50 protein-coding genes (1 of these 50 only partly in view) are annotated in these 54,889 nt (G+C 58.5%); 27 read left to right on the top strand and 23 right to left on the bottom strand.

Translation table 11 applies throughout. The features are described from left to right. Nucleotides 1–71: 71 nt before the first annotated feature. Entirely contained in the window at nt 72–611 is a 540-nt protein-coding gene (locus tag ACM6IR_RS05825) for a hypothetical protein (protein WP_414906812.1), read from the top strand. Between the two features lie 12 nt (nt 612–623). Here the strand turns inward: ACM6IR_RS05825 and ACM6IR_RS05820 are convergent, their stop codons facing one another. Next, nucleotides 624–4,763, bottom strand: a complete 4,140-nt coding sequence (locus ACM6IR_RS05820; RefSeq protein WP_414906811.1) for a CheR family methyltransferase — start codon at nt 4,761–4,763, stop codon at nt 624–626. Nucleotides 4,764–4,972: 209 nt separating this feature from the next. Between ACM6IR_RS05820 and ACM6IR_RS05815 the strand changes: the two genes are divergently transcribed. The 4 genes from ACM6IR_RS05815 to ACM6IR_RS05800 all read left to right on the top strand — a co-directional run bounded on the left by ACM6IR_RS05815 (nt 4,973) and on the right by ACM6IR_RS05800 (nt 10,192). After that, the gene (locus tag ACM6IR_RS05815; protein ID WP_414906810.1) at nt 4,973–6,577 is read left to right on the top strand and encodes a response regulator; all 1,605 of its coding nucleotides are present in this window, start codon (nt 4,973–4,975) and stop codon (nt 6,575–6,577) included. Further along, complete coding sequence (locus tag ACM6IR_RS05810) at nt 6,574–7,266, top strand: sensor histidine kinase (protein ID WP_414906809.1); 693 nt, start codon at nt 6,574–6,576, stop codon at nt 7,264–7,266. The genes ACM6IR_RS05815 and ACM6IR_RS05810 overlap by 4 nt, the downstream gene beginning before the upstream one ends. 237 nt (nt 7,267–7,503) lie before the next feature. After that, entirely contained in the window at nt 7,504–8,745 is a 1,242-nt protein-coding gene (locus ACM6IR_RS05805) for a glutamine synthetase family protein (protein WP_414906814.1), read from the top strand. A 70-nt stretch (nt 8,746–8,815) separates the two neighbouring features. Further along, complete coding sequence (locus ACM6IR_RS05800; RefSeq protein ID WP_414906808.1) at nt 8,816–10,192, top strand: MFS transporter; 1,377 nt, start codon at nt 8,816–8,818, stop codon at nt 10,190–10,192. 65 nt (nt 10,193–10,257) lie between these two features. On the opposite strand, the gene ACM6IR_RS05795 is transcribed toward ACM6IR_RS05800, so the two are convergent. From ACM6IR_RS05795 to flgA, 4 genes are all read right to left on the bottom strand, one after another. Further along, entirely contained in the window at nt 10,258–11,004 is a 747-nt protein-coding gene (locus tag ACM6IR_RS05795) for a flagellar brake protein (protein WP_414906807.1), read from the bottom strand. A 92-nt stretch (nt 11,005–11,096) separates the two neighbouring features. Then, nucleotides 11,097–11,564, bottom strand: coding sequence for a flagella synthesis protein FlgN (locus ACM6IR_RS05790; RefSeq protein WP_414906806.1), 468 nt, complete (start codon nt 11,562–11,564; stop codon nt 11,097–11,099). A 48-nt stretch (nt 11,565–11,612) separates the two neighbouring features. Next, a complete protein-coding gene (gene flgM / locus ACM6IR_RS05785) occupies nt 11,613–11,939 on the bottom strand; it encodes a flagellar biosynthesis anti-sigma factor FlgM (RefSeq protein WP_414906805.1) in 327 nt (108 codons plus the stop codon). A gap of 168 nt (nt 11,940–12,107) precedes the next feature. Then, nucleotides 12,108–12,869, bottom strand: a complete 762-nt coding sequence (gene flgA / locus ACM6IR_RS05780) for a flagellar basal body P-ring formation chaperone FlgA (protein ID WP_414906804.1) — start codon at nt 12,867–12,869, stop codon at nt 12,108–12,110. Between the two features lie 82 nt (nt 12,870–12,951). Here flgA and ACM6IR_RS05775 point away from each other — a divergent pair, with 82 nt between their 5' ends. From ACM6IR_RS05775 to flgE, 6 genes are all read left to right on the top strand, one after another. Next, nucleotides 12,952–13,884: a chemotaxis protein CheV gene (locus tag ACM6IR_RS05775; protein WP_414906803.1), complete on the top strand. Its 933-nt coding sequence runs from the start codon at nt 12,952–12,954 to the stop codon at nt 13,882–13,884. Between the two features lie 46 nt (nt 13,885–13,930). After that, a complete protein-coding gene (gene cheR / locus ACM6IR_RS05770; RefSeq protein WP_150633335.1) occupies nt 13,931–14,758 on the top strand; it encodes a protein-glutamate O-methyltransferase CheR in 828 nt (275 codons plus the stop codon). 369 nt (nt 14,759–15,127) lie between these two features. Continuing rightward, nucleotides 15,128–15,535, top strand: coding sequence for a flagellar basal body rod protein FlgB (gene flgB, locus ACM6IR_RS05765; RefSeq protein WP_414906802.1), 408 nt, complete (start codon nt 15,128–15,130; stop codon nt 15,533–15,535). A 3-nt stretch (nt 15,536–15,538) separates the two neighbouring features. Beyond that, entirely contained in the window at nt 15,539–15,982 is a 444-nt protein-coding gene (gene flgC, locus ACM6IR_RS05760; RefSeq protein WP_007937507.1) for a flagellar basal body rod protein FlgC, read from the top strand. Nucleotides 15,983–15,997: 15 nt separating this feature from the next. Continuing rightward, nucleotides 15,998–16,723 (top strand): flagellar hook assembly protein FlgD, encoded by a 726-nt coding sequence (gene flgD / locus ACM6IR_RS05755; RefSeq protein ID WP_414906801.1) that lies wholly within the window; start codon nt 15,998–16,000, stop codon nt 16,721–16,723. A 31-nt stretch (nt 16,724–16,754) separates the two neighbouring features. Beyond that, entirely contained in the window at nt 16,755–18,062 is a 1,308-nt protein-coding gene (gene flgE / locus ACM6IR_RS05750; protein ID WP_414906800.1) for a flagellar hook protein FlgE, read from the top strand. Nucleotides 18,063–18,313: 251 nt separating this feature from the next. On the opposite strand, the gene ACM6IR_RS05745 is transcribed toward flgE, so the two are convergent. Beyond that, complete coding sequence (locus tag ACM6IR_RS05745) at nt 18,314–21,208, bottom strand: ribonucleoside-diphosphate reductase subunit alpha (protein ID WP_414906799.1); 2,895 nt, start codon at nt 21,206–21,208, stop codon at nt 18,314–18,316. A gap of 734 nt (nt 21,209–21,942) precedes the next feature. Here ACM6IR_RS05745 and ACM6IR_RS05740 point away from each other — a divergent pair. Together ACM6IR_RS05740 and ACM6IR_RS05735 are read left to right on the top strand one after the other, a co-directional pair. Next, nucleotides 21,943–22,665: a response regulator gene (locus ACM6IR_RS05740; RefSeq protein WP_414906798.1), complete on the top strand. Its 723-nt coding sequence runs from the start codon at nt 21,943–21,945 to the stop codon at nt 22,663–22,665. Continuing rightward, a complete protein-coding gene (locus ACM6IR_RS05735) occupies nt 22,662–24,272 on the top strand; it encodes an ATP-binding protein (RefSeq protein WP_414906797.1) in 1,611 nt (536 codons plus the stop codon). The genes ACM6IR_RS05740 and ACM6IR_RS05735 overlap by 4 nt, the downstream gene beginning before the upstream one ends. A gap of 150 nt (nt 24,273–24,422) precedes the next feature. Here the strand turns inward: ACM6IR_RS05735 and ACM6IR_RS05730 are convergent, their stop codons facing one another. Both ACM6IR_RS05730 and ACM6IR_RS05725 read right to left on the bottom strand, forming a co-directional pair. Continuing rightward, complete coding sequence (locus ACM6IR_RS05730; protein ID WP_414906796.1) at nt 24,423–25,148, bottom strand: 4'-phosphopantetheinyl transferase family protein; 726 nt, start codon at nt 25,146–25,148, stop codon at nt 24,423–24,425. A gap of 115 nt (nt 25,149–25,263) precedes the next feature. Then, complete coding sequence (locus tag ACM6IR_RS05725; protein WP_414906795.1) at nt 25,264–26,055, bottom strand: dienelactone hydrolase family protein; 792 nt, start codon at nt 26,053–26,055, stop codon at nt 25,264–25,266. Between the two features lie 260 nt (nt 26,056–26,315). Here ACM6IR_RS05725 and ACM6IR_RS05720 point away from each other — a divergent pair, with 260 nt between their 5' ends. Both ACM6IR_RS05720 and ACM6IR_RS05715 read left to right on the top strand, forming a co-directional pair. After that, on the top strand, nt 26,316–26,993 hold the full coding sequence (locus tag ACM6IR_RS05720; RefSeq protein ID WP_414906794.1) for a response regulator: 678 nt from the start codon (nt 26,316–26,318) through the stop codon (nt 26,991–26,993). Further along, on the top strand, nt 26,990–28,336 hold the full coding sequence (locus ACM6IR_RS05715) for an ATP-binding protein (protein ID WP_414906793.1): 1,347 nt from the start codon (nt 26,990–26,992) through the stop codon (nt 28,334–28,336). The genes ACM6IR_RS05720 and ACM6IR_RS05715 overlap by 4 nt, the downstream gene beginning before the upstream one ends. Nucleotides 28,337–28,402: 66 nt before the next feature. On the opposite strand, the gene ACM6IR_RS05710 is transcribed toward ACM6IR_RS05715, so the two are convergent. Further along, entirely contained in the window at nt 28,403–29,416 is a 1,014-nt protein-coding gene (locus ACM6IR_RS05710) for an AraC family transcriptional regulator (protein ID WP_414906792.1), read from the bottom strand. A 337-nt stretch (nt 29,417–29,753) separates the two neighbouring features. Between ACM6IR_RS05710 and ACM6IR_RS05705 the strand changes: the two genes are divergently transcribed. Both ACM6IR_RS05705 and ACM6IR_RS05700 read left to right on the top strand, forming a co-directional pair. After that, nucleotides 29,754–31,088 (top strand): dicarboxylate/amino acid:cation symporter, encoded by a 1,335-nt coding sequence (locus ACM6IR_RS05705; RefSeq protein ID WP_414906791.1) that lies wholly within the window; start codon nt 29,754–29,756, stop codon nt 31,086–31,088. 144 nt (nt 31,089–31,232) lie between these two features. Next, nucleotides 31,233–32,414 (top strand): CaiB/BaiF CoA transferase family protein, encoded by a 1,182-nt coding sequence (locus tag ACM6IR_RS05700; protein ID WP_414906790.1) that lies wholly within the window; start codon nt 31,233–31,235, stop codon nt 32,412–32,414. Between the two features lie 120 nt (nt 32,415–32,534). Here ACM6IR_RS05700 and ACM6IR_RS05695 read toward each other — a convergent pair whose 3' ends face one another. Then, a complete protein-coding gene (locus tag ACM6IR_RS05695) occupies nt 32,535–33,029 on the bottom strand; it encodes a SprT family zinc-dependent metalloprotease (RefSeq protein ID WP_414906789.1) in 495 nt (164 codons plus the stop codon). A gap of 158 nt (nt 33,030–33,187) precedes the next feature. Continuing rightward, nucleotides 33,188–33,790, bottom strand: a complete 603-nt coding sequence (locus ACM6IR_RS05690; protein WP_150633350.1) for a Yip1 family protein — start codon at nt 33,788–33,790, stop codon at nt 33,188–33,190. 268 nt (nt 33,791–34,058) lie between these two features. On the opposite strand from ACM6IR_RS05690, the gene ttcA reads away from it, so the two are divergent. Together ttcA and ACM6IR_RS05680 are read left to right on the top strand one after the other, a co-directional pair. After that, on the top strand, nt 34,059–34,883 hold the full coding sequence (gene ttcA, locus ACM6IR_RS05685; protein WP_414906788.1) for a tRNA 2-thiocytidine(32) synthetase TtcA: 825 nt from the start codon (nt 34,059–34,061) through the stop codon (nt 34,881–34,883). Nucleotides 34,884–34,947: 64 nt separating this feature from the next. Next, nucleotides 34,948–35,622, top strand: a complete 675-nt coding sequence (locus ACM6IR_RS05680; RefSeq protein ID WP_414906787.1) for a DNA-3-methyladenine glycosylase I — start codon at nt 34,948–34,950, stop codon at nt 35,620–35,622. Nucleotides 35,623–35,719: 97 nt separating this feature from the next. Here the strand turns inward: ACM6IR_RS05680 and ACM6IR_RS05675 are convergent, their stop codons facing one another. The 3 genes from ACM6IR_RS05675 to arsC are packed head-to-tail and all read right to left on the bottom strand — an operon-like array spanning nt 35,720 to nt 37,093. Further along, nucleotides 35,720–36,145, bottom strand: a complete 426-nt coding sequence (locus ACM6IR_RS05675) for a DUF2069 domain-containing protein (RefSeq protein WP_414906786.1) — start codon at nt 36,143–36,145, stop codon at nt 35,720–35,722. 1 nt (nt 36,146) lies between these two features. After that, nucleotides 36,147–36,743, bottom strand: a complete 597-nt coding sequence (gene wrbA, locus ACM6IR_RS05670) for an NAD(P)H:quinone oxidoreductase (RefSeq protein WP_414906785.1) — start codon at nt 36,741–36,743, stop codon at nt 36,147–36,149. Beyond that, nucleotides 36,740–37,093 (bottom strand): arsenate reductase (glutaredoxin), encoded by a 354-nt coding sequence (gene arsC, locus ACM6IR_RS05665; protein ID WP_414906784.1) that lies wholly within the window; start codon nt 37,091–37,093, stop codon nt 36,740–36,742. The genes wrbA and arsC overlap by 4 nt, the downstream gene beginning before the upstream one ends. A gap of 114 nt (nt 37,094–37,207) precedes the next feature. Here arsC and ACM6IR_RS05660 point away from each other — a divergent pair, with 114 nt between their 5' ends. Next, entirely contained in the window at nt 37,208–37,675 is a 468-nt protein-coding gene (locus ACM6IR_RS05660) for a TlpA family protein disulfide reductase (protein ID WP_414906783.1), read from the top strand. A 177-nt stretch (nt 37,676–37,852) separates the two neighbouring features. On the opposite strand, the gene ACM6IR_RS05655 is transcribed toward ACM6IR_RS05660, so the two are convergent. The 4 genes from ACM6IR_RS05655 to ACM6IR_RS05640 form a co-directional block, all read right to left on the bottom strand. Beyond that, complete coding sequence (locus tag ACM6IR_RS05655; protein WP_414906782.1) at nt 37,853–38,257, bottom strand: META domain-containing protein; 405 nt, start codon at nt 38,255–38,257, stop codon at nt 37,853–37,855. Next, nucleotides 38,257–38,691 carry a hypothetical protein gene (locus ACM6IR_RS05650; RefSeq protein WP_414906781.1) on the bottom strand — a complete coding sequence of 145 codons (435 nt, stop codon included), beginning with the start codon at nt 38,689–38,691 and terminating at the stop codon, nt 38,257–38,259. Before ACM6IR_RS05650 ends, ACM6IR_RS05655 begins: the two co-directional genes overlap by 1 nt. 77 nt (nt 38,692–38,768) lie before the next feature. Next, nucleotides 38,769–39,761, bottom strand: a complete 993-nt coding sequence (locus ACM6IR_RS05645; protein WP_414906780.1) for a 2-hydroxyacid dehydrogenase — start codon at nt 39,759–39,761, stop codon at nt 38,769–38,771. Nucleotides 39,762–39,910: 149 nt separating this feature from the next. Next, nucleotides 39,911–42,664 carry a response regulator gene (locus ACM6IR_RS05640; protein ID WP_414906779.1) on the bottom strand — a complete coding sequence of 918 codons (2,754 nt, stop codon included), beginning with the start codon at nt 42,662–42,664 and terminating at the stop codon, nt 39,911–39,913. Between the two features lie 212 nt (nt 42,665–42,876). Between ACM6IR_RS05640 and ACM6IR_RS05635 the strand changes: the two genes are divergently transcribed. Beyond that, a complete protein-coding gene (locus ACM6IR_RS05635; protein ID WP_414906778.1) occupies nt 42,877–43,599 on the top strand; it encodes a response regulator transcription factor in 723 nt (240 codons plus the stop codon). 190 nt (nt 43,600–43,789) lie between these two features. After that, nucleotides 43,790–44,311: a hypothetical protein gene (locus tag ACM6IR_RS05630; protein ID WP_414906777.1), complete on the top strand. Its 522-nt coding sequence runs from the start codon at nt 43,790–43,792 to the stop codon at nt 44,309–44,311. A gap of 48 nt (nt 44,312–44,359) precedes the next feature. On the opposite strand, the gene ACM6IR_RS05625 is transcribed toward ACM6IR_RS05630, so the two are convergent. Further along, nucleotides 44,360–44,740, bottom strand: a complete 381-nt coding sequence (locus ACM6IR_RS05625; protein ID WP_414906776.1) for a hypothetical protein — start codon at nt 44,738–44,740, stop codon at nt 44,360–44,362. 336 nt (nt 44,741–45,076) lie between these two features. On the opposite strand from ACM6IR_RS05625, the gene cysM reads away from it, so the two are divergent. From cysM to ACM6IR_RS05600, 5 genes are all read left to right on the top strand, one after another. Next, nucleotides 45,077–45,979 (top strand): cysteine synthase CysM, encoded by a 903-nt coding sequence (cysM, locus tag ACM6IR_RS05620; RefSeq protein WP_414906775.1) that lies wholly within the window; start codon nt 45,077–45,079, stop codon nt 45,977–45,979. Continuing rightward, nucleotides 45,979–47,331, top strand: a complete 1,353-nt coding sequence (gene rlmD, locus ACM6IR_RS05615) for a 23S rRNA (uracil(1939)-C(5))-methyltransferase RlmD (protein ID WP_414906774.1) — start codon at nt 45,979–45,981, stop codon at nt 47,329–47,331. The genes cysM and rlmD overlap by 1 nt, the downstream gene beginning before the upstream one ends. Before the next feature lie 123 nt (nt 47,332–47,454). Continuing rightward, nucleotides 47,455–49,698 (top strand): GTP diphosphokinase, encoded by a 2,244-nt coding sequence (gene relA / locus ACM6IR_RS05610; RefSeq protein ID WP_414906773.1) that lies wholly within the window; start codon nt 47,455–47,457, stop codon nt 49,696–49,698. Between the two features lie 156 nt (nt 49,699–49,854). Further along, nucleotides 49,855–50,688 (top strand): nucleoside triphosphate pyrophosphohydrolase, encoded by an 834-nt coding sequence (gene mazG / locus ACM6IR_RS05605; protein ID WP_414906772.1) that lies wholly within the window; start codon nt 49,855–49,857, stop codon nt 50,686–50,688. A 28-nt stretch (nt 50,689–50,716) separates the two neighbouring features. Then, nucleotides 50,717–51,259, top strand: a complete 543-nt coding sequence (locus ACM6IR_RS05600; protein WP_414906771.1) for a DUF2058 domain-containing protein — start codon at nt 50,717–50,719, stop codon at nt 51,257–51,259. Between the two features lie 96 nt (nt 51,260–51,355). Here ACM6IR_RS05600 and ACM6IR_RS05595 read toward each other — a convergent pair whose 3' ends face one another. The 4 genes from ACM6IR_RS05595 to ACM6IR_RS05580 all read right to left on the bottom strand — a co-directional run. Continuing rightward, nucleotides 51,356–51,544 carry a hypothetical protein gene (locus ACM6IR_RS05595; RefSeq protein ID WP_414906770.1) on the bottom strand — a complete coding sequence of 63 codons (189 nt, stop codon included), beginning with the start codon at nt 51,542–51,544 and terminating at the stop codon, nt 51,356–51,358. Between the two features lie 395 nt (nt 51,545–51,939). Beyond that, the gene (fabB, locus tag ACM6IR_RS05590) at nt 51,940–53,160 is read right to left on the bottom strand and encodes a beta-ketoacyl-ACP synthase I (protein ID WP_414906769.1); all 1,221 of its coding nucleotides are present in this window, start codon (nt 53,158–53,160) and stop codon (nt 51,940–51,942) included. Between the two features lie 11 nt (nt 53,161–53,171). Then, entirely contained in the window at nt 53,172–53,687 is a 516-nt protein-coding gene (gene fabA / locus ACM6IR_RS05585; protein WP_140667384.1) for a 3-hydroxyacyl-[acyl-carrier-protein] dehydratase FabA, read from the bottom strand. Nucleotides 53,688–53,935: 248 nt separating this feature from the next. Further along, nucleotides 53,936–54,889, bottom strand: partial view of an ATP-binding protein gene (locus ACM6IR_RS05580; protein ID WP_414906768.1) — the 3' portion only. Its footprint extends 948 nt past the window's final position; 954 of the gene's 1,902 nt are visible here — the last part of the coding sequence; the start codon falls outside the window, past its right edge; it ends in the stop codon at nt 53,936–53,938.

The raw sequence follows: 54,889 nt of genomic DNA, 5'->3' as shown, positions 1-54,889 counted from the left end.
CACCCGACGATCTACATGGAAAGCGTGCCGGTGCTGTGCCTTACTCCTGACATGACTCAGGGGGGTAATCAATGCGACGCAGAGGCGCAAAGTTCTGGTTATGGACCAACACCCGTTTACCTCTTCACACCTATGAAGAAGTACTCAGTAATGGGGTGCAAGTCGAAGTGCAGGCGCGGATCAATCACGAGGGCGTCTCTCAGGTGTTTATTGGCCTCTATACCGAGAGTGGCTGGGCGATGTGCGAGGAGTCTCACGACAGAGGCTCTGGCGGGTATTACTGCGCCGCACTGAAGTGGGGGATCCAACGGGCGAGGGAACTGGTAGCGGACACTCAAGCGTTTGTTGCGCCGCACCGGGCACAGTTAACGCTCGGGGCTGTGATTGTCGATGAGCCGACACTGGCGTTGCGACGAATGGAGATGACCGAGCGTGAGCGATTGAAACTCCGATCCGAAGACGCCTGGGTGGAATACCTGGCTGCCAAGACGGCCATGCTGGAGCTCATGCGCACAACCAAAGTCGATCCCAAGGTCTGGTCCGACCATAGGGAACGACTATGGCAAGCGATTGATCGGCGTGTTTGTGTGCAACGCGACTATTTGTGCTGAATCATTCGCCAGTCAAAGGATCGAAGAGCGCCGTAGCGACTCGATGGTTTCAATCAGGTCCTCGTAGGACACAGGTTTGCCAATGTGCTGGTTAAAGCCCGATTGCCGGGATTTTTGAATATCACTGTTAGTGCCGTAGCCGGTCAGTGCAATGGCCGGTACATCCTTGACGAGCGGCAGCTGACGTAATGCACTCATCAGCTCATGACCATTCATGACCGGCATGCCAAGGTCCGAAATGATGAGGTCGAAACGGGTTTTTTTTGCCGCGTCCAGGGCGGCTACCGGACGGTCGAAGGCAATAACTTCTGCATCTTCCATTTCCAGCAGCATCTTCAAGGTTTCGAGTACCTCGGCGGAGTCGTCGACCAGCAGGATTGTTAAACCACTCAACCTGCCCGCGACATCGTCGGTCTGTACGACGGGTTGAACATCATCTGCACTCTCGGCCATCGGCAGGTAAACGCTGAACGTACAGCCTGCGCCCAGCCCGGGTGAGCTCACCTCGACTGTACCTTGTTGGGCCTCGGTCAATTGGCGGACCAGCGACAGCCCAATCCCCAAGCCCTCACGGTTGTGCGTGGCATGTTGTTTTTCAGCCTGACCAAACAGATCAAACACGTGCTCAAGGTTCTCGGCGGCGATGCCGGTGCCGTTGTCTTTGACATCCAGCCGCACCCTGCTCCCGACTTGGCTGGCAATCAATTGCACGTGCCCGGAAGGTGGAGTGAATTTCAGTGCATTGTTCACCAGGTTCCAGATGATCTGCTCCAGGCGCGTCGGGTCGGCATGGACTATCAGCGCCTGATCAGGCACCTGCAACTCGACATTGGTGGCATGCCGCTCATTGAGGACAACCGTGTGGATATCGCGCAATACACTGACCAGGTCCACGGCGATCGGTTTCAGCTTGAGCTTGCCGGTGCGGACTCTGGCGACATCCAGCAAATCATCGATGATCCGTGCCTGGCTGTTGACGGCATCGCAAATGGTGTTGACTGCCTTGGCGGCGGGAGCGACGGACTTGGTCACTGGCAAGCGGCGTAGCAGTTCTGCGTTGAGCTGGATCAGGTTCAGCGGATGCTTGAGTTCGTGGGACATGACCGCGAAAAACTCATCCTTGAGGTAATTGGTGTTTCGGGTATCGGCCAGTTCCTGACTCTGCTTTTCATGCTGACGTTTATGGCCGGTCAGGTCTCGGGCGATTTTCACATAGCCCTGCAGATTGTCGCCGATGAGAAGGGTCACCTCACCGCTGCAATAGAATCGGCTGCCATCCTTGCGCAGGTGCCAGCGTTCGTCTTCGCTACGGCCATGGGTACGAACCGTCAGCAGTTCGTTTTCGGGCACGCCGCAGGCGCGGTCTTCTGGTGAGAAGATGAAATCGTAATAAGCGCCTTCGGCTTCAGCCTTGCTGTAGCCGAATATCAACTCGGCGCCTTTGTTCCAGGTAGTGATGATGCCTTGTTCATCGAGGGTAATGATTGCGTAATCCCGTGTGCTTTCGGCCACCAGGCGCATGCGTTCCTCGCCAAGGCGCAGTTCTTCCTCGGCCGCACGGCGTTTGGTGATGTCGATGAATGTCAGCACTGTGCCGTCGATATGGTCTTCGCTGGAGCGATAGGGCAGCAGGCGGGCGATGTACCAACGGTTGTCGGTGCTACTGACTTCGCGTTCGATCATGTTCAATGACTCGAACACCGCCGCCGCGTCGCCGGCCAAGTCTTCGTAATGCAGGCGGTGCGTGATATCGAGCAGCGAACGACCGGTGTCCACCGGCAACATGCTGAATATGTCAGTAGCACGAGGCGTGAACCATTTGATCCGCATGCTGCGATCTACAAACACCGTCGCAATGTCAGTCGAGGCGATCAAGTTGGTCAGGTAGTCGTTGATCTTGTCTGTTTCTTCGACTTTGGTTTTCAGCTCGTAGTTGACCGTCAGCAACTCTTCGTTGATCGACTGCAACTCTTCCTTGCTGGTTTCCAGCTCTTCAGTGGCCGAACGCAGTTCTTCGTTGATTGCCTGCATTTCTTCGTTAGAAGCCTTGAGCTCTTCACTGGAGATTTCCGACTGTTCAATGGTGTCCTGCAAGTGCAACTTGGTGCGTTGCAGTTCGCGCTCGAGGTTGGACAGCACCTGGCTTTCGGTTTGTAACAGGGGGGTGGCGGTCTGTTCGGAAGGATCGACTTCAACTTCCTCGAAAATCACCAGGACGAATTCGCCGTCCGATTCTTCGTCCTTATAGGGATGCGCCACCAGATCAATCATGTAGAGCCGATCGTCGCGTTTTATCGGCACTGCACGGGACTTGACCACGATGCCGCTTTGCTGGACCTGGAACAAGGTGGTTCGGATTTCCAGGCGCAGCTCTGGCAGGATCAGCGCCAGCAGGTTGCGCGACAGCTCACCACCTATATGGCGCAGGAAACGTCCAGCGCTTTCGCTCATATGCAGGATGTCGGCGTTGGCATCGACAATCATGCTCGGCGGAGCGGAGCGTTCCAGGGCGCGTAGGTGGATGTCACCGAAGGACAGCTTGCGTTGCACCGTGCTCTGCGGCGCCTCACGGGAAATATTGCTGCGTACATAACCGCCGCGAGGCATGGCAGGTGTGCGGCGGCTATTGGCGGTGCCGGTCTTGGCGCGGAAGATCCGGTTGCGTTTATCCACTGGGGCAAACAGCTCGTGGCAAGCGTCTGCGCTTTCCGAGGAGCCCAGAAACAGAAATCCGCCTGGCCGTAACGCGAAGTGGAACATCTGCAGGATTTCACGCTGAACTTCGCGATCCAGATAGATCAACAAGTTGCGGCAAACTATCAAATCGATTTGCGAGAATGGTGGGTCGGACAGCAAGCTGTGCTTGGCGAACAAGACCCTTTCGCGAATTTCCTTGCGAATCCGATAGTGGTCGTCTTCCTTGATAAAGTAGTGCCGCAATCGGGTTGGCGGCACATCCGTAATGATCGCTTGCGGGTACAGCCCGGCGCGGCCGAAGCTGATGGCGCGCTCGTCAATGTCCGTGGCAAACAGTTGCAGTGAGGCCTGGCTGGCATCCAGTTGCAGTTGATCGGTGACCAGCATCGCCAAACTGTAGGCTTCTTCGCCTGTGGAGCATCCCGCCGACCAGACTCGGATTTCTTCTTTCTCGGGGGAGGCCGACACGGCGGCGCTGACCAGCTGCGGTACGACCTCCCGCTCGAGGGCTTCGAACGCTTCCCGATCGCGGAAGAAGTTGGTCACACCAATCAGCATGTCACCCAGTAATGCCTTGGTTTCTTCGGGATTGCTTTGCAGATAGCGGTAGTAAGCGCCCAGGTCCGGCTGCGCGGTGACCTGCATCCGACGCTCGATTCGACGCAAGACGGTCGCCCGCTTGTAGTGTTTGAAATCATGGCCGGTGCCAGTGCGCAACTGAATCAGGATGTCGTGCAGCAGCTGTTCAGCGAGTGCAGTGTCGCGCTCGGATACGGTGGCGAAGGTTTGCAGTTCCGGATCGTTTGCGGTCGGTAAGATGATTTCCTTGGCGTTGTGCCACAATTCCAGCAATTTTTGCGGCATCTCTACAACGGGCAACACCAAATCGACCATATGCGTATCGATGGCTGCGCTGGGCATGCCGTCGAATTCGGCGTCTTCCGGCGCCTGGGCCATGGTGATCCCGCCATGTTCCTTGATACGTGACAACCCAACTGCACCATCGGAGCCACTGCCGGACAATATCAGGCAGAACGCGCGCTCGCGGTGCACTTGCGCCAAGTCACGAAAAAACAGGTCGATCGCGGAATGGCGGCCCCGATGCGGGTCGTCGCTGCGGACCTCGAGAAAACCATCATTCATCGCCAGCTGCTGAGCCGGTGAGATGACGTAGACATGGTTTTTCTCGATGGGCACCGTTTCGGTCACCTGCAGGACCGGCATCCGGGTCGACTCCTGGATGATTTTGTCAGCGATGCTTTGGTGATCGGGCGACAGGTGAAGAATGACCACGAACGCCATGCCGTTGTCGTGAGGCATGTTCTCGAAAAATAATTTGATGGCTTGCAACCCGCCCGCCGACGCGCCAATCCCGACCACTGGAAAATCCAGAGAGCTGGGAGTCGGGACCTTTCGCTCGGACGTTTCAGCCGAGTGCTTGGGGGAGGAGGTCATATCTACTGCCTTTTACCGGCGACAAGTGGCGTATCGACGTCGAGCGGATACTGATTTGCGGTTCAATAAAACAGAATAATCCCGTTTTTCAATAACACGTTCAAATATTTAGAGCGCACTCGATCAACAGGAGTTCTCAAGGGAACGGTACTCCTGGCCGATAACCCGAACGGTCATGGTCTTCTACTTAAATTGCCTGGAAATCTTCGATGCTGTCGTATCACCAAAAGCGTTTTCTGATCGTCGATGATTTCTCGGATTTCCGCAGTTCCGTCAGGTCCATGCTGCGGGAACTGGGCGTCAAGGACGTCGACACTGCCGATACAGGCGAACAGGCGCTGCGAATGTGCTCGCAGAAGGCCTACGACTTTATCCTGCAGGATTTCCACTTGGGCGACGGCAAGAAGAACGGTCAGCAGGTGCTTGAAGACCTGATGATTGAGAAGCTGATCAGCCATGAGGCTGTGTTCGTCATGGTCACTGCCGAGACCAGCCAGGCCATGGTGCTAAGTGCCCTGGAGCATGAACCCGATGCCTACCTGACAAAACCGTTCAACCGTTCCGGCCTGGCCCAGCGCCTTGAACGGTTGGAGCAACGCAAGAATTTGCTCAAGCCAATCCTGCAAGCCCTCGATCGTGGCAAGCCGCTTGAAGTGCTCAACGCCTGTATCGAACTGTGCAAGAAGGACATTCGTTATTCGCCGCTTTGCCTGCGTTACCGCGCGGACGCGTTGCGTGACATGAATCAGAATGAAGCACTGGAGCGTCTCTACGACAGCATTATTGCTGATCGCCCTTTGCCATGGGCGTTTGCCGGATTGGGTCAGTTGCTGATCAAGCGCGGCCAGATCAGCCAGGCCAAAGCCATCTACGAAAAAGCCCTGAAAGTGTTTCCGATGATGCCGGCGCTGTATGACGGCATGGCCGAAGTGCTGATGGTCGAAGGCGACACCAAGGCGGCTCAGAAAGTCCTGGAAGAAGCGATTCGCCTATCCCCCCTGGCGGTCCGCAGGCAAGCGCTGTTGGGCAAGCTGGCGATGACCAACGAAGATTTCGACACCGCCTCCAAGGCTTTTCGCCAGGCCGTGTCGCAGGGGGCACAGTCTCGTTTCAAGGATGCGGAAAGCAACCTGGGCCTGGCCCATGCCTTGATCAGCAAAGGCAGCGAGAAAGGACTGGATACCCGGACCCGACTGGAAATCAACACGACCCTCAGTTTGGTGGCCAAGGAGAATCCTGGCGATCCTGGCTTGCAGATTCGTGCGCGGCTGATGAAGGCCACCAGTTTGCTACTCAACGATGCTGAAACGGCGGAGAAACTCACCGAACAGGCAATGCTGCGTCTCGATGGCATGGAGCAGTTCATGAGCGCGGAAGCAGCATTACTGGTGGCCAAACAGTTGCAAATGCTTGGCCAGGCGAGCGCAGGCGCATCGATGTTGAAAAACTGCGCGGAAATTTATGGTGATGATCCTGTGGTGATGCAGGGGATTGCCAAATTGACCGATGACCCGGCGATTCTCAACTCCAGCAACACGGCCGCCGAACTCAACCGACAGGGCGTACGGGTATACAAGTCCGGCAACCTGGTGGAGGCTCGGGCGGTATTTCGCAGAGCCCTGGCCCTGCAGCCGAAAAACATCAGTATCGCGCTGAACATGGCGCAGTCGCTGCTCCACGGCGCTGACACCAGCGTGCCTTCAGCCGAAATGGATGAATGTCGGGCCTGCCTGAAACAAGTTGGCATGATGCCCGACACCGACGCGCGTTATCCGCGCTATCAGAAACTGAAAATCAAGGCGTTCGGTGAATGACCCAAGACTACCCGGTATTGGATTTTTCAACGGTGATTGCGTCCACCGTGCACGACATGAAGAACTCGCTCGCCCTGTTGATACAGGCTCACAGCGATTGGCTGGGGCGCTTGCCCGACCCCGAGCAGCACAGCCCGGAGCAGGGCGTCATCGAGTTTGAGTTCGCTCATCTCAATGGCATGCTGGTGCAGTTATTGGGGCTGTATAAACTGGGTGTCAACCAGATGCCGTTGCAGCCGGCCTACCATGAACTGGATGATTTCATCGAAGCGCAACTGGCCGCTCATCAAGAAGTATTCGCCAGCCGCGGGATTATCGCGACCTATGAAGTCGACCCGTTGAGCCCATTGGGGTTCTTCGACCGGGAACTGGTCGCCTCGGTGCTGGCCAACAGCATCAACAACGCCATTCGTTATGCTCGCCACGCGCTACTGATTACCGTCAGTGATAAGGCCGGGCAGCTGGTTTTGACCATCAACGACGATGGCGAGGGTTATTCACCTGAGATGATCGAGCGTCAGGCCGATTACCTGCAGGGCATTAACCACAGCACGGGCAGCACGGGTCTGGGCTTGTACTTCGCCGGACGTATTGCAGCGCTGCATCAGCGCAATGGCGTGGGCGGCCGCACCGAAATCAGCAATGGCGGCCCGTTGGGCGGTGGGGTGTTCAGTCTTTACCTGCCCTGACGAACACGACCCTTATAGGGGCTGCCGAAGGCTGCGATCTTTTGATTTTTTTGCATGCTGCTTGAAATTCTGAACGGCCGAAGCCTATTTTGTACGGGTCGCCGTTCGCGGCTCGTACAACAACAGGATTGCGTCATGAAAACCGACGGCCAGGGCTCACTCGCGCAGCGATTGAAAGGCATTGATGAGGTTGAATGCGTCACGCCGGATTTGAATGGCATACCCAGGGGCAAGGTCATGACCGCCGAGGGTTTCCTCGAAGGGCGGCGTTTGCAGATGGCGCGGGGTGTGCTGCTGCAATGCGTCATGGGCGGGTATCCGCCGGCGCGCTTTTACGGCAGTGATGATGGCGACCTGGCGCTGGTCCCCGATCCTGCGCACATTTATCGCCTGCCGTGGAGCAAGCAGCCACGGGCGCTCGCCATTTGCGATGCGGATGAGCTGACCGGCGAATGCTCTAGCCTCTCGACCCGGGGTCAACTCAAGGCCGTGATCGCTCGTTACGCTACCCTCGGTTTGGCACCCGTGGTGGCGACCGAGCTGGAATTTTTTATCTTTGCGCCCAATTCCGACCCGACTCAACCGTTTCTGCCGCCGGTAGGCCTGGACGGTCGTCGTGAAGAAGGTCATTCGGCATTCAGCGTCAGTTCCAACAACGGCTTGCGGCCGTTCTTCAGTGAAGTCTACGCATGCATGGCCGCCGTGGGCCTGCCTCGCGATACTTTCATGCACGAAATGGGCGTCAGCCAATTCGAGATCAACCTGTTGCACGGCGATCCGCTGCTGCTGGCCGACCAGACATTCCTGTTTAAACATCTACTCAAAGAAGTTGCCCTCAAGCACGGTCTGATCGTGGTCTGCATGGCAAAGCCGCTGGCGCATACGCCGGGCAGCTCCATGCATATTCACCAGAGCATCATTGAGATCGGCACCGGACGTAACGTGTTCAGTGATCAGGACGGTCAGCCGACCGCGACCTTCCGTCATTTCATCGGTGGCCAGCAGGCGGGTATGGCGGACTTCACTGCTCTGTTCGCACCGAACGTGAACTCCTACCAACGCTTGTACCATCCGTTCGCTTCACCGAATAATGCCTGTTGGTCCCACGATAATCGTGCCGCCGGTCTGCGCATTCCGGCCAGTTCACCGGTCGCTCGTCGGGTCGAGAACCGTCTGCCGGGCGCTGATGCCAACCCGTATCTGGCCATAGCCGCGAGCCTGGCCGCCGGGTTGCATGGCATCCAAAACGAGTTGGAACCGAGCGATCCGATCCAGGGTGAAATCGAAGTGCCGGACAATCTTTCATTGCCGTGTACCTTGCATGCCGCTCTTGAGCGTCTGAAACGTAGTCAATTGGCGAAGGAACTGTTCGGCAAGGAGTTCATCGAAGGTTACATTGCTTCGAAGGCCATGGAGTTGACCAGCTTCTTTGATGAAATTACTCCCTGGGAACGTCGTGTTCTAGCAGCCCAGGCCTGACGACACGTCGTCTTCGAGCTATCTTTGCCGATAGCCCGTTTCTCACTGCAAGGAGCCGCTCGGAACGCCGATGCGCCAAATCTGGAAACCTTTTCGAGCGCTTTATTTTGCCTCGCTGATGATGTTGATCGGCTCTGGCTTGTTGAGTACCTACCTGGGCTTGCGCCTGGCGGCCGATCACGTCGACAGCCTATGGGTGGGTGCGTTGATGGCTGCCAACTATTTTGGCCTCGTCCTGGGCGGCAAGATCGGTCACCGTCTGATTGCCCGGGTCGGGCATATTCGAGCCTACTCAGCCTGCGCTGGGATTGTCGGTGCGGCGGTGCTCGGCCACGGTCTGATCGACTGGCTGCCTGCCTGGATATTCCTGCGGGTCATCGTCGGCCTCGGCATGATGTGCCAATACATGGTCATCGAAAGCTGGCTCAATGAGCAGGCGGAAGCCTCGCAGCGCGGGGCGGTGTTCAGCGGCTACATGATCGCCTCGTACCTGGGGCTGGTGCTGGGCCAGCTGATTTTGGTCATGCACCCGGCGCTGGGCCTGGAACTGTTGATGCTGGTCGCGTTGTGCTTCGCACTGTGCCTGGTGCCAGTGGCCCTGACTCGCCGGATCCACCCTGCACCGCTGCATCCTGCGCCAATGGAGCCTCGATTTTTCATCAGTCGCGTGCCGCAGTCGTTGAGCACGGTGCTGGGGGCGGGGCTGATCATTGGTTCTTTTTACGGTCTGGCGCCGCTTTATGCCTCTCAGCAAGGGTTATCCACGGAGCAGGTCGGTCTGTTCATGGGTAGCTGCGTTTTCGCCGGGCTGATGGTGCAGTGGCCATTGGGCTGGCTGTCCGACCGTTATGACCGCGCGTTGTTGATCCGCTGTGTTGCGATGGTCCTGGCCGTGGCTGCGTTGCCGCTGGCAATCATGCAACAGGTGCCACTGGAAATATTGTTCATCGCCGGGTTCGTTTGTTCACTGGTCATGTTCTGCCTGTATCCGCTGGCGGTGGCCTTCTCCAATGATCACGTCGAAGGCGATCGTCGCGTGTCCCTCACGGCGATGTTACTGGTGACCTATGGTGTCGGCGCCAGTATCGGGCCGTTGGTGGCCGGGGTGCTGATGAAGCTGTTCGGCAGCCATATGCTTTATGCCTTCTTCAGCTTCTTCGCGGTGGTGCTGGTGTGGCGGATCCGTCCGAAAGCGGTCACCAATCTGCATCAGGTCGACGATGCGCCGCTGCATCACGTGGCGATGCCGGACAGTATGTCGAGTTCACCACTGGTGGCTTGCCTTGACCCGCGTGTCGACGAGCAGGTGGTGCAGGATCAGATGCAGAGCCCGATCAACCCAGAGCCAAAGCCGGAGCCCGAAATCGACACCGAAACCGAAACCGGCCCGTCTCCCGAAGACCCTGACACAGGGCGCGAGCAAAGCTTTACCGAAGCCAGGCCATAAAGCCAAGGCATAAAAAACGGGCAGTCACCGCAAGGGGCTGCCCGTTTTTTTATTGATGGCTCGTGTTACATGTCGTCTTTGTCGAAGCGCCGCGCTTCGCGCTGAAGCTGATAGACGAAACGCTCGACCTGACGCTGTACCAGCCCGCTCATGTTGTGAAAGCGTACGCCGGCAAACGTGGTGGAGATTCTTTCTTCGAAGTGCAGGTAACGCAGTTCAACTGGCGCGGTCATTTTGCCAAAGGGCAGGGCAGCCATGAAGCGATCATAGACCTGGCCCAGTTGCAGGCTGCCAGTGATGTCGCCTTCGAAGCGCAACTTGCAACCGGTGGCGGAAATGTCCAACAACTTGCCGCTGGTTGACGTTTTGAGTTTTTCACCCGCGAGCTCGACATCCACCAGTTGTGCCAGCTTCAACGCAGCCCGGAAGGCATTGCGGCGCTGATGGTAGACAACCTCGTTGGGCAGAGGGCCACGATAGCAGCGGTCATTATCTGATTCGTCGATGGTCAGTGGCCCGTTGCTTTCCCAGGCAATGCGCACACCTTCGTGAAACCCTTCAATCCGAAACGGTTCGCCGGCCAGCAGATAGCGCTCGCCATCGCGGGGCACCATCTCATCCAGGGCAATCATTTTTTTTTCACGGTCGACGTCCACCAGATAGGTCTGGAAGCGCTGGTTGCGCTCGTGGAACGTGATAATCAGCGGGTCATGGCTTTCTTGCAGCTGCCGCAAGTTGCCAGCGATCTCCATTGGCGTCGAGAGCACCTTGGGTGGCTGCGGAGCATCTTCCGCGGTTAAGGCATTGGACACGGTTCATCAATCTCCAGACAAAATATGACTGCGGCTGGCCATAATATTGCCAGCATGTGGCGCGTCTTGATAGGGCAAGCTCATCGACAGGCTCAAGCCTGACTGAGCGGGCGTGGCATTGCCAGCTTGGAGGTTGATCCACGGGCATCGTAAAGCGCTGGTGGTTCGCCACCCGTGAGGATTTTCAGCTGATTGGCGGTGGAGGCCTGCTGCACCTGGATCGACTGGCCATTATTAACGTTGATGGCTTGGCATTGGGCCAACATCTGCATCAGCGCGTCACTCTGTTCCAGTAGCTGGTCACCGATGCTCGATTGGCTGGCGAGTTGCTCCAATCCATCGCGGTTGGTGGGCAAATTAAGGCTGGCGAGAATTTCACTGCGCTTGCGGCCATGCTGTTCAAGCAAGATGATCAATGCCTGTTTCTGCGCCAGAATTTCTTCAAGCAGTTGCATCTCCCGACCATGCAGCGCGAGGGACTCGGTCTGCAATAACTCCATCAATTGTTGCAATGGAGCAAAGTCGTCGGTGATCAGTTGCAGTAAATTAGTGTCGTGCATGGCGGGCCTTGGGGTTTAAGCGTCCAAAAGCCTGGCGCCGGCCTTGGCCTAGCGCTGGGCTTCGAAGTTGAGCAGTTTGCTGGCCACACGGTTGCTGTCGACTTTGTAGCTGCCATCTGCAATCGCTGCTTTCAACTCGGCCACGCGGGCCTTGTCGACGGCAGGCTGATCGCGCAGCTTGTCAGTGACCTTCTGCAACTGTTGAGCCTCATCGCTGAAATGTACCGATTCCCCGCTTTTGACGGTACTGGCCTGTTCGGCCGGGGTATTCAGCGGCGCGGATTTGCCGGCTTCGGCAGTTTCCTTCGCGGCGCTGGTACGTGTACCACCGGTAAGTGGCGAGGAGCTGTTCAACCGGCTGAAATCGATGACCATGATAAAAAAACCTCTGGGTATTTGGACGCTTGCCATGTTTTCGGCCATACCCGGAAAAACTTTAGGCTCACTTTATCAATGAGCTTGCGCGCGTCAGCGCTTGCCTTGCATGAGGCACAGTTTAGGGAACAGTCGGGCGTCACGCCATAACTTCACAAACAGAGTGCCCTACATAGCCACTTCCACTTGGCCAGGCGCGGTGACTTGCGCCTTGATGACCCGCTCGGAGTTGAGGTTTTTTACCCGGATCTGTTCGCGCAAGCCGCCGTTGGACAACGCCTCGCCCGGCATGCGTACACTGAGCGTACCACTGCGGGCAGTAATCACCACCTGATCACCCTTGGTAATCACATCCGCCTGTTCCAGGTGCACCAGGGTAATGACCTGGTCGGCGACCATTGGTCGGGTCAGTTTTTGCCCGATCGCTTCGTCGACTGACGTCAGGTAGCCCTGGTTGATCAGGCTGATGTCGCGCTCACGCAGGGTTACGTCTTGAGGCTCGATAATGCCGGCGCGGCGCAGGGGGCGGGTGGTGGTCACAATGTCGCGAAACAGGCGTACTTGAGCGGGCACGAAGACGGTCCAGGGGGACGCACCCTCGCAGCGAACCTTGACCGTCACCCGTCCCAGCGGCTTGGCCGGACTCTCGAGAGAGGCTGTCAATTCCTTGTCACACATGGGCATGTGCATTCGCGGGTCGAGTTGGTTGACCTCGATTTCATAACGACCTTGCGTTTGACTGGTCGCCAGATAGTCCTCTACGGTGAATTCAAGAAAGCCCTGAGTGACGCCGATAAGCATGTCAGGCAAGGTAACTGCGTCAGCAAGGGCAGGACTGCCAGCGTTGAACAGGCAAGCGGCCGACATCGCGCAAAGTAATTTGCGGAATGTTGATGTCAGGCGTCGGGAAAATGTCGGTTCTGTGTTCATAAGAGTTAAAAAGCAAGCGCCGTGCCGTTTAGTGATGAAGGTGCGTCGCAACACACTTAAGCGTTGGTGTAGGAGTCTGTGCATGGCTGGTGTAATGGATGCGGTAAACCAGCGCACGCAATTGGTGGGGCAGAATCGCCTTGAGCTGTTGTTGTTCCGTCTCGACGGCCAGCAGCTTTATGGGATCAACGTGTTCAAGGTTCGGGAGGTGCTGCAATGCCCCAAGCTGACCCTGATGCCCAAGTCCAGTCCTGTCGTGTGCGGTGTGGCGAATATTCGGGGGGCGACCATTCCGATCCTTGATCTGGCGATGGCCACCGGGTCCGGCGCGCTGAAAGACCAAAGCAATCCCTTCGTGATCATCACGGAATACAACACCAAGACCCAGGGTTTCCTGGTGCGGTCGGTGGAACGTATCGTCAACATGAACTGGGAGGAGATTCATCCACCACCCAAGGGCACGGGGCGCGATCATTACCTCACGGCTGTGACTCGGGTTGACAATCAGTTGGTCGAAATCATCGACGTCGAGAAAGTGCTGGCGGAAGTGGCGCCGACACCGGAAGCGATTTCGGTCGGCGTGGTGGATGTCGAAACCCAGCACAAGGCGCTGTCCTTGAAAGTTCTGACGGTCGATGACTCGTCGGTGGCGCGCAAGCAAGTCTCCCGTTGTCTGCAGTCGGTCGGTGTCGAAGTGGTGGCGTTGAACGACGGCAAGCAAGCGCTGGATTACCTGCGCAAACTGGTTGAGGAGGGCAAGAAGCCGGAAGAAGAGTTTCTGATGATGATTTCCGACATCGAGATGCCGGAGATGGACGGATATACCCTGACGGCCGAGATCCGCAACGACCCTCGCATGCAAAAGCTTCATATCATCCTGCATACTTCATTGTCGGGCGTATTCAATCAGGCGATGGTCAAGAAAGTCGGTGCCGATGACTTCCTTGCCAAATTCCGTCCTGATGACCTGGCATCCCGGGTAGTCGACCGGATCAAAGCAGCAGACATCAGCTAGGGGCCTTCTGCCCCTGGTGATCAAAACGATTTAAGAGGCGGCATCATTGTCTACGGGTAATTTGGATTTCGAACAGTTCCGGGTATTCCTGGAAAAAGCCTGTGGCATTTTGCTCGGTGAAAATAAGCAGTACCTGGTCTCGAGCCGTCTCAACAAACTGATGGAACAGCAGGGCATCAAGTCCCTGGGTGAGCTGGTCCAGCGCATTCAGACCCAGCCGCGCAGTGGTTTGCGCGAGATGGTGGTGGATGCCATGACCACCAACGAAACCCTGTGGTTTCGTGACACCTATCCGTTTGAGGTCTTGAAGAACAAGGTATTGCCCGAAGCGATCAAAGCCGCTCCCGGCCAGCGTCTGCGCATTTGGTCGGCGGCGTGCTCGTCCGGTCAGGAACCGTATTCGCTGTCGATGTCCATCGATGAGTTCGAACGGGTCAACATGGGGCAATTGAAGATGGGGGTGCAGATCGTTGCCACTGACCTGTCCGGCACCATGCTGACCAACTGCAAGACGGGTGAGTACGACAGCCTGGCGATCGGCCGTGGCCTGTCGCCCGAGCGTCTTCAACGTTATTTCGACCCGAAAGGGCCGGGGCGTTGGGCAATCAAGGCGCCGATCAAAAGCCGGGTGGAGTTTCGTTCGTTCAACCTGCTGGACAGCTACGCGAGCCTCGGCAAATTTGACATCGTGTTCTGCCGCAACGTGTTGATCTACTTCTCTGCCGAGGTGAAGAAGGACATCCTGTTGCGCATCCACAGCACGTTGAAGCCCGGCGGTTATCTGTTCCTCGGCGCTTCCGAAGCGCTGAACGGTTTGCCGGATCATTACCAGATGGTCCAGTGCAGCCCGGGGATTATTTACCAGGCGAAGTGATTCGTCCGCGGCACACAAAAAAACGGGAGTCCTCAGGGGCTCCCGTTTTTTTTGCCTGTAGAAATTCCTGGCACCACCTCCATCCCCTGTGGGAGCGAGCTTGCTCGCGATAGCGGAGTGACAGGCGACGAAGATGTTGACGGACACGACGCCATCGCGAGCAAGCTCGCTCCCACAGGGTCATAAGGGGGGGGGCTCGGCTGGGATAAGCGGCAGAAAAGCGGCAGCCAGCGGAAGCCGTTTGCCGCTTTTCTGGCATTGCCACGTTGCCCCTGCCCGCAAAGCCCCGGATTACGGGCTTTTTTTAATTGGCACGACGCTTGCTAAGTTCATCGTACGAAAAATCAGGTCACCCGAAGGTTTCCCGACATGAGCATCAGCTTCGACAAAGCGCTCGGTATCCACGAACAAGCCCTGGGCTTCCGCTCTCAGCGTGCCGAAGTCCTGGCCAACAACATTGCCAACGCCGACACCCCGAACTACAAGGCTCGGGATCTGGACTTTTCAAAAGTGCTCGCCGAGCAGAACGAGAAAACCAAGAACGGCACTTTCGCCTTGAACATGACCAACAGCCGTCATATCGAAGCCGAAGGCCTGGGCAATGGCGACGAATCGCTGCTGTATCGCACGCCGATGCAACCGTCGATTGACCAGAACACCGTGGACGCCCAGCTGGAACAGTCGAACTACGCGGAAAACGCTGTCGGCTTCCAAGCCAGCTTCACCCTGCTCAACAGCAAATTCAAAGGGCTGGTATCAGCCCTGCGCGGAGAGTAAGCCATGTCTCTATCCAGTGTTTTCAACATTGCCGGTAGCGGCATGAGTGCCCAGACCACTCGCCTCAACACCGTTGCCTCGAACATCGCCAACGCCGAAACCGTCTCGTCGAGCATCGACCAGACCTACCGCGCGCGTCACCCGGTGTTCGCCACCATGTTCCAGGGCGGCCAGAGCGGCGGCAGCGATTCGTTGTTCCAGAACCAGGACGCTGCCGGTCAAGGCGTGCAGGTGCTCGGCGTGGTCGAAGACCAGAGCAACCTTGAGGCGCGCTATGAGCCGAATCATCCGGCTGCCGATGCCAAGGGCTACGTCTACTACCCGAACGTCAACGTCGTCGAAGAAATGGCTGACATGATTTCCGCGAGTCGCTCGTTCCAGACCAACGCCGAAATGATGAACACCGCCAAAACCATGATGCAGAAGGTCCTGACCCTCGGTCAGTGATAAGGGGCGAATTTCATGAGTGTTACTGATACCACCAGCAGTTTGAGCCTCAACGACATCCTGGCCAACTCTTCGATCAAGACCAACACCACGACGGGTGGCTTGGCGGCGGCAACCGGCGCTGCCACGGGCTCACAGTCTCTGGGCAAGGATGCGTTCCTGAAATTGCTGGTGACCCAGCTCAAGAACCAGGACCCGCTTTCGCCGCAGGACAACGGCGCATTTGTGGCTCAACTGGCGCAGTTCAGCAGCCTTGAGGGGATCACTTCGCTGAACACGACCGTGAGCTCTATGGCCAGTAATTTCAGCTCTTCCCAGGCCTTGCAGGCGTCTTCACTGGTTGGCCATTCGGTGATTGCGCAAACCAACATCGCGCAAATCAGCGACCCGACGAAGGGGCTGACCGGTTCGGTGACCGTGCCATCGTCCATTGCCGATGGCACGGTGACAATTACCGACGCAAGCGGAAAGGTAGTGAGAACCCTTGACCTGGGCAGCCAGCCAGCAGGCAGTGCCAGCTTCAAGTGGGATGGCAACGACAGTAGCGGTGCGGTGGTCCCTGCAGGTACTTATACCTTCAATGCCAGCGCTCCGATCGGTGGCACGGCGACAGCCCTGGCCACCTACCTGCCGGCGACGGTCAATAGTGTGACCCTCAGTCAGACCGGCGGCGAATTGACGCTCAATCTTGCAGGTCTGGGCCCTGTCGGCCTGTCCAAAGTTCAAACAATTGGTATGTAGAGCCGGCTAACGCGGCATAAAGGAGTGGAATATGTCTTTCAATATCGGCCTTAGCGGTCTCTACGCAGCCAATAAACAACTTGACGTGACCGGCAACAACATCGCCAACGTCGCGACCACCGGCTTCAAGTCGTCCCGTGCAGAATTTGAAGACGTGTACTCGGCGAGCAAATTGGGTACGGGTAGCAAGACCGTTGGTAACGGTGTGCGCCTGGCCAACGTTTCCCAGCAGTTTACCCAGGGTGGCATCAACAACACCGGCAACGTGTTGGACATGGGGATCAACGGTTCGGGCTTCTTCGTTCTGAACGACGCTGGTTCGATGTCCTATACCCGTGCCGGTACTTTCAGGGTCGACAAGGACGGTTACGTCACCAACACCGATGGCACCTCGCGTCTGCAGGGCTACGGTGTGGATACCAATGGCAATATTCAGAACGGTGTATTGACCGACCTGCGCATTGATACATCCAACCTGGCGCCGAAATCGACCAACGCCGTGTCGTCGACGATCAACCTGAACTCTACGGCTGCCGTGATCGACCAGGCCGTTGCCGCCAACAAGTTCGATCCGAGCAAGTCGGCGACCTTCACCAAGCAGTTCAGTACCCCGATTTTCGACACTCAGGGTAACCAGCACACCATGGATCAGTACATGGTCAAGACAGGTGCCAACACCTGGGATACCTACACCCTGATCGATGGTCGCAACCCGGATGGCACCGACCCTAGCGTCGCCGCTACTGCTCCAGTTCCTTCGACGATGACGTTCGACACGTCGGGCAAACTGGTTTCGGTCATTCCTTCGTCTAACAACAGCGATCTGAAGATCATGAACTGGACTCCAGGCACTGTGACCGCCGGTGTGTGGGCAGCCAACGGCGCATCCGCCGACCCTGCGGGCGTGACCATTGCCTTGGCCAACACCACTCAATTCAACGCTGATACCGCGCGTTCGATTCCTACGCAGAATGGTTACGCCACTGGCCAGATCACCAACCTGACCATCGACGGTAGCGGTGTGTTGCTGGCTAACTTCAGCAACAACCAGACCAAGCCTATCGGCCAGGTCTCGCTGGCCAGCTTCACCAACGAACAAGGTCTGCAGGCTGTAGGCGGCACCAGCTGGAAAGAAACCTACGCGTCAGGTGTCCCGGGCTACGATGCACCGCAAACCGGCACCCTGGGTTCGATCGCTTCCAACTCCCTGGAAGAGTCCAACGTTAACCTGACCAACGAACTGGTCGATCTGATCAAGGCGCAGAGCAACTATCAGGCGAACGCCAAAATCATTTCCACCCAAAGCACCGTCATGCAAACCACCATTCAGATGACCTGATGCCGGTTGGCGGATAGCGCTTCACAAAGAGCCCCTCGAAAGAGGGGCTTTTTTTTTTTGTGGATGATTCAATGTAGGAGCGAGCTTGCTCGCGAAGGACGTTAACGATTAAGCGTCCATCCTGAATGAACGCGTTGCTCTTTATTCCTTCGCGAGCAAGCTCGCTCCTACAGCAGGCAAAAAAAACCCCGACAAGCCAGAGGCCTGTCGGGGGTTTTGAGTAAGCGCCTTTCAGCGCTTGGCGGCTCAGCTTATTGGCAAGCTTCGCAATCCGGCTCGTCGATGGCGCAAGCCTTCGGCACTGGAGCAGGGCCGGCAGGCGCCGCCAGGACCGAGTCGTCACCGTGGTTGCCGCCGCTGGAAACGGCGTTCAGCTTGCCGGTGTTGATGGTCGACTTCTCGGTGCTGGTCGCGGCCAGGGCACGGAGGTAGTAAGTGGTTTTCAGACCACGGTACCAGGCCATGCGGTAGGTCACGTCCAGTTTCTTGCCCGAAGCGCCAGCGATGTACAGGTTCAGCGACTGAGCCTGGTCGATCCACTTTTGACGACGGCTTGCCGCGTCGACGATCCACTTGGTGTCCACTTCGAAAGCCGTCGCGTAGAGCTCTTTGAGTTCTTGCGGGATGCGCTCGATCTGCTGCACGGAACCGTCGTAGTACTTCAGGTCGTTGATCATGACCGAGTCCCATAGACCGCGAGCCTTCAGGTCACGAACCAGGTACGGGTTGATCACGGTGAATTCGCCCGACAGGTTCGATTTCACATAGAGGTTCTGGTAGGTCGGTTCGATCGACTGCGATACGCCAGTGATGTTGGCAATGGTCGCGGTCGGTGCGATGGCCATGATGTTGGAGTTACGAATGCCTTTCTGTACACGGGCGCGAACCGGTGCCCAGTCCAGGGATTCGTTCAGGTCAACGTCGATGTACTTCTGGCCGCGTTGCTCGATCAGGATCTGTTGCGAATCCAGCGGCAGGATGCCTTTGGACCACAGCGAGCCTTTGAACGTCTCGTAAGCGCCGCGCTCATCGGCCAGGTCGCAGGACGCCTGGATCGCGTAGTAGCTGACCGCTTCCATCGACTTGTCGGCGAACTCGACGGCTGCAATGGAACCGTAAGGGATGTGCTGCAGGTACAGCGCGTCCTGGAAGCCCATGATGCCGAGGCCGACCGGACGGTGCTTGAAGTTGGAGTTCTTGGCTTGTGGCACCGAGTAGTAGTTGATGTCGATAACGTTATCGAGCATGCGAACGGCGGTGTTCACGGTGCGTTCCAGCTTGGCGGTGTCCAGCTTGCCGTTGACGATGTGGTTCGGCAGGTTGATCGAGCCCAGGTTGCAAACGGCGATCTCGTCCTTGTTGGTGTTCAAGGTGATCTCGGTGCACAGGTTCGAGCTGTGTACCACGCCGACGTGCTGTTGCGGGCTGCGCAGGTTGCACGGGTCTTTGAAGGTCAGCCATGGGTGGCCGGTTTCAAACAGCATGGACAGCATTTTGCGCCACAGGTCTTTGGCCTGGATGGTCTTGAACAGCTTGATCTTGCCCGGGTACTCGGACAGGGCTTCGTAGTACTCATAACGCTCTTCGAAGGCCTTGCCGGTCAGGTCATGCAGGTCTGGCACTTCGGACGGCGAGAACAGGGTCCACTTGCCATCATCGAAGACGCGCTTCATGAACAGGTCAGGGATCCAGTTGGCAGTGTTCATGTCGTGGGTACGACGACGATCATCACCGGTGTTCTTGCGCAGTTCGATGAACTCTTCGATGTCCATGTGCCAGGTTTCCAGGTAGGCACAGACAGCGCCTTTGCGCTTGCCACCCTGGTTAACCGCGACGGCGGTATCGTTCACCACTTTCAGGAACGGAACAACGCCCTGGGATTTGCCGTTGGTGCCCTTGATGTACGAACCCAGTGCACGAACCGGGGTCCAGTCGTTGCCCAGGCCGCCTGCAAATTTCGACAACATGGCGTTGTCGTGGATCGCGTGGTAAATGCCCGACAGGTCATCCGGCACGGTGGTCAGGTAGCAGCTCGACAGCTGTGGACGCAGGGTGCCGGCGTTGAACAGGGTTGGCGTCGAGGACATGTAGTCGAAAGACGACAACAGGTTGTAGAACTCGATCGCACGGTCTTCTTTATTCTTCTCTTCGATCGCCAGGCCCATGGCCACGCGCATGAAGAAAATCTGTGGCAGTTCGAAACGCACGCCATCCTTGTGGATGAAGTAACGGTCGTACAGGGTTTGCAGGCCCAGGTACGTGAACTGCTGATCGCGCTCGTGGTTGATTGCCTTGCCGAGTTTTTCCAGGTCGAAGGTTGCCAGGACCGGGTTCAGCAATTCGAATTCGATACCCTTGGCGATGTACGAAGGCAGGGCCTTGGCGTACAGGTCGACCATTTCATGGTGAGTGGCGCTTTCAGCGACTTCCAGGAAACTCAGGCCTTCGGCGCGCAGGGTGTCCATCAGCAGGCGAGCGGTCACGAACGAGTAGTTCGGCTCACGCTCGACCAACGTACGGGCGGTCATCACCAACGCGGTGTTGACGTCGGTCAGCGCCACGCCGTCGTACAGGTTTTTCAGGGTTTCGCGCTGGATCAGGTCGCCGTCGACTTCTTCCAGGCCTTCGCACGCTTCTGTGACGATGGTGTTCAGACGGCCCATGTCCAGAGGAGCAAAGGTGCCATCGGCGCGGGTGATGCGGATCGACGGGTGAGCGTTGACAGCTTCTACGGCCGGGGCGTGGGCAGCGCGTTCTTTCGAACGACCGTCGCGGTAGATCACGTAGTCGCGGGCCACTTTCTGCTCGCCGGCACGCATCAGGGCCAGTTCGACCTGATCCTGGATTTCTTCGATGTGGATGGTGCCGCCCGATGGCATGCGACGCTTGAAGGTTGCGGTGACTTGTTCGGTCAGGCGGGCAACGGTGTCATGGATTCGCGACGAAGCGGCAGCGGTGCCGCCCTCAACTGCGAGAAACGCTTTGGTGATGGCGACGGTGATCTTGTCATCGGTGTAAGGAACGACAGTGCCGTTACGCTTGATCACGCGCAGCTGGCCTGGCGCGGTGGCGGACAGATCCGAAGTCGAATCAGCGGCCTGCGGCAAGGTGCCCTGCGGGTTCTCGCGAGTTGTGTCGGTTTGCATGGGGGGTTGTCTCCACATTCTCTATGTTTGTTTGGGCACCTTCACGGTGCCCACCGTTCTGTCCTGAAGCACTACAACCGACGGGCGTCGGGCATAACAACTTCGGGACAGTAGGAAAAAGGCTAATGATGCCGCTTCCTTGCCGAAGTCTTTGGCTGCGAGCCTGGGCTCGAAACCGGATTCCATTCCGGGTGGCAGTAATCTCTGCAACACCCGTACCGTTCTGGCCGTTCAGGCCTGAAAAAACGGTGCCATCCGCCGGTGCGGTTTGGGCTTGTAAAATCACGCTTGGTTCAACCATAAACAGGCAATAAAGCGCTTGAGTTTCTGGTCTGAAATGTGGTTGGGCTATTTAGCAAAAACCCTACATGTAGGGTTTTTTTTGCGCCGACCTACAAGATAATGCGTTTTGGAGGGTGTTGCAACGTACTGCCTGTGGATAAACCTGTGCGTAAATTGTGTGTGAAAGTTGGAACGGGCGTGTAGGCCGCGACATAGCTGGAGCGGACCGTTTTTCACTGATTTTCTATGATTGAAAACGGTCAGCCGGGTTTTTAAGGGCGCGAACCCTATCACAAAAAAACAGCGACTCCGAACGCATTTGCCGGCTTGTGTTCTCGGTAAGCGGCGTTTATACAATCGGCCAGTACTGACGCATCCTTATCCTCCCCCATCATTACAAAAAGACGGGTGGATCCTTCCTTATAAGTGTTGTTGGCAAGCAGAGGTCACCCGTGGAGCAAGAAGCCTGGCAAATATTGATTGTGGAGGACGACCAGCGTCTGGCCGAACTGACCCGCGATTACCTTGAAGCCAATGGCCTGCGCGTGTCGATCGAAGGCGATGGGGCGCGGGCGGTGGCGCGCATTCTCAGCGAGCAACCGGACCTGGTCATCCTCGACCTGATGCTTCCCGGCGAAGATGGCCTGAGCATCTGCCGCAAGGTCCGCGATCGTTACGACGGACCGATCCTGATGCTCACGGCCCGTACCGATGACACTGACCAGATCCTCGGCCTCGATCTGGGTGCCGACGACTACGTTTGCAAGCCCGTTCGCCCACGCCTGCTGCTGGCGCGCATCCAGGCCCTGCTGCGACGCAGTGAAGCCCCGGAAGTGGCCCCGGAAAAACAACGACGTTTGCAGTTCGGCCCGCTGGTGGTGGATAACGCGTTGCGCGAAGCGTGGCTGCATGACGTCGGTATCGAATTGACCAGCGCCGAGTTCGACCTGCTCTGGCTGCTGGTGGCGAATGCCGGGCGCATTCTGTCCCGGGAAGAAATCTTCACCGCGCTGCGCGGCATTGGCTATGACGGTCAGGACCGCTCCATCGACGTGCGCATCTCGCGAATTCGACCCAAGATCGGCGATGATCCTGAGCATCCGCGACTGATCAAGACCGTGCGCAGCAAAGGTTATCTGTTTGTTCCCGAGGCCTGCGCAGACCTGTCCCTGTGAACTCGATCTTTCTGCGCATTTATGGCGGCATGTGCGCGGCGCTGATTCTGGTGGCGGTGCTCGGCGTGCTGGCCTTGCACATGCTTAACCAGGTGCGCAGCGAGCAATACCGCGAGCGTCTGGCCCACGGTACGTTCTCGCTGATGGCCGGCAACCTGCAACCGATGAGCGAAACCGAGCGACATCGTGCCTTGGTGGTGTGGGAGCGATTGCTGGGGATTCCTCTGGCTTTGAAGACGTTCGCCCAGACCGATCTCGATCTTAGCCAGCGCACCCGAGTGCTGCGGGGCCAGGCGCTGGTGGAGCAGACCGGTCCGCATGCGGCGAAGGTTTACCGGTTGGTCAGCGACAAGGAACAGTTGGTGCTCACTGGCGAAGTCCAACAGATCAGCGAACAACTGGCCCGGGCCACTATTTACCTGCTGGCCGATGAGCTGGTGCGCGTACCGGTGGCCGAGCAGCCCAAGCGTCTGGCGCAAATAAAGGAAGAGAAGGGCTTTGGCTTTGATCTGCGACTGGTCACGGTCGAAGAGGCCGACATGGACGAAGACCAGAGCCGTCGGGTGTCCGAAGGCGACACGGTGATGGCGCTGGGCAAGGGCGGCGATTCGATCCGGGTATTCTCCGGGATGGTTGGTACGCCATGGGTACTGGAAATCGGCCCGCTGTATCAGATGAACCCGTATCCACCGGAGTGGCTGGTGCTGATCGCGGCCCTTGGTTTGAGCCTGATCGGTTTGATCGTTTATCTGTTGGTGCGCCAACTGGAACGCCGGTTACGCGGCCTCGAAGCCGCGGCTACGCGCATCGCCAAGGGCAGCCTGGAAACCCGCGTGCCGGCACGCGGTGCGGATTCAGTGGGGCGCTTGGCCGCGGCGTTCAATGGCATGGCCGAGCACTTGCAGCAATTGCTGGCGATCCAGCGGGAACTGGTGCGTGCCGTGTCCCACGAATTGCGCACACCGGTGGCGCGGCTGCGTTTTGGCCTGGAGATGATCGGCTCGGCGACCACGCCGCAAGCGTTGGAACAGTACCGCGAAGGCATGGATCACGATATCGAGGATCTGGATCGGCTGGTGGACGAGATGCTGACGTATGCGCGGTTGGAGCAGGGCTCGCCGGCCCTGAATTTTCAGCGGATCGATCTGGATGCACTGGTCAATCAAGTCATTGAGGAGCTCGCGCCACTGCGGGCCGAGGTCACGGTCCAGCGCGGTTTGTGCCTGTCGGCTGCCGATTGCGACGACGCGTGGGTCGAGGCGGAGCCGCGTTATTTGCATCGGGCAATACAGAACCTGGTGAGTAACGCCATGCGTCACGCGTCGTCCCGGGTGACCGTCAGTTATCAGGTGGGGCAGCAACGCTGTCGGGTGGATATAGAGGATGACGGGCCAGGCGTGCCGGAAAATGCCTGGGAGAGAATCTTCACCCCGTTCCTGCGTCTCGATGACAGCCGGACCCGCGCCTCGGGCGGACATGGGTTGGGGTTGTCTATCGTGCGGCGGATTATTCATTGGCACGACGGACGGGCATTGATCAGCAAAAGCAAAAATCTGGGTGGCGCGTGTTTCAGCCTGAGTTGGCCGAGGAATCAGGAAAAACGTTGAAGCCTTGCACATGATCCGTAGCAGCTGGCGAAGCCTGCGTTCGGCTGCGAAGCAGTCGTGAATCCTGCGCACGAGGTTTATCTGAAACACCGCACTGGTTTTAACGACTGCTTCGCAGCCGAACGCAGGCTTCGCCAGCTGCTACAGGGGTCAGGCCTTGATACCGACCAGACTCAATAACTGCCCATCCACAACCCCAAACTGTGCATCCAGCTCGGTGCCGTAGCGCCATTCGCTGGACAGGTCGGTCAGCAACCGCAGTCGTACCTGACCGCTCTCGGTCCATTCCAGCACCTCGGCGTGTTCGAAATAGAAGCGTTTCTGCACGATCGGGTAAAGCGCCTTGAACAAACTTTCCTTCACCGAAAACGTCAGCGTCACCCATATGGCCAGTTGATCGCGACGGCCGGCGGCCATGCGCTGCAATTCCGGGGGCGTGAGGATTTCCCCGGCCAGGCGTTCGGCCCGGTCAGGATTGAGCAGGTTTTCCAGGTCCATTCCCAGTCCGCGCCAATTGGACTTCTTTGCGACGATCGCGGCGGCCCGGCCGGTGCTGTGAGTGATCGAGCCGGTGATGTGCGGCGGCCACACGGGCGCTCGGTCTTCACCAACGGCCGGGCTGTGGCTCAGTCCTTCCAGCTGTTGCAACGCGGCCCGCGCGCAGATCCGTCCGGCGAGAAACTCCGCCTGACGCTTGGCGACCGAGCGCTGGATGCTGGCGGGGGGCTCGATGGCGCTACGCTGAAAATCATCGCTGGCCAGTTGCGAGGTATCGAAGTGGGTACTCAGCAGCACGGTATCGGGCAGCACAAAGGGCAGCGGCCAATGGGCATCGAGCGGGGTGCAGCAGGCGGGTAGGGCGGGGGCGGGATTCATGTCGGGCATTTTGCCGGGTTGCTTGGTGTGAGGGTAGTGTCAGTTGAACCGCGTCATCGTTCTTCGCGGGCAAGCCTCGCTCCTACAGCGAAGAACGATGACGCGGTCTGTCTGATCAACCAAAAATTTTCTTGAAGAACGCCTTCATATCCGCCCATGAGCGTTCATCTGCCGCTTTGTTGTAACCAATATCCGGCCCACCATGATCGCCATGACTCAGACGATCCGCATCAGGATTGCTGAAACCGTGCTTGGCGCCATCCAGGCTGACGAATTTGTAATCGGCCCCGGCCTTGTCCATCTCGGCCTTGAACGCCGCTACATTATCCGCCGTCACCATGCTGTCCAGCGCACCGTGCTCGACCAGGATTTTCGCTTTTACGCTGCCCGGCGTTGCCGGTGTATTGGTCGCCAGTGCACCGTGGAAACTCACCACGCCGGCCAGCGGCTCGCCCTGTCGGGCTGCGTTCAGTACCACTCCGCCGCCGAAGCAGTAACCGATGGCGGCGAGCTTGTCCGGATTGGTTTGTGGCTGCTTCTTCAGCAAGTCGAGCCCGGCCTGGAACCGTGCGCTGGCCACGGCACTGTCCTTCAGCACGGCTTGCATAAAGGCCATGGCGTCCTTGGGATGTTCGGTGTTTTTTCCGTCGCCATACATGTCGATGGCCAGTGCGCTGTAGCCCAACCCGGCCAAGTCTCGTGCGCGGCGCTTGGCGTAATCGTTCAGGCCCCAGAATTCATGCACCACCACGACACCCGGGCGCGGACCTTTAATGGCATCGTCGTAGGCGTAGTAGCCGATCATTTTGGTACCGTCGGCGCTTTGGTAGGGAATCTCCTGGGTCTTGATCGCGGCTTGGCTGAGGCCGCACAAAGCCAGTAATACGAGGGAGAGAAACACGCGCATGGTTGAATCTCCTGTAAGGAAGTCATCAGGACAGCCTAGTCGATCTGATTCAGCTCAGGTTCAGTGTGCGTTCAGGGCCGGGTGCGTAACCTTGCTTACGACAACGTGTCTGTCTCGCACAATGGCATTAAACTCCGTGAGGAAGGTCTCATGGGTCGCTACGATCTGTCCTGACTGGTGGATGGCGGCGAACAATCGCGCTGTTAGCCATCGGGGTACACCGTTGCCTTTGGAGAGGTTGATTTACCCGGGAGAGCGTTATGAAACTGCTGGTCGTCGAAGATGAAGCGCTGTTGCGCCATCACCTGCAAACCCGCCTGACAGATAGCGGCCATGTGGTCGAATCCGTGGCCAATGCCGAGGAGGCGCTGTACCAGACCGAACAGTTCAACCATGACCTGGCGGTGATCGACCTCGGACTGCCGGGCATGGGCGGGCTTGACCTGATCCGTCAGTTGCGCGCCCGGGGCAAGACGTTTCCGATTCTGATCCTCACCGCACGCGGCAACTGGCAGGACAAGGTCGAAGGCCTGGCCGCCGGCGCTGATGATTACGTGGTCAAGCCGTTCCAGTTCGAAGAGCTGGACGCGCGGCTCAATGCTTTGCTGCGCCGCTCCAGTGGTTTCACTCAATCGACGATTGTGGCGGGGCCGCTGCTACTTGACCTCAATCGCAAGCAGGCGTCTCTCGATGAACAACCGCTGGCGCTGACCGCATACGAGTACCGGATCCTCGAGTACCTGATGCGGCATCACCGGCAAGTGGTGGCCAAGGACCGCTTGATGGAACAGCTCTACCCGGACGACGACGAGCGTGATCCAAACGTGATCGAAGTGCTCGTCGGTCGTCTGCGCCGCAAACTCGAAGGCCCGACCGGATTCAAGCCGATCGATACCGTGCGCGGCCTCGGCTACCTGTTCAACGAGCGCTGCACTTGATTCGTTCTCTTCGCGTTCGTTTGATGCTCGCCGCCACCCTCCTGGCGGTGTTGTTCATGTTGGCGTTGCTACCGGCGATGCAGGGCGCGTTCAGCCTGGCGTTGCAGGATTCGATCGAGCAGCGCCTGGCGTCGGATGTCACCACGCTGATCTCCGCCGCCCGGGTGGAGAACAATCAATTGCAGATGCCGACGCAATTGCCCGATGAACGCTTCAACCTGACCGACAGCCGTTTGCTCGGCTACATCTACGACCGCGAAGGCCAGCTGGTCTGGCGCTCGAAAGGCACCCAGGAAGAGAACATCAATTACAAACCGCGTTACGACGGACGCGGTAACGAGTTTGCGAGGATTCGCGAGGCCAATGGCCAGGAATTCTTTGTCTATGACGTCGAGGTCAAACTGCTGGGCGGAAAAAGTGCGGCGTTCAGCATCGTCGCGTTGCAACCGGTGCGTGAGTACGAAGCTACCCTCGCAGGTTTGCGGGAAAATCTCTATCTGGGGTTTGGCGCAGCCTTGCTGGTGCTGCTGGCGTTGCTGTGGATCGGCCTGACCTGGGGCTTGCAGGCGTTGCGCCGGCTGAGTCAGGAACTCGACGAGATTGAAAACGGCACCCGCGAAAGCCTCAGTGAACAACACCCGCGCGAACTGCTGCGCCTGACCGGTTCCCTCAACCGCTTGCTGCACAGCGAGCGCGAGCAACGCAGCCGTTACCGTGATTCATTGGATGACCTGGCTCACAGCCTGAAAACGCCGTTGACGGTGTTACAAGGCGTCAGCGAGGACATGGCTCAGCACCCCGAAAATCGCGATCAAGCCTGGATGCTGCAAACCCAGATCGAGCGCATGAGCCAACAAATCAGCTATCAGTTGCAACGCGCCAGCCTGCGCAAAAGTGGCCTGGTGCGCCATCAGGTACGCTTGCAGCCGGTGCTGAAAAGCCTCTGCGACACGCTGGACAAGGTGTATCGCGACAAACGCGTGCGGGTGGCTTTCGATCTGCCGGATCCGTGTTACGTGCCGATCGAGCAGGGCGCCTTGCTGGAGATGATGGGCAACCTGCTGGAAAACGCCTATCGCCTGTGCCTGGGCGAAGTGCGCATCAGCGTGCGTGAGACGCTCAGCGCCGTCGAGTTGTGTGTCGAGGATGATGGGCCCGGTGTGCCACCGGACCAGCGTGTGCGGATACTTCAGCGCGGCGAAAGGCTTGATCGTCAGCATCCGGGGCAGGGGATTGGCTTGGCGGTGGTCAAGGACATCATCGAGAGCTACAGCGCGAAACTGACCCTGGGAGATTCGCCCATGGGCGGGGCGGCGTTCCGGATTCATTTTCCGGTGGTTTGATGGTGGGTTTGCCGGCCTCTTCGCGAGCCTGCTCGCGAAGGAGCCAGTCAATTCACCACAAAAAACTCACTTCTCCTGGGCGCGATAAGCCCCTGGCGTCAATCCGGTCCACTTCTTGAACGCCCGGTGAAACGCCGAAGGCTCGGAAAACCCTAACTGCTCGGCAATCTGTTGCAATGACAGGTCGGCACGCCCCAAGTGATAAATCGCAATGTCCCGGCGTAACTGATCCTTCAACGCCTGAAAACTTGAACCCTCTTCCCGCAGATGCCGGCGCAAGGTCTGCGGGCTGATGTGCAGGTGCGCGGCCACCGCTTCAAGATCCGGCCAGCGTGAACTGTCGCGGCTAAGCAGGCGCCGCAACTGGCTGCTCAGGCTATCGCCGTCATCCGGGCGGGCCAACAGGTCGGCGGGCGAGCGTTCGAGGAAATGCTTGAGGGTCCGCTCATCCTGTAACAACGGCATGTCCAGGTAGCGACGGTGAAACAGCAGGCTGCTCTGCGCCGTCGTGCTCTTTACTTCGGAAAACACCATCGGGCAAGGAAACAGCAAATCGTATTCGGCGCCATGCTCAGGCTTCGGGTAGCTGAAGGTGGCCTGTTCCAGACGTATTCGCTGGCCGATCAGCCAGCTGGCGAGGCGATGCCACACCATCAGCTGGCTTTCGGTGAGGAAATGGTCGGGGTCGCAAAACTGCGAATCGTCCAGGCTGAGGCGGACCATTTCCTCTTCACGGGTCAGGGCCAGACGCGGCCCCTCGGGGAATAGGCTATAAAACAATAAGCCGCGATGGAGCGCTTTATCCAGATTGCGGCAGTGGATCAGGGCGTGGCACATCATCGCGAAGCTGCCGGTTTTGCTCGGGGCCGGGCCGAAGCCAAGGTATTCGTCGTCGAGCGCCAGCCACAACCCCTGGATCAATCGGGTGAACTGCTCAGGGGCAATTCGCGCACGCGGCTCATCCAGCCATTCGGGACTGATGCCGAGTTGTTGCAGAAGATTTGAATAGTCGTATCCCAGCCGGCGCGCGCCACCGAGGGCTGCACGGGCGAAATGACTGGCGATGGTGCGTTCGCGCATAGCAGGCAGGTCCGTCCATTGAATGGCGGATAGTAGACGTGGTGTCTGGTGATGAACAAGGCGGATATCCGCCAAATTGCAGGAGGTGTTTTGGCGGATAGGCGGAAATCCGCCACTGTGCAGTCACCGGTCGGTTACAAGGAATAAGCTGTAACCCTTGATGTCGAAAGGCTTGCAGGCAGTTCGGCAAAGGTGGCACGGGCCTTGCGATACAACGAGCAGATGCTTGCCACGCGCAGCTCGAAAAACAAATCCCTCCAGTGCAGGAGGGTTCGCAATTCAGGTGTCAGGGACAACAGATGGATGTTGTCGGCGGGCACTCTTGAGGAACTTTGCAATGACGACTCGTCAGCCACTGTACAAATCCCTGTATTTTCAGGTGATCGTTGCCATCGCCATCGGCATCCTGGTCGGTCACTTCTACCCGCAGACCGGTGTGGCCCTCAAGCCGCTGGGTGACGGGTTCATCAAGCTGATCAAAATGATCATCGCCCCGATCATCTTCTGCACCGTCGTCAGCGGTATTGCAGGCATGCAGAGCATGAAATCGGTCGGCAAGACGGGCGGTTACGCGCTGCTCTACTTCGAAATCGTTTCGACCATCGCCCTGCTGGTGGGCCTGGTGGTGGTCAACGTCGTGCAACCGGGTGCCGGCATGCACATCGACGTGACGACCCTGGATGCCTCCAAAGTCGCTCAGTATGTCGCAGCCGGTGCTGATCAAAGCGTCATTGGCTTTCTGTTGAACATCATCCCGAACACCATCATCGGCGCGTTCGCGACCGGTGACATCCTTCAAGTGCTGATGTTCTCGGTGATCTTCGGTTTCGCCCTGCATCGCCTGGGTGCCTACGGCAAGCCGATCCTGGACTTCATCGATCGCTTCGCTCACGTGATGTTCAACATCATCAACATGATCATGAAGCTCGCGCCACTCGGTGCCTTGGGCGCCATGGCGTTCACCATCGGTGCGTACGGTGTTGGTTCGCTGGTGCAACTGGGTCAGTTGATGGCGTGCTTCTACATCACTTGCCTGGTGTTCGTGCTCGTTGTGCTGGGCGCTATCGCTCGCGCTCACGGCTTCAGCGTGCTGAAAGTGATTCGCTACATCCGTGAAGAACTGCTGATTGTGCTGGGGACTTCTTCGTCGGAATCGGTGCTGCCACGCATGCTGATCAAGATGGAGCGTCTGGGTGCGAAGAAATCCGTGGTAGGCCTGGTGATCCCGACCGGTTACTCGTTCAACCTGGACGGTACGGCGATCTACCTGACCATGGCGGCCGTGTTCATCGCTCAGGCGACCGACACCCACATGGACATCACTCACCAGATCACGCTGCTGGTGGTGTTGCTGCTGTCCTCCAAAGGCGCTGCTGGCGTGACCGGTAGCGGCTTCATTGTGCTGGCGGCCACCCTGTCTGCCGTGGGTCACTTGCCGGTGGCCGGTCTGGCGCTGATCCTCGGGATCGACCGTTTCATGTCTGAAGCCCGTGCGCTGACCAATCTGGTCGGTAACGCGGTTGCCACCCTGGTGGTAGCCAAGTGGGTCAAGGAACTGGACGTTGACGTGATGCATGCGGAACTGGCTTCCGGCGGTCGCGGTATTTCCGACGAGCGCGCTGAAGACGACCTGGGTGTGGCCGAAGGCCCAACCCCGAGCAACGTCAAGTAACACTCGCTGTCATGAAAAAACCCGCTTCGGCGGGTTTTTTTTGCCTGCGATTCGAGCGCAACGGTCAGCGCATCTGACGCATAAGGTGATTGCTGCGAGGCCGCCGGCTGCCTAGGCTGGGGGCATTGTTTAGGGAGAACGCTCATGCTCGGTCCACTGGCATCACTCAAGGTTCTGGATTTCTCGACACTGCTGCCGGGGCCGTTCGCCTCGTTGTTGCTGGCGGACATGGGCGCCGAGGTCTTGCGCATCGAGTCACCGACCCGCATGGATCTGTTGCGAGTGCTGCCCCCGCACGATCGGGGCGTCTCCGTCAGCCATGCCTACCTCAATCGCAACAAGCGCAGCCTCGCGCTGGATCTCAAGCAACCTGAAGCGCTGGAAGTGGTCAAGCAGTTGCTCAAGGACCACGACATCGTGCTGGAGCAGTTCCGCCCCGGCGTAATGGAGCGACTGGGCCTGGGCTATGAAGCCTTGAAGGCAATCAATCCGAAGCTGATCTACGTTTCGATCACCGGTTACGGGCAGACCGGCCCCTACAAGGACCGCGCCGGCCATGACATCAACTACCTGGCGCTCGCGGGGCTGGCGAGCTACACCGGCCGCGCCGACAGTGGGCCGCTGCCTTTGGGGATGCAGGTGGCGGATATTGCCGGTGGCTCGTTGCACGGGGTCATCGGCCTGTTGGCGGCGGTTATCGCCCGGCAGCACACCGGGCAGGGGCAGCACCTGGACGTCAGCATGACCGACTGCGCTTTCAGCCTGAACGCCATGGCTGGCGCAGGGTATCTGGCCTGTGGCGAGGAGCCGGGCAGGGAAGAGCAGATGCTCAATGGCGGCAGTTTCTACGACTATTACCGTTCGCGGGATGGGCGCTGGTTGTCGGTGGGCAGCCTGGAGCCGGCATTTATGCAGCAACTGTGCACGGCGTTGGGGCGGCCGGAACTGGCGGCCCAGGGCTTGTCGCCCAAACCCGAGCAGCAACAGGCGCTGAAGAATGAGCTGAAAATCGAATTCGAGAGGCATGACTTTGCCGAACTGTGCACGTTGTTTGCCGGGGTCGATGCGTGTGTCGAGCCGGTGTTGAGTGTAGGCGAGGCGGTGAGGCATCCGCATTTGAAGGCGCGGGCGTTGGTGACCGAGGTGCCCTGGGGTGACGGGACGACTCAGGCGCAGATGGCGTGTCCGTTGAAATTTTCTGCTGGGTTGCCTGAACCGCGGCATACCGGTGCGGCGGTGGGGGAGCATACAGATCAGGTGTTGGGGGAGTTGGGGTTTAGTGCTGAGCGGATTGCAGAATTGCGGCGTGCCAAGGTGGTTGTGTAGTGGGTTTTAGGGACCCTTCGCGAGCAAGCTCGCTCCCACAGGGGATTTTTGGCGCGACATACATCCAGTGTGGGAGCGAGCTTGCTCGCGATGGGGCCAGATCAAACACCCAAAAACCGATCACTCGACCCGCATCTCCCCACTGAACACCAATGTGCTGCGGCATCGGCGGCACAAATACCGCCGTCCCTGCCGCACCAAACCATGACGCTGCGCCGAAAACGGGAAATCACTGTCGGCGCATGGGCATTTGTAGATGTAGCGAGTCACCCTGCGACGTTTGACGTCATAGGTATGGCAACGATTGGGCGGCAGTTCATACACGCCGCGCATGATCAACTGCCACTCTTCGCCATGGGGCTGGATACGGTCGCCGAACAGTTGATGGGCGATCAGGTGCGCGACTTCATGGGCTACGGTCTGCTTGAGGAAGTCTTCGGAGTTTTCCCGGTACAGCTGCGGATTGAAGCGCAGCAGGTTCTCGTGCAAATGCGCGACACCGGCTTTTTGCCCGCGCAGCTTGAGGCTCACCACGGGGCGTTTGAAAGGTCGTTTGAAAAATGATTCGGCTTGCAGGTAACAGTCTTCGACGCGGGTATTGAGTTGCTCGGGCATGCTTGATGGATCTCCAGAGACGTCGAGTATGCCGCAACCCCGGGGCCTTGCGAATCGCCGAGGCGCCGAATGGTCGTCGCTGTATACGGTTCCGAAAAATTAGAAGGCCGCCTTGCGGCGGCCTGTGTTGGCAGATCTAGTTTTTGGGTGGAATGTTGCTAGTTCGTATAGACAGGCCCCACGCCGAGTCCCCAGACAATAACCGTGAATGCCATGATAGCGACCAGCACCACCAGGCCGACGGCGAGCACCGAACTTGAAAACAGGAATCCCTCGTCAGATGGAATGTTCATGAATGTCGGCAGCCCCACATACAACAGGTAAACCGTGTAGCAGATAGCTGCTGTCCCGACGACCATCCCCAACCACATATGTGGGTAAAGTGCCGCAAGGCCGCCAATGAACAGCGGGGTTGCGGTATAGGTCGCAAACGCAACGCAGCGTGCCAGGCTTGGATTGGCGTCATAAGTACGGGCCATCCAGTGGATGAATGCGCCCATCACCGCGACACCACCGAGCATTGCCACGTAGGACATGATCGTCATCCATAGCGCGCTTTCCTGGGTCAACATGACCGGCGCTCGGCTCCCAATGACCCAGCCGACCTGTGTGGTGCCGATAAACGCCGACACCGCAGGGATCGCCGCCAGAATCAACGTGTGCGTCAGGTACATGTGGCTGATGCTTTCTTCCTGATCGCCACGAATCTCTTTCCATTCTTGGTCAGGGTGGGTGAACAGCCCCACTACGTGATGGATCATGCCAGTCACTCCTCTTGTTTTTACCGTCGCCCCCCAGTGGAGCGCTTACGGACCAAAGTGGCCAAGTAAGTAATAGGTCTGGATATGTGTGCGACCTTATGTCGCAGTATAGAAAGGACTTACCGGCGCAGGTGATAGGGCTTAGAGCAAATCGCGCTGTAAAAGACAGCGCTAATCGCTGCAGGATCTGGGGGGCGGGGGGACTTCGCCCACGTGGTGTTTTTTGCGTAAAATGCCGACCTTTCGTCACACCTCACGGATTCGCGTCATGGGCACTCTTACGGTCAACCAGAACAAACTGCAAAAGCGCCTTCGCCGCCAGGCCGGTGAGGCTATTGCCGATTTCAACATGATTGAAGACGGCGACAAGGTCATGGTCTGCCTGTCGGGTGGCAAGGACAGCTACACCATGCTCGACGTGCTGATGCATTTGCAGAAGGTCGCTCCGATCAAGTTCGACATCGTGGCCGTGAACATGGACCAGAAGCAGCCAGGTTTTCCCGAAGACGTGCTGCCGGCTTACCTCAAGGGGCTGGGCATCGAGTACCACATTGTCGAGAAAGACACCTATTCGGTGGTCAAGGAGCTGATCCCGGAAGGCAAGACCACCTGTTCGCTGTGTTCGCGCTTGCGTCGCGGCACGCTCTACACCTTTGCCGACGAAATCGGCGCGACCAAAATGGCCCTCGGCCACCATCGCGACGATATCGTCGAGACGTTCTTCCTCAACATGTTCTTCAACGGCTCGCTGAAGGCCATGCCGCCGAAACTGCGCGCCGATGACGGTCGCAACGTGGTGATCCGCCCGTTGGCCTACTGCAACGAAAAAGACATCCAGGCCTACTCGGACCTCAAGCAATTCCCGATCATCCCGTGCAACCTCTGTGGTTCTCAGGAAAACCTGCAACGTCAGGTGGTCAAAGACATGCTGCAGGAGTGGGAGCGCAAGACCCCGGGCCGTACCGAGAGTATTTTCCGCAGCTTGCAGAACGTGATTCCGTCGCAACTGGCGGACCGTAACCTGTTCGACTTCACCAACCTGCGCATCGACGAAACCGCCGCGTCGCGGTTCGTCAACGTAGTAAATCTCTAAACAACCTGTGGGAGCGAGCAGGCTCGCTCCCACAGGTTTTTCATTTCATTCCTCAGGAGAGGGCATGCGTGATTACAAGTGGCTGCATGAATACTGTCTGAACCGTTTCGGTTCGGCGGCTGAACTGGAAGCCCATCTGCCCGTTCCCAAGACCCCGGCGCAATTGCGCAAGATCAGCGACGATCGCTACCTCTCGACCATGGCCCTGCGCGTGTTCCGTGCCGGGCTCAAGCACAGTCTGGTGGATGCGAAATGGCCAGCGTTCGAAGAAGTGTTTTTCAAGTTCGACCCGGAAAAAGTCGTGCTGATGAGCGCCGAGCACCTGGAGCGCCTGATGCAGGATGCGCGGATCATCCGCCACCTGGGCAAGCTCAAAAGTGTGCCGCGCAATGCGCAGTTCGTGCTGGACGTGGCGCATGAGAAGGGCAGCTTCGGCGCGTTGATCGCCGATTGGCCGGTGACGGATATCGTTGGGTTGTGGACGTACTTGAAAAAGCGCGGCCATCAACTGGGTGGGTTGTCGGCGCCGCGCTTCTTGCGGATGGTCGGCAAAGACACCTTTGTGCCGAGCTATGACGTGGTAGCGGCGTTGAATGCGCAGAAAATTGTCGACAAGGTGCCGACCAGTTTGCGCGATCTGGCCACGGTCCAGGGCGTGTTCAATCAGTGGCATGAACAAAGCGGTGGGCGGCCGATGAGCCAGATTTCGATGATGCTGGCTTATACCGTCAATCATTGAGACCGAGTCGCCTGCATCGCGAGCAAGCTCGCTCCCACATTGGCTGCGGTATATACAAAACCCCTGTGGGAGCGAGCTTGCTCGCGATGGCGGTATATCAGGCGACGGAGGTTTCGCCTTCACCCGCCAACTTACGATTCAACTGAAACCGCCACCGCACATACAACAACGCCGAGCAAAACACCGCCAGGCTCGCGCCCATCTCAAGCAGCCCGAACCACTGCCGGTTCGGGTCATACGCGGCCAATGCGCCCTTGATGAAATACAGGTTCACCACAAAACACATCCACGAATGCCCACGGGCGCTGCCGATAATCATCCCTGGCGCCAGCAACAGCAGCGGCACCAGTTCGATCAGCAAAATCACCCACGGCCGGGCGCCATGCAGGTCGGCGACCACCAGGTAATAGACGCAGAGCAATCCCACCAGCGCTAAAAAGCACAGCAGGCTGATAACGCGCATCGCCCGAACCCGGGGTTCGAGCCATTCGATGGAGGGCAGAATCTTCGGCTTCTTGGCCACGTCAGTTCCCCAACTGTTGCGCAGTCTTCGCCAAGCGCAGACCCAAGGCCCGGCACAGCGCCACTTCATGTTCATTCAAACCGCTTTTGCCATCGGCCCCGGCGTGATGGCTGGCGCCGTAAGGCGTGCCGCCGCCACGGGTTTCCAGCAGGGCCGACTCGCTGTAAGGCAGACCGGTGATCAACATGCCGTGGTGCAGCAGCGGCAACATCATCGACAGCAGTGTGGTTTCCTGGCCGCCGTGCAGGCTCGCGGTGGAGGTGAACACGCCGGCGGGCTTGCCCACCAGCGCGCCGGTCAGCCACAGGTTGCTGGTACCGTCGAGAAAATACTTGAGCGGCGCCGCCATATTGCCAAAGCGGGTCGGGCTGCCCATGGCCAGGCCTGCGCAATTCTTCAGGTCGTCGAGGCTGGCGTACAGCGCGCCTTCGTCAGGGATATCCGGCGACACGGCTTCGCACTCGGTCGAAATCGGCGGCACCGTGCGCAGGCGCGCTTCCATTCCGGCCTGCTCGACACCACGGGCTATCTGCCGGGCCATTTCATTGGTCGAGCCGCTGCGGCTGTAATACAACACCAGAATGTACGGCGCACTCACGGTAGCAACTCCAGCACACTCTCCGGCGGCCGGCCGATGATGGCCTTGTCGCCGACTTCAAGAATCGGTCGCTCCATGAGTTTCGGGTGAGCGGCGATGGCCGCGATCAGTTGCGCTTCGCTCAGGCTGGCGTCGGCCAGGTTGAGGGTCTTGTATTCGTCCTCACCGGTACGCAGCAGTTGCCGGGCGCTGATGCCGAGCTTGGTCAGCAAGCTCTGGATTTGACTGGTGTCCAGCGGGGTGTCGAGGTAGCGGACCACGGTCGGGGCCAGGCCACGGGCTTCGAGCAGTTCAAGCGCACCGCGGGATTTCGAGCAGCGCGGATTGTGATAAAGCGTCAGATCGGTCATGTGCGGGTCGCATCTTGCGGAAAGTGACGGCTATTCTAACTGGGCAGCGCGCAATCCAGAACCTTGGGAGGCGATGGGTCGCAGGCGCATTCAAATTTGAACAAGGATCACGACATGGCAAGACGACTGGCAGTGGCATTGGCGATTATCGGGGCGTTGATGCTGGGGGGCTGTGGCAATGACTATGGCACTGATCAGAATGGCCACAAAGTCGCCGCCGAACGCCTGGACAAACAGTGGCTGGTGCTCAATTACTGGGCCGAATGGTGTGGGCCATGCCGGACAGAAGTACCGCAGTTGAACGCGTTGGCCGATCAACTCAAGGACAGGAAGATCGGTGTGTTCGGGGTCAACTTCGACAATGTGCAGGGTGACGAACTAAAAATCGCCAGTGAGAAACTGGGGATTACGTTCACTGTGCTGGCGCAGGATCCGGCCGATCTGTTTGAGTTGCCGCACAGCGAGGTGTTGCCGGTGACCTACATCATCGATAACAAAGGCAAGGTGCGGGACCAGTTGATGGGCGAACAGACGGCGGCGGGGGTGATGGCGAAGCTTGAGGCGTTGCAGGCGAAGAATTGAGATGAATCTGTAAGCCGTAACACGATCTGTAGCAGCTGGCGCAGCCTGCGTTCGGCTGCGTAGCAGTCGTGAAATCAGGCGATGCGGTGTTTCAGGTAATCCGCGAGCACAGGTTTCACGACTGCTACGCAGCCGAACGCAGGCTGCGCCAGCTGCTACAAAATGGTGGTGTGATCATTAACCCTCTTCAAGCCACCAACGCAACGGCTTGCCTTCGGCCGGCCAGAAGCGCATCTGGTCGATCGGTGAAACGTCCCAGCGCTGCACGTTTTCCAGCGCCTGCAAGAAACGCTTTTCCTGTTCCATCAAAGCAGGCGCACACAGCTTGCGGGTGCTGCCGATCTTGCCGAAGCTCAATTTGCCGCCTTCCAAAGTGTACGGCGCAAACCAGTGGTTGCAGCCGCCATTGCCATACGCCCGACCATCTTCACCGAGGGTGATGGTCAGGTGGCTGTAGTCCATCAATGGACGCTCGCCGATCCACTCCAGAATGTAGCTGCGGTTCTGTTGCAACTGCGCAGGCGTAGCGGCGCAGCCCAGCAGGCTGGCGCCAACCATTACGGTCAGAGCGAGGTGTTTCATCACGCAGGCTCCTGGCATTTCGGGCACAGGTGTTTCTCGCCAACGGTGGTCCAGCCCAATTCGGCAACACGCACGTTGGCGGCAGGCCTTTCAGCCTTGTTACCCAGCTTGGCGTCGACCGCGAACTCGAAACTCAGCTCTTTGGCGCAACGGTCGCAATTGACTTTCCAGGTGTGGATTGCCAATTCGCCGAACACCGGACCACTCGCCACCGCAACCCATTGGCCGGGCGGGTTGATCAAGTGCCGAACCGTTTCGACGGTCAGGCGCATGGACAAGTCCTTGCTGCCTTTAAGGGTCACTACCAACACGTCGTTATTACGAATCGAGCCGCCGTTGCCGGTGACTTGATAACGCCCCGGCACCAGGGCGCGGCATTCGGTGAGGGTGTGTTGCGGGTTCATCAGGGTATAGCGGAAATCGTGTTCGACCATGGGTCCTCCAAATATGCGCGGCATGCTAGCACGGACATCAACGCAGCATGGCGCGGGCAGATGACCTTCGATCTGGTTCAGTCGTCCTTGACCAGATTCGCCGGTGCACCCGCCGCCCAGGCCGCAATGTTTTGCAAGGTGGTCGTGGCAATGGCGCCCAGCGCTTCGCGGGTCAGGAACGCCTGGTGAGCTGTCACGATCACGTTTGGAAAGGTCAGCAGTCGCGCCAGCACATCGTCCTGCAGCGGCAAGTCGGAACGGTCCTCGAAGAACAGTTGCGCCTCCTCTTCATACACATCCAGTCCCAGATAACCCAATTGGCCATCCTTCAACGCGTCAATCAGCGCCGGTGTGTCCACCAGACCGCCACGCCCGGTGTTGATCAACATCGCGCCGGGCTGCATGTGCGCCAGTGACTCGCGGTTGATCAAGTGTTTGCTCTGTTCATTGAGCGGGCAGTGCAGGCTGATGATCTGCGACTCGGCCAGCAGTTCCGGCAGGCTCAGGTAACGAGCGCCAAGGGCCTCGACTTGCGGGTTGGGGCAGGGGTCATAAGCCAGCAACCTGCAGCCGAATCCATTCATTATTTTCGCGAATGTGGCGCCGATCTGGCCGGTGCCCACCACGCCGACGGTTTTGCCTGCCAGGTCGAAGCCAGTCAACCCATGGAGGCTGAAATCCCCTTCGCGGGTGCGATTGTAGGCGCGATGCAGACGGCGGTTGAGTGCCAGGATCAGCGCCACCGCATGTTCGGCCACGGCGTGCGGTGAATAGGCCGGAACCCGAACAATCGCCAGCCCCAGGCGCTTTGCCACCGCCAGGTCAACATGGTTGTAACCGGCCGAGCGCAGGGCGATCAGGCGCGTGCCGCCAGCGGCCAGGCGTTCGAGCACGGGTGCGCTGAGGTCATCATTGATGAAGGCGCAAACCACTTCGTGATGCGCAGCCAACGCCACCGTATCGAGGCTCAGTCGGGCCGATTGAAAGTGCAGCTCGATGCCGGGGGGCAGGTCAGCCGCTAGAAAACTGTCGCGGTCGTAAGTCTGGCTGCTGAAAAGAATCGTGCGCATGCTGTCCTCCTGGAAAATTCACGTCTGACGTGCGTTCGCCTGTAGGAGCGAGCTTGCTCGCGAAAGACGTTAACGATAACGCGTTCATGTTGGATAAACGTGTCGCTCTCAGGTCTTTCGCGAGCAAGCTCGCTCCTACAAAGGCTACATCAAGCGTTGATGCGGGCCTGGGCGGCCAGACGATTGATGGCCCGGTCGAGTTCCTCAAGTGCGCTGTAGGCTCTCGGGTCTTGTTGCTTGAGCAGCGTTTCACTGCGCTGGCAGGCGGCACGCAGTTGCGGCACCCCGCAATAACGGGTCGCGCCGTGCAAGCGATGCACGCGTTCTATCAAGGCGTTGTGATCGTCGGTATCGCGGGCAAAGCGGATGGCTTCACGATCGGCCTCCAGCGAGGCGAGCAACATTGCCAGCATGTCCGCCGCCAGATCGGCTTTGCCGGCGGCCAGGCGCAAACCTTCTTCGTGATCGAGTACCTGCAATTCCAGCGTACCGATGTGGCGGTCGTCGGCCCGCTCTGGCCCCTGATTACGCAGTGCCAGGCCGCTCCACTTCAAGACCACTTGCGCCAGTTGCCGCTCGCTGATCGGTTTGGTCAGGTAGTCGTCCATGCCGCTTTGCAGCAGTGCACGCTTTTCGTTGGCCATGGCGTGGGCGGTGAGGGCGACGATGGGCAGCGGCGTGCAATGGCGCTCGCTTTCCCACTGACGGATTGCTTCGGTGCTCTGGCGGCCATCCATGCCTGGCATTTGCACATCCATCAACACCAGGTCGAACGTCTCGCTCTGCACTGCTTTGACCGCGGCGTAACCGCTTTCCACCGCCAGTACCTTGGCGCCCATGTCTTCCAGCAGGGTTTGCACCAGCAACAGGTTGGCCGGGTTGTCGTCGACGCAAAGCACTTTCGGTGCACGGCTCGACACGGGTTCGCCGGGGGCGCTGCGCTGCTGGCGCGGGTTGACCAGATCGGACAAGGCTCGACGTAGCTTTCGGGTGCAGGCCGGTTTGGATTGAAGCTGGCTGTGAGGGTTCGGCACCGAGAGGTGGAACAGCGTCTGTTCAGTGGTCGGGCACAGCACCAGCACTTTGCAACCCAGGTGTTCGAGGTCCCAGATATGTTGGTTGAGGCGCTCCGGCGGCATGTCGTTGCTGGTGATGCCGAGCACCGCCAGGTCGATTGCCTGGTCGGTCTGATGCGCGCCGGTCACGCCATTGGCCAAGCTTTCCAGGGTATTGAACGGGGTGACGACGAGGCCGCAGTCTTCCAGTTGATGCTGCAACGCCTGACGGGCCAGTTCATGGTTTTCCAGCACTGCCACCCGGCGTCCGAGCAGCGGGGGGCCGGGCAGGTCTTCGGCATCGTCGCGGGTTTTGGGCAGGCTCAAACTGATCCAGAACTCCGAGCCTTCACCCGGCGTGCTGTCGACGCCGATCTCGCCACCCATCTGCTCGATCAGTCGCTTGGAAATCACCAGCCCCAGACCGGTGCCTCCGGGTTGTCGGGACAGCGAATTGTCGGCCTGACTGAACGCCTGGAACAGCGCGCGCACGTCCTGGTTCGACAGGCCAATGCCGGTGTCCTGAATGCTGATGCGCAGCTGCACGCTGTCTTCATGGTCTTCTTCAAGCATGGCCCGTGCGACGATGGTGCCTTCACGAGTGAACTTGATGGCGTTGCTCACAAGATTGGTGAGGATCTGCTTGAGCCGCAGCGGATCACCCACCAGCGACAACGGCGTATCGCGGTAAACCAGGCTCACCAACTCCAGCTGCTTGGCGTGGGCGGCGGGGGCGAGGATGGTCAGGGTGTCCTGGAGCAGGTCACGCAAGTTGAACGGAATATGGTCGAGCACCAGTTTGCCGGCCTCGATTTTCGAGAAGTCGAGGATCTCGTTGATAATCCCCAGCAAGCTGTCGGCGGATTTTTCGATGGTGCCCAGATAATCGAGCTGGCGCGGGGTCAGTTCGCTTTTTTGCAGCAGATGCGTGAAGCCGAGAATGCCGTTGAGCGGCGTGCGGATTTCATGGCTCATGTTGGCCAGAAACTCGGATTTGATCCGGCTCGCCTCCAGCGCTTCCTTGCGCGCCAGGTCGAGCTCGATGTTCTGGATCTCGATGGTTTCCAGGTTCTGGCGCACATCTTCGGTGGCCTGATCAACGCTGTGCTGCAGTTCTTCCTGAGCGTTTTGCAGCGTGCCGGCCATGCGATTGATGCCGGACGCCAGTTCATCCAGCTCCTGACTGCCGAGTGGCGGCAGGCGGGTTTCCAGATGACCGTCCTTGAGATGCGATACGGCCTGTTTGATCTGGCTGATCGGCCGGTTGATCGTGCGGCCCATACGCAATGCCAGCAGCGCGGCACCGGCCAGGCCCGCGCCGATTAACAGCAGGCTGGCGAACAGGCTGCGGTAGCCGCGCAGCAGCATGCCGTTGTGGGACAATTCGACTTCTACCCAACCCAGCAAGCGGTCGGCCTCATCGGGAATCAAGTCGCCGGCCAGGTTGCGGTGCTTGCCGAACACCGGCAGCAGATAACGCGTCGCATCGTTGCCACTGCGGCGCAGCATCTGCGAACCATCGCCCTGCGGGGCCTGATTGAGCATGGTGGGGCCGGCATGGGCCAGAGGGGTTCGGTCCGGGGCGAGGAAGGTCACCGCGCGCACGTCGGGCGTCTCCAGGGATTGGGTGGCGATGCGCTCCAGCAGGTCAGCGTCCTTGTGACCCAGGGCCGGGGCCACCAGGGGCGCCAGCTGTTCGGCGATCATTTCGCCGCGCTGCATGAGCTGGGTTTGCAGGTCGGACTGCTGCATCCAGGTGAAATAGCCGCCCAGAACCAACGCCATCAAGCTGGTTGGCAACAGGGTCAGCAACAGCACGCGGCCTTTAATTCCCAGTTTCTTGAGCACGCATCTCTCCTGCATCCCGCTATTAATGACCTGCGCGCACGTCCAGCACGCACCACCTGCGCAGTGTAGCGATTTGCTTGCGGGCAATCTTCGTAAATTGATGTCGTCGTCCGTCGATCGTTCCAGCACTTTTACCTTGCTGGCAAACCTTGGGTTGCCGCTGGCGAAGCAATCTTGAATAATCTCTGATTGAGAATTATTTGCAGATAGTCATGACTCCCATCCCTGTTGGACATCCCCGCATTCTTTCCATCGAAGACGACCTCGTACTGGGTGCTTATGTCCGTGAGTATCTGGGGGGCTGTGGCTTTCAGGTGACGTGGTGTCGGAACGGGCAGGAAGGGCTGGCCATTGCCCGGCAGCAGGCTTTCGATGTCGTGCTGATGGATATTCTACTGCCAGGGTTGGATGGTCTTTCGGTACTGACAGCGCTGCGCAAAAGCCATTCAACCCCGGTATTGCTGATGTCGGCGCTCGGTGCCGAGTCGGATCGCATCAACGGCTTTCGCCTGGGCGCCGATGATTATTTGCCCAAACCGTTCAGCATGGTGGAGTTGCGGGTGCGCATAGAAGCCATCCTGCGACGCGTGGCACTCGATCGCCGTCCAGCGCCGGCACCGATTGCAACTTCGGCGCACAGCCTGCGTTTTGATGATGAACGCGGTGATGTCTGGTATGGCAAGCACGCTGCGGGTCTGACCCGCAGCGAGTATCGACTGCTGGATACGCTGAATCGTAACGGTGATGAAGTCTTGAGCAAGGCGTTCCTTTATCAGCATGTGCTGCAACGCGGTTATGCGGCCCACGACCGTAGCCTGGACATGCACATCAGCCAGATCCGTCGAAAACTCAAAGGCATCGGCTACACCGAGTGGGAAGTACGCACGGTGTGGGGCAAAGGTTATGTATTGAGTGCCGCTGATGAAAGGGGCTGATCTGAGCGTTTCGGATGCGGAGAATGGATGTAAAAAAACATTGTCTTAATACATTCATACATCTTCTGCGGATATGTCCTACGAGATAAAAGATGTTTAAGTAGGATGTTTCTGAAAATAGCAGCCCGCTATCAAGACTTTAAATGGATGGTCGATATTCAACTTGCGGCTAACTCAAGGAGTATCGTCAATGAACGTTCTGATCAGAATGCCTGTTTTGTCAATGCAGGCTGATGCCTATGTTATTAAAAACCCTCGAGAGACAAAAAACGCTCATACCATAACCCATGGCGAGAAGGCTGCGGAGGTATTGGGTTTGACAAGCGAGTCTTTGATTGGTGAATTGAAAGACTTGATAAAGGGGTGCGATTTTACATCGATAAGTACTAACGAACTTGCAAGGATCGGATCAAGGCTCGGTGAGCTTGATCTGATAGATGATCATGTTGCCTGCGCTTTTATATCAGGGAATATGACGACTGATAAATATGGTCGCCAAACTGAAAAAGACGTTAAATATAATGCGATCGCCATGTTTAATCAGATGCTGGGTGATAATAAAGCATACGCCCGCACATGGCCTATGTACGCTCAGCAAGAGTCATTCAAGATCATAACGAGGGCGTTGCTGGGTGCCAATCAGGCTATAAATGCACTCTCTTTTTTTGCCAATTCAGCTGGAAGCGATCTGTCTGTCAGCATTCAAGCCTAAGTCAGCCAGTGCCCGAAAAATAATGACGGGTACCGGCAATCTCATTGTTTATCGAGCGTAACGCGTGGAGCCAGAATATTGTCTGTCGACGGAAAGTTTATTTACATGGCGGACCCTATAAGTCCCCAGCGGTCCAAGTGCTGAAGCAGTATTGCCAGAACCACCGGCGACTTGTGTCCAGGTTGAGCCTGTTAGTCTGTCAATGTATAGCTCCGGGGGAGTGCCCACGCCGAGGGCGGTAATATTGGAAGAAATATTGGCCTGCCGACATCCGTTAACACTGGTAATGGTGAACGGCCCCTGTGCAATAACAAAGGAGTTGGCGGATACGGTGCCATTATAAGTGTTAAGAATATTAGTGCATGCAGCAGAAACCTGGCCGGTTGCAAGAATCAGGCTCGCGAGAGAAAGCGCAAGAACAATCTTCATGTTTATGCTCGTTGCAGGTAGTAACCGATTTGTTGGCAGGGGCGTCCCCCTTGGTTGAACGCTGAGCGCATAACAAAAGACTATCCATGGAAATCGTTGCGCACTAGTTCATGCCTGTCGCTACGGTCTGCGGGAAATGTCTGATGGGGGCGGTGAACGATGCAGTGACCGAGTCACGGCCTTCGCGGGCAAGTCGGATCGCGAAGAGGACCGCACATCCACCACAGAAAAGCCGGCTTATTCCCATAAGCCATAAGCACCACACTTTGCGTGATATGGCCTGCGCACGTTTGCCGGTATGATAGGCCCCCCCGCAGTCTGGATTGCGAATACGCCATGACCTTGCAGTACCCAACCATCGCCGATTGCGTCGGCAACACTCCGCTGGTCCGTTTGCAGCGCCTGCCTGGCGCCACCAGCAACACCCTTTTGCTCAAGCTCGAAGGGAATAACCCGGCGGGTTCGGTCAAGGACCGTCCGGCGCTGTCGATGATCACCCGTGCCGAATTGCGCGGGCAGATCCACGTCGGCGATACGCTGATTGAAGCGACCTCGGGCAATACCGGGATCGCGCTGGCGATGGCCGCCGCGATCAAGGGTTACAAAATGATCCTGATCATGCCGGACAACTCCAGCGCCGAGCGCAAAGCCGCGATGACGGCGTATGGCGCCGAGTTGATTCTGGTCACCCAGGAAGAAGGCATGGAAGGCGCCCGCGACCTCGCCCAGCGTATGGAAGCCGAAGGCCGTGGCAAGGTGCTGGATCAGTTCGCCAACGGGGACAACCCGCAAGCGCACTACACCACCACCGGCCCGGAAATCTGGCGCCAGACCGAGGGCACCATCACCCATTTCGTCAGTTCGATGGGCACCACCGGCACCATCATGGGCGTTTCGCGCTACTTGAAAGAGCAGAACGAAAACGTGCAGATCATCGGCCTGCAACCGATGGAAGGCTCGGCCATTCCGGGCATCCGTCGCTGGCCGCAGGAATACCTGCCGAAGATTTACCAGGCCGATCGCGTGGACCGGATCGTCGACATGGCGCAAAGCGAAGCCGAAGACGTGACCCGTCGTCTGGCACGCGAAGAAGGCATCTTCTGCGGTGTGTCCTCGGGCGGTGCCGTGGCCGCGATGCTGCGCTTGTCTAAAGAAGTTGAAAACGCGGTGATCGTCGCGATCATCTGCGACCGTGGCGACCGTTACTTGTCGACCGGCATTTTCGACGCGCCAAACTGATGGCCAAGCAAGAGAGAGGCCTGCGCTTCCAGCCCACCGGTGGCAGCAAGGCCCCGCAAATTCCGACCGGCAAAAAGCAGCGCTTGAGCATCGAGCGCCTGGCCAATGACGGTCGTGGAATCGCGTTTTTCGAAGGCCGCACCTGGTTCGTCATCGGCGCATTGGCCGGTGAAGAAGTCGAGGCGCGCGTGTTGGGCGCTCACGGCAAAGTGGTCGAGGCCCGCACCGAGCGAGTGTTCCGGGCCAGTGAGCTGCGTCGTCCGGCCCCGTGCCCGCATGCCGCTCGCTGTGGTGGTTGCAGCGTGCAGCATCTGCCGCACAACGATCAACTCGCGCTGAAACAGCGCATGCTCGCCGAGCAACTGTCGAAGGTCGCGGGTGTCGAGCCCGAAGCGTGGGCCGCACCGTTGAGCGGTCCGGAATTCGGCTATCGTCGTCGCGCCCGCATCGCGGTGCGCTGGGACATGAAAGCCAAAAAACTCGAGGTCGGTTTCCGCGCTGCTGGCAGTCAGGACATCGTTGCGATCAACGAATGCCCAGTGCTGGTACAGCCCTTGCAGCCGATCATGACCCACCTGCCGGAAATGCTCCGCCGTTTAAGCAAGCCTCAGGCGCTGGGTCATGTGGAGTTGTTCAGCGGCTCATCGCTGGCGGTTTTGCTGCGGCACATGGCGCCCTTATCCGACGCCGACTTGACGATCCTCAAGGATTTCTGCGCTTTCCACGACGCCCAATTGTGGCTGCACGGTGACGGCGAACCGCAACCGGTCGAGGCCGATCAGTCGCTGGGCTATCGACTCGAGCAATGGGATCTGGACCTGGCGTACCGACCGGGTGACTTCATCCAGGTCAATGCCGGGGTTAATGAGGCAATGATTGCCCAGGCACTGGACTGGCTGAAACCGACAGCCGATGATCGCGTTCTCGATCTATTCTGTGGGTTGGGTAACTTCGCATTGCCGCTGGCCAAAGCGGTTCGCGAAGTTGTGGCGGTGGAAGGTGTGCAAGCGATGGTCGATCGGGCTGCGGCGAACGCCGCTAGCAACAATCTGCATAACGCACGGTTTTTTCAGGCCGATTTATCCAAGCCTTTGACCGATGCCGAATGGGCCAGCGAAGGCTTTTCTGCGGTACTCTTGGACCCTCCGCGTGACGGTGCTTTCGAGGCCGTGCGCAAACTGGCAACCCTGGGGGCCAAACGGTTGGTGTACGTGTCGTGCAACCCTGCAACGCTGGCGCGCGATACGGTTGAATTGGTCAAGCAGGGCTACCGGTTAAAACGTGCCGGGATTCTCGATATGTTTCCTCAGACGGCGCATGTCGAGGCCATGGCGTTATTTGAAGCGAGCTAGGAAGGCTCGTCTGGTCCGACTGGCCCGCCCGTGCAGCCGCGCACCAGCCCCGCGTGGGCTCACGGGCAACGAAGGTCAGCGATTTTGACGCATTGAATCTGCGTCGTAGGGAAGGTAAGCAAGATGGTACAGGTGAGAGCACACCAGCCGATCAACACCGACGGCAGTATCAATCTCGAGGCTTGGCTCGATCACGCGGTCAGTGTCGATCCGGCACTGGATCGCGAAGCCTTGAAAGACGCGTGCGAGTTCGCTCGTACCTCCGAACAACAAGCCAATGCAGCGAAGAACCTGTGGTCCGAAGGGACTTCGAGTTTTCGTACGGGCCTTGAGATCGCCGAGATTCTCGCCGACCTCAAACTCGATCAGGATTCGTTGGTCGCAGCGGTCCTGTACCGTGGCGTGCGCGAAGGCCAGATTGAATTGCCGGCGGTCAGCCAGCGTTTCGGTCCGGTGGTCGCCAAACTGATCGATGGCGTGCTGCGCATGGCGGCGATCAGTGCCAGCCTCAGCCCCCGCCAATCCCTGGTGCTGGGTACTCAGGGCCAGGTGGAAAACCTGCGCAAAATGCTGGTGGCCATGGTCGACGACGTGCGCGTCGCGCTGATCAAGCTGGCGGAGCGCACCTGCGCGATCCGTGCGGTGAAAACTGCCGACGACGAGAAGCGCAATCGCGTGGCCCGTGAAGTCTTCGACATTTATGCGCCGCTTGCCCACCGTCTCGGTATCGGTCACATCAAGTGGGAGCTGGAGGATCTGTCCTTCCGTTACCTTGAGCCCGATCAGTACAAGCAGATTGCCAAGTTGCTGCACGAGCGGCGACTGGATCGCGAGCGTTTTATTGCCGATGTGATGAGCCAGTTGAAGAATGAGCTGACCGCCACGGGCGTCGATGCCGACATCAGCGGCCGGGCCAAACACATCTATTCGATCTGGCGCAAAATGCAGCGCAAGGGTCTGGAGTTCAGCCAGATCTACGACGTGCGCGCCGTGCGCGTGCTGGTGCCGGAGATGCGCGACTGCTACACCGCGCTCGGCATCGTCCACACCTTGTGGCGCCACATCCCGAAAGAGTTCGACGACTACATCGCCAACCCCAAGGAGAACGGCTACCGCTCTTTGCACACAGCGGTGATCGGGCCTGAGGGCAAGGTGCTGGAAGTACAGATCCGCACCCACGCCATGCACGAAGAAGCCGAGCTGGGTGTTTGCGCGCACTGGCGTTACAAAGGTACCGACGTCAAATCCGGTTCCAATCACTACGAAGAGAAAATCTCCTGGCTGCGGCAGGTGCTCGAGTGGCACGAAGAGCTGGGCGACATTGGTGGTCTGGCTGAACAACTGCGGGTCGATATCGAACCTGACCGGGTCTACATCTTCACCCCGGACGGTCACGCCATCGACTTGCCCAAAGGCGCGACGCCGTTGGACTTCGCCTACCGCGTGCACACTGAAATCGGTCATAACTGCCGCGGCGCCAAGATCAACGGGCGGATCGTGCCGCTCAACTACAGCCTGCAAACCGGTGAACAGGTCGAGATCATCACCAGCAAGCACGGCACTCCGAGCCGTGACTGGCTGAACTCGAACCTGGGTTACGTCACCACCTCGCGAGCGCGGGCGAAGATCGTTCACTGGTTCAAATTGCAGGCTCGGGATCAGAACGTCGCAGCCGGTAAAAACCTGCTCGAGCGCGAACTCACTCGCCTCGGTCTGCCAGCGGTGGATTTCGACAAGCTGGCCGAAAAGGCCAACATGAAGACCGCCGAGGACATGTTCGCCGCACTCGGTGCCGGCGATTTGCGCCTGGCGCAACTGGTCAACCTGGCGCAGCAACTGGTCGAGCCGGAACGCGGCAGCGAACAGCTGGAATTAATCCCGCGTAAAGCCACCGGTTACAAACCGGGCAAGCGCGGCGATATCCAGATCCAGGGCGTCGGCAACCTGATGACCCAGATGGCGGGCTGCTGCCAGCCGCTGCCGGGGGATGCGATCGTTGGGTACATCACCCAGGGCCGCGGTGTGAGCATTCACCGTCAGGACTGCGCCTCGGTGCTGCAACTGGGCGGGCGCGAGCCGGAGCGGATCATCCAGGTCAGCTGGGGCCCGGTGCCGGTGCTCACCTATCCGGTCGACATCATCATCCGTGCCTACGACCGGTCCGGTTTGCTGCGAGACGTTTCCCAGGTATTGCTCAACGAGCGAATCAACGTGCTGGCGGTCAACACCCGCTCGAACAAGGAGGACAACACCGCGCTGATGTCCCTGACCATCGAGATTCCGGGGCTGGATGCGTTGGGTCGTTTGCTGGGGCGGATTTCCCAGTTGCCGAACATCATTGAAGCCCGGCGTAACCGTACGCCGTGATGATCAATGCGTTGACACGCGTGGCTTGTTCACCGCCGATCCAGTGTGGGAGCGAGCTTGCTCGCGATGACGGTCTAACATTCAACACCTGAGTTGACTGTTGGTCCGCTATCGCGAGCAAGCTCGCTCCCACAGGTTATCAGTAGAGACTGATTGATGTATTCACTTGAAGATCTGTTGCACCTGATGAACCGACTGCGCGACCCGCAGTTCGGCTGTCCGTGGGACATCAAGCAAACCTACGCCACCATCGTCCCCCACACCCTTGAGGAAGCCTACGAAGTCGCCGACGCCATCGAGCGCGGTGACTTCGATCACTTGCAGGGTGAGTTGGGCGATCTACTGTTTCAGGTGGTCTATTACAGCCAACTGGCCAGGGAAGAAGGGCGTTTCGAATTCGCCGGTGTCGTCGACAGCATTACTCGCAAGCTGATCCGCCGTCATCCCCACGTGTTCCCCACCGGCGATCTGTATGCGCCGCTGGATGTCCCGCGTCTGAGTGAAGAGCAGGTCAAGCAACGCTGGGAAGAGATCAAGGCTGAAGAGCGCGCCGAGAAATCATCCGCGCCGCAGCAGTTGTCGTTGCTCGACGACGTACCCACGGCACTGCCGGCGCTGTCTCGATCAGCCAAGTTGCAGAAGCGGGCAGGGCAGGTCGGTTTCGACTGGCCGGACGCCTTGCCGGTGCTGGATAAGGTCCGCGAAGAGCTTGATGAGGTGCTCGAAGCCATGGCCGATAACGACTCGGTAGCGATTGCCGATGAGGTTGGGGATCTGCTGTTTTCAGTGGTCAATCTGGCGCGTCATCTCAAGGTCGATCCGGAAACTGCACTGCGTGGCGCCAACAGCAAGTTCGAAAGACGCTTCCGTTTTATCGAGCAGGCATTGCGCGACACCCACCGTCCCATAGAAGATTGCACCCTTGATGAGTTGGACGCCTTGTGGGGCGAAGCCAAACGTCAGGAAAAGAATTTGCCCAGCTGCGGTTGAGCAGTTGCCTAAGTGAGAAATAAGCACCATGAGCATTTCCCTTCGCGACCAGTTACTCAAAGCAGGGCTGGTCAACCAAAAGCAGGCCAAACAGGTCGGCAAAGAGAAGCAGAAACAACAGCGCCTGGTTCATAAAGGCCAGATCGAACAGGACGACACCCAGCAGCGCCTGGCCCAGGAAGCGATGGCGGAAAAGGTCAAGCGCGACCAGGAACTCAACCGTCAGCAGCAGGAGAAGGCTGAGGCCAAGGCTCGCGCTGCGCAGGTCAAGCAGTTGATCGAAGTCTCGCGTCTGCCAAAGCTTGCGACCGAGGACTACTACAACTTCGTCGACGACAAGAAGGTCAAGCGCCTCTGCGTCAACACGCTGATGCGCAATAAGCTCAGCAACGGTTCGCTGGCAATCGTGCACCATGCCGGCGGCTACGAAGTGATCCCGCGTGAAGCGGCCCTGAAGATCCAGGAGCGCGATCCACAGCGTATCGTGCAATTGAACGTGCAGACTGAAGAAGCGGCTGCTGAAGACGATCCGTACGCGGCTTATCAGATCCCGGATGATCTGATGTGGTAAGCCGTTAGAGGCTGCAACAACGACAAACCCCGCTCATGGCGGGGTTTGTCGTTTTCAATGCTGTGGTTGCTCAGGCTCCACGCCTAGGCTCCACGCCTAGGCGGAGAGTAACTCACGTTGCTGCTCCAGTGTTTCCAGTTCGGCTTTGTAGTTGTGCGCGTCAGTCTCGGAGTGGAACATCCCGACCAACAGGTCCTGTTGATGCACGTCCCAGATACGGATGCCGGCGGCTACGCCTTCATGAGACTTATGTGAATCGTCGCGTTCAGTTACTTTTACAGTCATCTGCTAGCTCCAATCTCAGTTACCTGCACCAAGGCATGTGCAGGACTCTGTTATATGTTTTGTTAGCTTGCTAAGTAAACGGCCGGAATTGGCAATGAACAATTGCGAATTTTGCAAAAGTGCTGCAGCCCGCTAAACACGCGACATTTGGTCGCAGGGTGCTGGGTTTTATGACAAAAGCTTCATGTTCGCTGGGACGGTAACTGTGGGTTATACGCAAATCCTGTGGGAGCGAGCTTGCTCGCGATGACGGCTGCACATTCAACATCAATGTGTCCGTCCGACCGCCATCGCGAGCAAGCTCGCTCCCACAGGTTCTGCGGTCGTTTTTCAGGCGCAAAAAAAACGCCCCGAACCAGTCGGGGCGTTTTCGTGTGCTGCGTAGCGGCGGGGTATTACTTACCCTGCCAGCGCTTCAGTACCAACGTAGCGTTGGTACCACCGAAGCCGAAGCTGTTGCTCATCACGGTGTTGATGGTGGCGTCTTCGCGAGTCTTGGTCAGGATCGGCATGTCGGCCACTTCCGGGTCCAGTTCTTCGATGTTGGCGGAGCCCGCCATGAAGTTGCCTTCCATCATCAGCATGCAGTAGATCGCTTCGTGTACGCCGGCGGCGCCCAGGGAGTGACCCGACAGGCTCTTGGTGGAGCTGATGGCCGGCGCCTTGTCGCCGAACACTTCACGCACACCTTTCATTTCCGCGACGTCGCCGACCGGAGTCGAGGTGCCGTGGGTGTTCAGGTAGTCGATCGGAGTGTCAACGGTAGACATGGCCATCTGCATGCAGCGGATGGCGCCTTCGCCGCTTGGCGCAACCATGTCGTAGCCGTCGGACGTCGCGCCGTAGCCAACGATTTCCGCGTAGATCTTCGCGCCGCGAGCCAAAGCGTGTTCCAGCTCTTCGACCACGACCATGCCGCCGCCGCCGGCGATGACGAAACCGTCACGCTTGGCGTCGTAGGCGCGGGAAGCTTTGTCCGGGGTTTCGTTGTACTGGCTGGACAGAGCGCCCATGGCGTCGAACAGGAACGATTGGCTCCAATGCTCTTCTTCACCGCCGCCAGCGAACACGATGTCCTGCTTGCCCATCTGGATCTGTTCCATGGCGGTACCGATGCAGTGAGCACTGGTGGCGCAGGCAGAAGCGATGGAGTAGTTCAGGCCCTTGATCTTGAACGGGGTGGCCAGGCAAGCGGAAACGGTGCTGCTCATGGTCCGCGTGACGCGGTATGGGCCAACACGCTTCACGCCTTTCTCGCGCAGGATGTCCAACGCTTCCATCTGGTTCAGCGTGGAGGCACCACCGGAACCGGCGATCAGGCCGGTACGCGGGTTGGAGACTTGCTCATCGGTCAGGCCGGAGTCTGCGATGGCGTCTTTCATGGCCAGGTAGGCGTAAGCCGCCGCGTGGCCGACGAAGCGATAGATCTTGCGATCGATCAGCTCTTCGAGGGGAAGGTCAATGGAGCCGGAAACCTGGCTACGCAGACCCATTTCAGCATATTCCGGGTTGAACCGGATGCCAGGGCGGCTTGCACGCAGGTTAGCGGAGACGGTCTCTTTGTCATTGCCCAGGCACGAAACGATGCCCAGACCAGTGATAACGACGCGGCGCATGCGGATAACCCTTAGAAGTTTTCAGTGGAGGTGAACACGCCGACCCGGAGGCCTTCGGCGGTGTAGATTTCGCGGCCGTCGACACTGACCGAACCATCGGCGATGGCCAGGTTCAGCTTGCCTTTCAGGACGCGCTTAATCTGAATGTTATACGTAACTTTCTTGGCGGTCGGCAGGACCTGACCAAAGAATTTCACTTCGCCCGAACCCAGCGCACGGCCACGGCCCGGCAGGCCTTGCCAGCCCAGGAAGAAGCCGACCAGTTGCCACATGGCATCGAGGCCCAGGCAACCTGGCATCACCGGATCACCTTCGAAGTGGCAGGCGAAAAACCACAGGTCCGGAGTGATATCCAGCTCGGCGACCAATTCACCTTTGCCGTACTTGCCACCCTCGGCACTGATATGGGTGATGCGATCCACCATCAGCATGTTCGGGGCGGGCAGTTGTGCGTTACCTGGGCCGAACAGCTCGCCGCGACTGCAGCGCAGCAGGTCTTCCCGAGTAAAGGCGTTTTGTTGGGTCATGCGAGCTCCTCAATAGTCCCATGCGGCAGGGTGGGGCGAATCTTCCCGGCCGATCGAAGCGTTCATGCTTCGAGTCAGCAGCCTACTCATAGACTATTGCGTTGTGGTGAAAGTCACAGCACCAAGGACATGAATGTACACTTGTGCACTGAAATTATTATTCAAGCCCGTTTTCGGGCCTGTTCGGGTGCCTAAGACTGCCGCACTTTCGCCTTTCACGCCAGTCGCAGATGGTCGAAAAGCCTGCACTACTGCACCCAGCGCTGCAAAATTTGCTGCAGATCAGTACGTTTGAAGGGCTTGGCCAGGTAATCGTTCATTCCCGCCGATATGCAGGCTTCGCGGTCGCCCTGCAAGGCATTGGCGGTCAGGGCGATGATTGGCACGTCTGTACAACCGGGCAACTGACGGATCTGCCTTGTCGCCTCGTAGCCGTCGATAATCGGCAGGCGGCAGTCCATCAGGATCGCTTCGAAAATCAGACTCTCGGCACTGCGCACCGCTTGCGCGCCATCGTTGGCGACGCTGACAGTAAAGCCCAAACTGCGCAACATTGCTTCGATGACCGTCTGATTGACCGGGTTGTCTTCGACCAGCAGCACATTGCGCCCTTCACCATCATCGCTGCCGGTCTGCGCGCGCGGCACCCGTACCGGCAGCGTCTGTTTATAGAGTGCCAGCGGGATTTCCAGGGTGAACACCGAGCCGCGACCTTCTTCGCTCTGAGCACGCAGGGTCCCGCCCATTCGTTCGGCCAGCGTGCGGGCAATTGGCAGGCCCAGGCCGGTGCCGCCGTAACGCCTCGAAATCGAGCTGTCGGCCTGCTGGAACGCGTTGAACATCAATTCCAGGCTTTCGGGCGAAATGCCGATCCCGCTGTCGCGTACGGTGCAGGTAAACCAAAGAAGTTCGTGATCCAGGGACTGCCACTGCGGCTCGATGGTGACGAGACCCTCTTCAGTGAATTTCAGCGCGTTGCCGACCAGGTTCACCAGAATTTGCCGGATCCGTGTCGGGTCGCCCTGTACTTGCAACGCGCGCATGTCTTCAGGCACACGCAGTTGCAGGTCGAGCCCGCGTTGTGCGGCGCTGTGCTGGAAGGACTGGGCACAACTGCTGATCAGGTCCACGAGGTTGAACGGGATGTGTTCAAGCTCCAGTTCCGAGCGCTCGATGCGTGAAAAGTCGAGTATGTCGTTGAT

This window comes from Pseudomonas sp. IT-P253, from assembly GCF_949768125.1.
Lineage (GTDB): Bacteria > Pseudomonadota > Gammaproteobacteria > Pseudomonadales > Pseudomonadaceae > Aquipseudomonas.
This window is presented reverse-complemented; position numbering and strand designations above follow the sequence as displayed.

Coding starts and splice junctions, on each gene's coding strand:
- ACM6IR_RS05825 (WP_414906812.1), top strand. CDS start 72: ATGCGACGCAGAGGCGCAAAGTTCTGGTTATGGACCAACACCCGTTTA.
- ACM6IR_RS05820 (WP_414906811.1), bottom strand. CDS start 4,763: ATGACCTCCTCCCCCAAGCACTCGGCTGAAACGTCCGAGCGAAAGGTC.
- ACM6IR_RS05815 (WP_414906810.1), top strand. CDS start 4,973: ATGCTGTCGTATCACCAAAAGCGTTTTCTGATCGTCGATGATTTCTCG.
- ACM6IR_RS05810 (WP_414906809.1), top strand. CDS start 6,574: ATGACCCAAGACTACCCGGTATTGGATTTTTCAACGGTGATTGCGTCC.
- ACM6IR_RS05805 (WP_414906814.1), top strand. CDS start 7,504: ATGACCGCCGAGGGTTTCCTCGAAGGGCGGCGTTTGCAGATGGCGCGG.
- ACM6IR_RS05800 (WP_414906808.1), top strand. CDS start 8,816: ATGCGCCAAATCTGGAAACCTTTTCGAGCGCTTTATTTTGCCTCGCTG.
- ACM6IR_RS05790 (WP_414906806.1), bottom strand. CDS start 11,564: ATGCACGACACTAATTTACTGCAACTGATCACCGACGACTTTGCTCCA.
- flgM (WP_414906805.1), bottom strand. CDS start 11,939: ATGGTCATCGATTTCAGCCGGTTGAACAGCTCCTCGCCACTTACCGGT.
- flgA (WP_414906804.1), bottom strand. CDS start 12,869: ATGAACACAGAACCGACATTTTCCCGACGCCTGACATCAACATTCCGC.
- ACM6IR_RS05775 (WP_414906803.1), top strand. CDS start 12,952: ATGGCTGGTGTAATGGATGCGGTAAACCAGCGCACGCAATTGGTGGGG.
- flgB (WP_414906802.1), top strand. CDS start 15,128: ATGAGCATCAGCTTCGACAAAGCGCTCGGTATCCACGAACAAGCCCTG.
- flgC (WP_007937507.1), top strand. CDS start 15,539: ATGTCTCTATCCAGTGTTTTCAACATTGCCGGTAGCGGCATGAGTGCC.
- flgD (WP_414906801.1), top strand. CDS start 15,998: ATGAGTGTTACTGATACCACCAGCAGTTTGAGCCTCAACGACATCCTG.
- flgE (WP_414906800.1), top strand. CDS start 16,755: ATGTCTTTCAATATCGGCCTTAGCGGTCTCTACGCAGCCAATAAACAA.
- ACM6IR_RS05745 (WP_414906799.1), bottom strand. CDS start 21,208: ATGCAAACCGACACAACTCGCGAGAACCCGCAGGGCACCTTGCCGCAG.
- ACM6IR_RS05730 (WP_414906796.1), bottom strand. CDS start 25,148: ATGAATCCCGCCCCCGCCCTACCCGCCTGCTGCACCCCGCTCGATGCC.
- ACM6IR_RS05725 (WP_414906795.1), bottom strand. CDS start 26,055: ATGCGCGTGTTTCTCTCCCTCGTATTACTGGCTTTGTGCGGCCTCAGC.
- ACM6IR_RS05720 (WP_414906794.1), top strand. CDS start 26,316: ATGAAACTGCTGGTCGTCGAAGATGAAGCGCTGTTGCGCCATCACCTG.
- ACM6IR_RS05710 (WP_414906792.1), bottom strand. CDS start 29,416: ATGCGCGAACGCACCATCGCCAGTCATTTCGCCCGTGCAGCCCTCGGT.
- ACM6IR_RS05705 (WP_414906791.1), top strand. CDS start 29,754: ATGACGACTCGTCAGCCACTGTACAAATCCCTGTATTTTCAGGTGATC.
- ACM6IR_RS05700 (WP_414906790.1), top strand. CDS start 31,233: ATGCTCGGTCCACTGGCATCACTCAAGGTTCTGGATTTCTCGACACTG.
- ACM6IR_RS05695 (WP_414906789.1), bottom strand. CDS start 33,029: ATGCCCGAGCAACTCAATACCCGCGTCGAAGACTGTTACCTGCAAGCC.
- ACM6IR_RS05690 (WP_150633350.1), bottom strand. CDS start 33,790: ATGATCCATCACGTAGTGGGGCTGTTCACCCACCCTGACCAAGAATGG.
- ttcA (WP_414906788.1), top strand. CDS start 34,059: ATGGGCACTCTTACGGTCAACCAGAACAAACTGCAAAAGCGCCTTCGC.
- ACM6IR_RS05680 (WP_414906787.1), top strand. CDS start 34,948: ATGCGTGATTACAAGTGGCTGCATGAATACTGTCTGAACCGTTTCGGT.
- arsC (WP_414906784.1), bottom strand. CDS start 37,093: ATGACCGATCTGACGCTTTATCACAATCCGCGCTGCTCGAAATCCCGC.
- ACM6IR_RS05660 (WP_414906783.1), top strand. CDS start 37,208: ATGGCAAGACGACTGGCAGTGGCATTGGCGATTATCGGGGCGTTGATG.
- ACM6IR_RS05655 (WP_414906782.1), bottom strand. CDS start 38,257: ATGAAACACCTCGCTCTGACCGTAATGGTTGGCGCCAGCCTGCTGGGC.
- ACM6IR_RS05650 (WP_414906781.1), bottom strand. CDS start 38,691: ATGGTCGAACACGATTTCCGCTATACCCTGATGAACCCGCAACACACC.
- ACM6IR_RS05645 (WP_414906780.1), bottom strand. CDS start 39,761: ATGCGCACGATTCTTTTCAGCAGCCAGACTTACGACCGCGACAGTTTT.
- ACM6IR_RS05635 (WP_414906778.1), top strand. CDS start 42,877: ATGACTCCCATCCCTGTTGGACATCCCCGCATTCTTTCCATCGAAGAC.
- ACM6IR_RS05630 (WP_414906777.1), top strand. CDS start 43,790: ATGAACGTTCTGATCAGAATGCCTGTTTTGTCAATGCAGGCTGATGCC.
- ACM6IR_RS05625 (WP_414906776.1), bottom strand. CDS start 44,740: ATGAAGATTGTTCTTGCGCTTTCTCTCGCGAGCCTGATTCTTGCAACC.
- cysM (WP_414906775.1), top strand. CDS start 45,077: ATGACCTTGCAGTACCCAACCATCGCCGATTGCGTCGGCAACACTCCG.
- rlmD (WP_414906774.1), top strand. CDS start 45,979: ATGGCCAAGCAAGAGAGAGGCCTGCGCTTCCAGCCCACCGGTGGCAGC.
- relA (WP_414906773.1), top strand. CDS start 47,455: ATGGTACAGGTGAGAGCACACCAGCCGATCAACACCGACGGCAGTATC.
- mazG (WP_414906772.1), top strand. CDS start 49,855: ATGTATTCACTTGAAGATCTGTTGCACCTGATGAACCGACTGCGCGAC.
- ACM6IR_RS05600 (WP_414906771.1), top strand. CDS start 50,717: ATGAGCATTTCCCTTCGCGACCAGTTACTCAAAGCAGGGCTGGTCAAC.
- ACM6IR_RS05595 (WP_414906770.1), bottom strand. CDS start 51,544: ATGACTGTAAAAGTAACTGAACGCGACGATTCACATAAGTCTCATGAA.
- fabB (WP_414906769.1), bottom strand. CDS start 53,160: ATGCGCCGCGTCGTTATCACTGGTCTGGGCATCGTTTCGTGCCTGGGC.
- fabA (WP_140667384.1), bottom strand. CDS start 53,687: ATGACCCAACAAAACGCCTTTACTCGGGAAGACCTGCTGCGCTGCAGT.